The following is a 56112-nucleotide window of genomic DNA, read 5'->3' as shown; positions in this document are numbered from 1 at the left end:
GATGATGTCCTGGACCGCCGCGCGCAGCTCGTCATAGGAGAGCGCACGGGACAGATCGACGCCAAGCGTCGCGGCGGCGGTTTCGAGGGCAGCGCGGATCGACACGGCAGACTGTTCCGCACCCTGGAACGCGAGCAACGCACGGGCCGCATTCGCGGCATCTGACCGAAGGCCATCCCCTTCGCCGGATATCGGCGCGATCCCGTCCAGTTGGCGCTCGACCTCGGTCAAGTCGACAATGCGCGTCTTGAGCGCGTTGAGTTCGGCATCCGGAAGAATCTCGGCGGAAGTCAGCGTTCTTTGCCGTTCGAGCTGGCCAAGCGCGGTCGCGCTCGTGCTGCGATCGTTGGCGAGCGACTGGAGACGGCCGGCTTGTTCGACGAGCGAACTGACCTTCGCTGCGACATGAGCCGACAAGGTCGTCGACGAGATCTCCGCGAAATCCCGATCGCAGACCGGGCAATTCTCGCCATGGATGTGGGAGGTCAGCGACGCGAGCAGGGTCGCCAATTCCTCATTCGCGGCAGTCTCGACCTGCAATTGCTGGTCGAGACGCTCAACTCGCGTTCGGCCTTCGGCGATCTGGCGATCAAGGACGGCAACACGCGCGGCGGCCGCCTCGTGCCCCGCCTGGCTCTTGCGCAGGCGGTCGAGATCGGGACGGATGCGATCAAGCAGTGCAGCGATCCGCTCGCCGAAACGGCTCTCAGACGTGACCGACAAGTCCGCGAATAGCTGTCCTGCCCGGAGCAGGAGCGCCTCGACCGCGTCGCCTGATCGCGTCATCCACTGTTCGAATGCCGTGCGCGCTGTATAATCTTCCTGCAAAAGACGCTCGCGGTGCGCGGCATTGTCGGCGGAAACAGTGTTCGCCCATGTCTGCTGCGATACCTCGACCTCACGCCGAAGCCGGACCAGTTCGCGCAGCCCGGCTTCGTCGGGGTCATCGCCAAGCGCTTTCCGGAGGGCGGGAAGGTCCTCGATCTGCTGTGCCGTGCCCCCGATCGCCACCTGCGACGCGCTCAGAGCTTCGCCCAGCGACGCGACGTTCGCGTCAAGCGCTGTCTCCTGCTTCTCGGCTTCCCTGATGGCCTGTTCCTGCTTCGGGATATCCTCCCGCAACGACCAGTAAGCCGGGACCGGCTCGCGCAATCGCGAAACATGGCCTGCCGAATTCAGGCCCGCGATGATCGCTTCCATGCGGTCAAGGCCGAGCAGCTCTTTCACGAACTTGGTGAGCGGGGACACTTCCTTGCGATCGGCCCGCTGATAGATCTCGAGGAGGCGACCTAGCGTCGACTGGGCGAGATAGCTGCGGTCCGAAAAAAGCCTGGTCTCCTCTTCGTTCAGGAGCGGCGCGCCGGCGATCCCGTCCGTGGTCACGCGCAGCTGGGCGGACCGCGTGCTGCCTTCGCTTTCGAGTTCCAGTCGGACCTCGCCGAAGGGCCGGCCCTTATGTGGCAGATAGGCCAGATAATCCGGCTCCGCGCGCGAAAGAGACGGCACGGCTCCGGTCAGCGCAAGCTCGATCGCGGATAGGATGCTCGTCTTGCCCGCGCCATTCGGACCGTGGATCAGGACGATTGGCGCATCGAGCGAGACGTTGACCTCGCCATCGATGCTGCGGAAGTCCTTTACGTAGAGGCTCTTGAGCCGGCTCATTCCGATGGATCCTGTTCGTCGGTTGCAGGGCTCGCCGCGGCGCCCATCAGAGCGTCGTGGAAGTGGCGCCGTACCGCCGCTTCGCTCAGGGCAGATGCCTGAATGAGTTCGGCGACGAACGGATCGTCCGTCGTCGCGACCTGTGCGATCCCGCTCACGTCCCGATCCTGGCCGAGCGAAGCCGGAAGTTCGATCGGGAGGAGAATGGCGAGCCGGTCGCGAAGCTCCGGCTCGTCTCCCGCTTCTTCTACTGCCAGAACGCGACTGACCTGCGACAGCGCCTCGAGCGCCTTCCCGATCGGACGCGGACCGACGATGACACTGGTAAGGGGGCGATGGGACCGCACGACGTCGAGCGCGCGCGCTATCCCCTCGATCTGCTGGACGACGCCGCGCTCGCCGCTGGTTGCCATATCGCCGATCACGACGAGATCGGCTGACCGGTCACCGCCGACGAAGGCGCCCGCGACCGAGAACGCAAGGCCGGCGACCTGGAGCGGCTCGGCCAGGCGCCGATAGCCTGCGGTGAGCAGGAGATGAGCGACGCGTTCGGCGGGAAGGGCCGAGGTCACAGCGCGATCCGGCTGCGAAAGCGCGCGAGCAGATCCTCGACCTCGGTGCCGGCGCTGATCAGGTCGGTCATACTCACCTCGCGGATTGTCGAAAGGCCCGTTCGTCCTGGCGGTCGTCGCGGTGATCGCGCCATAGGCGCCGGCATGTCTAGGCTGTGTACGATCACGGCATCGTCATTGTCCGCGATCAGGCCGTTGGTTCCAAGCCGGATATAGGCGCGGGAATTGGCGACGAAGTAGATCTTGGCGGGCCCGCTCCGGCCAGTGAGCACAAGGGCGCCGGAATCTGCTGCCGCCGAGTCCGGGGCGGTGGCGGTCCAGAGGCCGCGCTGAAGGCCGACGCCGATAAGCGCGGACGCCAGCGCGAATTCGCAGACGCCGCTCGCGCCGAGCTGCGGATCGGCCGGCATCCGGTCGACCGGGTCGGGCGTGACTGGAGGATAGATGCCCTCTGCCGCGGCGGGTGTCGCACCCTCGCGCAGCATGCCCATCGCGCGGCCAACCGCCGTCAGCAGCCGCCCGACCCGTTCGGCCGTGGGCACCAGCGCATCGGCGAGGGCGTTGCGGGCATGGACGATGCCATCTTCGAGCTTTTGCCTGTCCGCCGCCACCAGGCCCGGCAGGCCTTTGTCGACAAGCGCCTGCATCTTCCTTCCAAGCACGAACAGCAGCAGGCTCAGCAATAACGGCTTCGCATAGGCCTGGACGAGGGCCTCGTTTTCCATCTGCGGACGTGTCGCGGGGGTGTGGTCCTGATGATAGACATTCTGGAGCAGGCTCTCCTGATCCCCACCAAGCGCATTCTCCGAGAAGATGTAAGCGGGTGGATGGACAGGCCACCGCCAGGGCATTTGCGCCTGCGCCTCGGCAAACAGACCCTGAATGTTGGAATCCTGCGCGGACAAGCCGAGCATCAAGGTGGGCTTGGTAACGATCAGGTTGATCAGCGCATTGCCCATGACCCGGTTATTGGCGAGCCAGCCATTGATTTGATTTTGCCGGGCGACCAGCAGCGGCCTGAATTTCGCCTCGAGATCGCAGGCGGCCTGGGCGCAGCCATGAAACTTGTAGAGATTGGTCCGTCGCCGGTTGGCCCTTGTATCGTCCGGCGCGACGGCCACCCGCATCACGGGCTGGTTTCCTGCGAGCCGCGCTATCGCACGCTCGACGAGCGGATCCCAATTCGCCGATGGCATCTCGGACGCAACGCCCTCGATCGCGAGGGCGGCGAGGCAGAGATGCTCGGCATCCGGCTCCACCGTCGGATCGGAATATCGGGTTGCAGCGTCGAGGATGTTCCAGAGGAGATAATCGGCTTCCTCGCCATCCACCGAAATGTTGAGCATCCGGGCGTAATTGTTGACCAGCCGGCCCGCAATCGGCTCGAAGGACGCCCATTGGTCCGCAGGCACCGTGACATCAACGTCAGCCCATTCCTGCTCGCTCGGGCCGGCCAGCTTCACCACCGCGATGAGCGCCCGCCGAAAGCGGCATCCATCATCGCCCTGATCGACGCGCGACTGCAGGGTGATGAGGATCACCTTCGCGAGCTCGCGAAGGTCAGGCATCCTGTCGCGCGAGATGCCCGAGCCTAACCAGAAGACATATTGGTCGTTGGCGACCCCCTCGGCGAACTCCCGTTTGGGGCCGTCGAGCATGTCGAGCGTGGCGCGGATCCTGATCGTGGCGGCAGCAGGAGGTGGCATCGAGCATGGTCTAGCGAAGGCTGTCGGGCCGGCCAATCCTCCATTTCTCACAGAACAGGATGTTGAATAGGGCGCGGTTCGATCATCCATTTCGGATGAAATTCTTCGCGCAAGGCTGTGAAGCCCGGTTGGCGATCGCTAGCTGTATGAATGAACGGCAGGAGTCGGGAAGCAGAAAGGAGCCCGCAAGCGTCTGTGAATGGGTCCGCTCAGACCTCAGTGCGTTCAGCCAGTTCCAAAGCGTCCTCCACGTCAACGCCCAGATAGCGCACCGTGCTGTCGATCTTGGCATGACCGAGTAGGATCTGAACGGCGCGGAGATTACCAGTCGCCTTGTAGATGATCGATGCTTTCGTGCGCCGAAGCGAGTGCGTCCCGTAATCCTGAGCCGGAAGGCCGATGCCGACCACCCACTCGTGTACGAGGCGGGCATATTGCCGCGTGCTCATGTGCGCCATGTAGTCGTTTCGGCTTGGAAAGACGAAGTCATTCAGCGTTCCGCGGCGTCGCTCCAACCATGCCCGCATCGTCTTTCGTGCCGTATCCATCAGCTCGAACTGAACCGGACGTTTGGTCTTCTGCTGAACCACAACGGCGCGGTCACGGACGCGCCCGCCGGAAACTACATCGCCGATCCGCACCTTGACCACATCACAGCCGCGCAGCTTGCTGTCGATGGCGAAGTCGAATAGGGCTCGATCGCGCAGTCGTCTATGCTGGTCGAGCCAGAAGCGAATGGCCCAGACCTGTTGCTGTTTCAGCGCCCGCTTCGCACCGATAAGCCGCCCCTCGTTCCAGGGCCGAAGCTCGTGAAAGGCGGGGTCTATCGACGAGTGCCCCATCGATCATCTCCATCGCACTGGATCGGCCAGTAGAGAGTACGTAGGCCCGGTAAATTGCCTGTTCGGAAATGTGGTTAATCGGCCGTCGGTGATGCTGAACGAGCGGCGGGTTTCTAGCGGCGCCTTGCAGTCGCTGAGCGACCGGAGTGGGTCCTCGCGGCCCAGAGCGGCCGGTCGGCTGACGCCCCAGTAGCTGACGTTGACTCGATCTTCATCTACCTAGGCAATCATAGCTGCATGGTCGGTCCAGTTCCTGAGGACATCGTCTGCCCCCGGTGGCCCTACGTCATGCTTACGACGGCAGCCGGCCTTATGGTCGTCACCGTAGCCATGGTGCTGACCTTGGGCAGACATTTTGACTGGACCTTCTTCGCCTGCATGTTGCCCTTGGAGGCAGGTCTAGTTGTCTGGATGGTGTCGCTGCTGCCGAAGGTAGCACATCCTCCTGCTCTTCGGATTGATGCAACTGGCCTGACACTACGAAAAGGTTTGAAAGAGCGTACGTGGCAGTGGTGCCAGATCGACGCTTTCTACTCGCAGGCCCTTCAGCGAGGTGCGATGGTAGGGTTTCGCTGGAAAGCCGACTTTGGCAATCCCCAGGGCACCTGGCTTAACTACCCCTTCCCGGGCGACACGGCGGCAATATTGGACCGCCTCACAACGGCTCTTGCCGCCGCCCGTCAAGCTGGCGCTCACTCGCCAGATTTCTCCGCTGTGCCACAGCCGCCGCATGCGATGGCGCGTTGGAAGCGGCGCACGAACATCCCCCTAGCAATCCTAGGCATTGTGTTCGCCGCATTTGTCGTGGACCTGAACACAGCCGGCACCGCCTTGTTAACCCCCGTGTCTCCGCTCCTACTTAGCGGGCTGGAGATGCTGGGCGCCGGCTTAGGCATGCTGATAACCGTGGGGATGATTGGATTTCAGCGCGCCAACAAAGACAGGCCGACTCCGACCTCCGTGCTGGTATCGACTACGCTAGTAGGTGGCGCAGCTTTCGTCTTCCCAGGCGCGGCTCTTGGCGGTTATGCAGCTTGGCGGCTCGGCGATATCACGACCTTTGCCGGGAAGCAGGCACCCCTCGTTTCCAAGAACTACCGCATCGTCAATTTTGGCCGCTTCAAGCAAGGCTTCTATGCGGAAGTCGAGCCCTTTCCTACAGCCGGCCGTACCCGACTTCCTGTGTCGGGCGGTGACTTTGCTCGCCTGATCGCAGCGGATCATCCGTATGAAGCATCAGTCTACTGCTACCCGGTCATGGTACAGGTAGCGGGTCGAGCGGTAAGAATGGTCAAGCCAAGCTTTGTTGGTCAGCAAGAGCGGCTGATAGCTTCATGTCCGTTGAAAACCGACGATCACTGGGCTTCGTAGTTGCTTATAGCTATCCGCGCGCCGCCGCATAGACTAGCCGCGAACCGTCACATCTAGCTCCATCCGCCTGCCCGAAGCTGCCGGACCGCTATCCACCACCTATTGACGTTCAGCAGCTTGAATGTGTTCGCTGAAAGCGACCTTTTGGTGAACATTAACGAGCGGCGGGTTTCGGGAAGCGGGCAGGGCGGCGCGAGTGTCGTCTATTGGGTCTTCACGGGCGCAAACCACCAGGCAGCCGCCGCGCAAAGGCAATCATGCCATGATCAAGAACATCGCGGGCCGGTCTGCTTGCCGTCGTATGGACTTTGCTGATCCAACTCCGGTGTATTATTCATACCGTAGCGCAACCACTGGTGCCCGTTGGGCTGCGACGAAGGCCTGGATCGCGATGCTCGCCACCGCCACCAGGAGGGCGGCAAGGCCGGCTGCCGGATACAGCCACAGCGGCATGTCTATATGATAGGCATAGCCGTTGAGCCAGTGCTGCATCAGCAGCCAAGCCGCCGGCCAGGCGATCAGATTGGCTAACACCGCGGGGCGTGCAAGCTGGCGAAGCAAGAGCCACAGGACCTGTGCATTGCTCGCGCCCATCGCCTTGCGGATGCCGATTTCCTTGGTGCGACGCTCGGTGGTGGCGATGGCGATACCGACCATGCCTGCCGCGGCCAGCAACACGGCCAGGACCGCAAAGCCGGCGAACAAGCGGGTGCCGCGCTCCAGATCGCGATAAAGCTCCGCGATTTGATCCCGTAGGAAGCGGCGCTCGATCGGGCCTTGGCCGCCGGTGTTCGCCCAGGTCCGGTCGATCGCCGCCAGCGTGGACGGGACAAGCGCGCCCGACAATCTGATCGAGACCAGCCCGCCGCGGAACTGGAAGGGCGCATCGATGTAGACGGTCGGCTTGGCTGCCAGCTCTACCGAGGTGAACTGAAAGTCGGGCACCACCGCGGCGACCAGCCCCATCTGCATGCCCGTCGTGAAGGCGGCGAACGCCGTTACCGGGATGCGCTGGCCGACCGCCGCCTGCGGCGTGCCGAGGCCCAGCGCCTTCACCGCGGCCTCGTTGATGACGACGCGGTGGACATGTTCTTCGCCCTGCGGCGGCAGCCCTACCAACGATCCGGCGACCGGCGCAATTCCATACAGGTGAAAGATCGCCGGCAGCATGGAGGCGACCGTGACCGGCACGAACCGACCGTGCAGATCCACCGGCGAGAAGGAGTCGCCGGAGATGAATTCCGCGCCGCTGCACGAGACGCCTTCCACCCCCGGCAGTCGTGCGACTTCCGCGACAAAGCCCGCGGGGCAGGAGGCGGCAACGGTCAGCATGTGCGCGATGTCGGCGCCCGATCCCTCCGCCATGGCGAAGCGGCGTTGCTGATAGACGATCCCGGTGGCAATCAGCAGCCCGATCAGCACGGCGAATTGCAACGTCGCCAGGGTCGATCGCACCCATGTGCCGCCATCCGCCGCACGCGCATCGGGGCGCAGAATCGCCGCCGGCGCAAGCCGCGCGACGACCAGGGCCGGATAGGCGCCGGCGACCAGCCCGATCACCGCCGCGCCTGCGAGAATGATGCCAACGAGCAGCGGCGCCCGCGCATAATCGATCGAGCTCTGCGTATCGAGAAAGGCGTTGAGGGGCGCGAGCAACCATTCGCTGGCGGCCATCGCCAGCAGGGCGGCGATGAGTGTCGCCACCACCGCTTCGCCCAGGAACTGCCGTGCGATATCCCATAGCCCGGCACCGGCGGCCTTGCGGACGCCGATCTCCTTTCGCCGCCGCCCCGCGCGGGCGAGCGCGAGATTGACGTAGTTGGTCACCGCGATGAAGAGCACGAGCGCGGCGATCAGCGCGCCCGTCATCAGCCGGTCGCGGGCGCCGGGGTGGAGGTTGGCATCGGTTGCCAGCCGGTCGATGCGGACGAGCTTCATCTGATAGGCGCTGCGCAATTCCACCGGCAGCAATGTCGAGACCAGCGGCCGCATCTGCCGTTCGACCTCGGCCGCGGTCACGTCCGGGCGCAGCCGGTAATAGGTGCGGGATTCGATCCTGAAGCCGCCGTCCTGCGGGCGTGCCAGGCCATTCAGGATCGATGCGGCCGCGCGTGACGACGCCAGGATATCGTGGCTGAGGTCCGTCGCGCCCGGTGGCAGATCGGCGAGGATGGCCCCTACGGTCATGGCCCTGCCGCCAATATCGAGTGTCGCGCCGATCGCCTCGTCCTGGCCGAACCAGCGGCGTGCCGCGGCAGCGGTCATCGCCACGCCATCGGGTCGCGCGAGTGTCCCGCCGAGATCCCCGCGGAGCACTGGGCGCGGGATGATGTCCGGGAACGAAGGATCCGCCCAGTAGATCGTCTCCTTGCGCTTCACCGCGCCACGCCGGATGGTAACTTCGGTGTCTGCCAGCCGTGTCCACCCGTCGATGGCGGTGATGCTGCCCGCGACAAGCGGCGCGGCAAGCCCGCTGGTCCGTTCATTAGGCACGGGAGCCCCACCCGGCCCGGCCATCATCGAGGTCGCAAGATAGGTCCGCTCGTACTGGGGCACGAAATGGTTTTGCTGCAGTACCCCGCGTACAACCACCAGCATCAGGATCGAGGCGGTCAGGCCGATCACCAGTCCGAACAGGGCGATCAGCGACAGCATGCGCGACGCCAGCGCGGCCCGCCACCCGGCGATCAGGAGATGGCGGAGCCTCACAGCACGGTCTCGCTGACGACGCGGCCATCGAGCATGCGGATCGTCCGTTGCGCTTCAGCGGCGTGCAGCGGCGAGTGGGTGACCATGACGATCGTGGTGCCCGCTGCCACCGCGTCTTTGAGCAGCCCCATCACCTGTTCGCCATTGGCGGTATCGAGGTTGCCGGTCGGCTCGTCGGCGAGGATCAGCTTGGGTTGGGCGACGAGCGCGCGGGCGATCGCGACGCGCTGCTGCTGGCCGCCGGACAATTGCTGCGGCCGATGGCGGGCGCGATGCGCGATGCCCACGTGCTCCAGCGCGTCGGCAATCCGCTGCCGCGCTCCCGTCACCCCCGTCCGGTAGAGCAGGCCGATCGCGACATTTTCTTCCACGGTCAGCTCGTCGACGAGGTTGAAGCTCTGGAACACGAAGCCGACGTGCTCGCGCCGCAGCCGAGTGCGCTCGCGTTCGGGGAGCGCCGCGACCTCCTCGCCCAACAGGCGATAGGACCCTCCGGTCGGCGGATCGAGAAAGCCGAGGATGTTGAGCAGGGTCGATTTGCCGCAGCCCGACGGGCCCATGATGGCGACGAACTCGCCGACGCCGATGTCGAGTGAGATGCGCTCAAGCGCGCGCGTCTCCACATCGGTGGTGCGAAAACTTTTGCTGATATCGGTAAGCGTCAGCATGCGGCTGCCTCATTCTTCGACGTTGATGCGATCGATCCGCGACCAGGCGGAGGTGTCGGAGACAATGGCGCGTTGACCCGCCGCAAGACCGGCGCGGATCTCGACCTGCCGGGGGTTGCGACGGCCGAAGCGGACCGGTGAGCGCCGCGCGCTCCGGCCGTCGGGCGAGAGAAGGAACAGATCGCTGCTTCCCTGGGCCACGGCGGTGCTGGGCAGCACGAGCGCCGGGCGATCCGCTCCCAGGGTCAGATCGCCTTCGATGGCAGCGCCGGGCGTGGCACCCGCCGGTTGAAGACCGATGAAGTCGATCTCGACGGTGAAGGCGCCGTTCTTCACCTCGGGACGTACGCGGATGACCCGACCACCCAGGCTGTGCCCGTCGAACGTGAGATCGACATTCTGCCCGACCCGCACGCGCGGCAGATAAAATTCGTCGATATCGGCGAGGATGCGGAAACCAGCGTCGCTGTTGATCTCCGCCAGGCGGTCGCCCCGGTTGCGGTTTTGGCCAAGCTTCAGATCGAGCTGGGTGAGCGTTCCTGTCACCGGCGCCCGCACAACGAGATCTTCAAGCTGGGCATGCGTTGCATCCAAGCTGCGGCTCAGGCTTTCCTGCTCGCCGCGCAACCGCGGAAGCTGCTCTCGTCGCAGGGCCTCCTGCCGCTGGTTGGTTGCCTGCTGCACCGCATGGAGGCGGCGGTAACGAGCAAGATCGATATGAACCGCGTCGGCATCACCGCGCGGATAGAAGCCCCGCGCCGCGAGAGGATCGATGCGCGCCGCTTTCTCCTCGATTGTGGCGACGGTGGCGGCCAGATCGGTAAGGGTCTTGTCGTTGCTGGCGCGGTTGTTCTCGAGCTGCGTCTCGAAGCTCTGCACCTGGGTGACCGATTCGACCAAGCGCCCCGCGTTGTCGAGCACGTCTCGAACGAGCTGGGCGTTGCGGAACACGATCAACGGCTGGCCCGCAGTCACCCGGTCTCCCGGTTGCGCCAGAATGCGGGCGACCTGCCCACCGGATACCGCATCCACATAGACGACCTCCTTCGGCTGCAAAGTGCCGTGGATCGCGACCACGTCACGGAACAGCGCTCGTCGCGCGGTGGCGACCGTCACGCTGCCTGCCGCGACACTCAGGCTGCGGTCGCCGGCCTCATGCAGAATTGCCGTGGCGGCTACGACCAAGCCCAGCAGCGCCGTCAGGCCGATCCACGTGCTGCGACGCGGGCGCTGCCACCATCGCGTGGCGATCGGATGGTCCATCTGATGCACCGGATCATGTTAGATCAAATTGATGGCTCGCAAAAACACCGCTATATCAATGGTATAAATGAATGATTAGCCGGTCAGGGAGCGGGCGGCTGTCCGGAATCGTACAGTTGCGGCCGAGGACGTGCTGGCCGTAGAATCGCCGCAGATGAACGATGGACGCATCCTGATCGTCGATGATGACCCCGACGTCCGCGAGGCGGCCGCGCTCGCGCTGATGTCGCATGTCGGGTGCTGTGACGAGGCCGCCTCGCCGAGCGAGGCGGCGGCGATGATCGGCGCCGTGCGCTATGATGCGATCTTGCTCGATATGAATTTCCTGGCCGGTGAGCGTGACGGCCGTGCCGGGCTTGACGCGCTTGCCAACTGGCGCGCGGCCGATCCTGCGGTCGGCATCGTCTTTATCACGGCCCATGGTGGGGTGTCGCTGGCGGTGCGGGCGATCAAGCGCGGCGGCGACGACTTCTTGCTCAAGCCGTGGCGGAATACGCAGCTGATCACGGCGGTGTGCGATGCGGTCGCGCACACCCGAAAGCGGCGGTCCGAGCCGACCCTGGCGATGGCGGAGCGATCGCTCATCAGCAATGCACTCGAGCGCCATGACGGGAACATCAGTCGCACGGCAGCGGCGCTCGGTCTCACGCGCCAAGCACTTTACCGTCGGCTGGCCAAGGATGGATAGCCGCCTCGGCTATCATCGCCTCTCTGCGATTGGTTGGCGGATCCTGCTTTGTCTTGGCGCTGCCTGCGCCGCGGTCGGCTCGGCATCGTCGCACCACCCAATCACCGCGCTGATCCTCGCCCTCGCTGCAGCACTGGCGGCCGCCGATCTCTATGCTGCGGTGGCGCGGCCGCACGGCAGATTACTGGTGCCGTCAACAGATCTCGTAGCGGTACGCGAGGCGGACCGGCTGCGCGTGTTGATCGATGCGGTGGCGACAGCGCTGTTCGTGCTCGACGATCGCGGGCGGATCGTGCTGGCCAACCGGGCGGCGCGCAGCATGGTCGGCGTCACCATCGCGCGGCTCAATGATATTGTCGGCTTGGGGCCAATTGCCCTTGCTGCAATCCATGATTTGCCGGCCGGAGCGCGGCGCGTGCTGCAGTCAGAGGACGGCCGCCACCTTCTCGCCTGGTCCGGCAGCTTCACCGTTCCCGGCGAGGCGCCGCAGCGGCTGTTATCGTTGCAGTGGATCGCGGGCGAACTCGATGCCGTCGAAGTCGGCGCCTGGCATGCGATGACGCGGGTGCTCACCCACGAGATGATGAATTCGATGACCCCGATTGTGTCGCTCGCGGAAAGCCTCGCCGCTATGCCCGGCCACGATGCCGGGACGGCGCGGGCACTGGCAACGATCGCGCGTCGCGGCACGCACCTCCTGCGCTTTATCGAGCGTTACCGTGCACTCGGGGATTTGCCACAGCCCGAACCGGTCGAGTTTGACCTGGCCATGCTGCTGAGGGACCTCATCCGGGCGGTCGACCCTGAACTCGCCGAGGCCGAGGTCGATCTGTCGCTGCGCGCCTTGGATAGCCCCGTGCCGGTTACCGCCGACCCGGATCTGATCGAGCGGGCGCTGATCAACCTGCTTCGTAATGCCATCGAAGCTTCACAGGGCCAGCCGGTACGGAAGATCGAGGTTGATCTGCTTGTCGCCAGCACCGGACTGACGGTCAGGATCCGCGATTACGGCCACGGCGTTCCGCCCGCTCAGCTGGATAACATCTTCATTCCGTTCTTCTCAACCAAGGCTGGCGGCTCGGGGATAGGTCTGCCATTGGCGCGGCAAGTCGCTGCGCTCCACAACGGCACGTTGGTCGTCAAAGGTCTGGCCGAAGGATCGTGTTTCGAGTTGCATCTGCCGTTATCTCCGAAGATCTGATCGCGTGGCCATCGTATGGCAGTCGTCATCCGAGCAAGCGATCCTCCAGGGCGAAACGACAAACTACAATCCGCAAACGGTCATGCCGGTTTCCGTGGTCCCCCCGCCGTGAGCAGGGCTCTGTGCTTCGTCACTCGTCACTCCCGATTGCTGCCGAGCGGAGATCTCCTCCACCAAGCCGTTCCCAGCCGACGGCAGAGGACCATACCGGCGGACCTGCTCCAGATGAACGAGTGACCGGTTTAGGGGAGCGTGGAGGACGGCACGAACGGCCGGAACTGGGTCGAACCTCTCATGCTCCCAGGTTAAGGTGTCAGCGCGTAGAGCTGGAGGGCGCCGGCACGAGTGATCGCCTGAAAACTTACTTGCCACTCTCCTCGAAGCCAAGGATTGTTCTCGAAGTTGAGGGCGATAAGCTTGTCGAGAATAGCACTCATTGCTTGCGCAAACTTACCAGCGAAGGGGTCCACAGGGTGCGCGTGGACGTCATCCAACACGTCTTTGAGCTGCACTGCGGCGTCGTGAACGCCACTTTGAATGTAGCCATTGGCGTGATCGCCTTCATAGACGACCCCGGCATTGTGAATCTTATCAATTAGGCTTTTCACACTTTCAGCGAGTGCAGCGATCGTAGCGGGGTTAACGGTTGCGACTGCGCCACCGATTGCGGTTATGACGGGCGGAATGTCGTTTTTGAGCTTCTGAAATGCGTCCCAAGCGACACCGGCGTTGGTGCTCCACCTTCCGTGCGCGTTCGGCAGTTTGAACGTTTCAAGTACTTTAGCCTCAAACGACGCCAGAGCAGCAAATATTCGTTGCCCCTCAGGATCATCGCCCGTCTTCCTGGGTGGAGCAACGCTCTTAAGTTCGGCGTCGTCCTGAACCGCTTTGACAAAGAAGCCGTTGGCGGCATTCATGCCCGGCGGCGGATTGCCCTCCGCGGCAGCCGCTAAACGGTCGAAAAATTTCCCAATATCGCGGCGGTACTGCTCGATATCATCGCTTGTTCCCCATAGTGTTGGCGCAGGCGCCGCCGGGGGAGGATTGGTGGCCATGCTCACTCTCCAACTTGAGGGGCGAGACGCTCGGCAACACGGACTTTGCGCCAGTTGGCGCAATCCCGGTGGCAGTCTCACCCGCTTCCACATGAACGTCAAGCTGCATCAGTGAGGCGTAGGATAAAGATGATCAAATGGCCGCTCTGGAGATCCATACGGGCAGAGCTGAGTGTCTGGCTCTGGGGTGCGCCGTGCAAAGGCGGCGCTTTCTGGTGGGTGCAAGTCCCACCCGGCGAACTGCTCCAGCCGGAAGCAACCGGGGCAGGCATGGAGGTGACGAAGTGTCTGAAGCCCCCGGATGACGGTCACATAGGTGACCGTGCGAGTGTGCAGGCCGCAACATGAGTGAACGCTGAGCAATCCTCGAAAAGGACGATGTGCAGGCCGACCCGACACCCATTTCGGGGAAGGCTGATACAGGCGGGCGAGTTTGAGCGACGTTGGAGCCCGTCTGCTGCACCGGGGTAATGGCGGCAGCATGTACACAAGGAAAGCGCACGCAACACGGGAAGCCCCATTACGTGCTCAGCGATGAGCAACCGGACGCCCGCGAGGGATGGGACGGGCGTGGTGGGGTGGCGGAGAGGCCCGTAGTACCGGGGAAGCCGGGTAATGCCGGTGGAGGGAAGGGGCCTCAGTTCAAGGCGAACGCAAAACGTGGGAAGGGACAGGGGATTGGGAAACCTATCAACCCCAAAGAGCGTCCAGAAACTGCAGATGGCGTTACACGCGAAAGCGAAGGCGGAACCCGGCTACCGGTTCTACGCACTGTACGACAAGATCAGCCGCGATGACATTCTGGCTCATGCCTATGCCAAGTGCCGCTCCAACAAGGGCGCACCGGGTGTGGATGGTCAGGACTTCGCGGATGTCGAGGCGTACGGTACCGAGCGGTGGCTGGCAGAACTGGCGCTTGCCATCAGAGAGGAGACGTACCGACCGGAACCGATCAGACGGGTCCATATACCGAAAGCCAACGGCAAACTCAGGCCGCTGGGCATCTCTACCGTGCGGGATCGGGTCTGCATGACAGCAGCGATGCTGGTGCTGGAGCCGATCTTCGAAGCCGACCTTCCACCAGAGATCTATGCCTATCGTGCTGGGCGCAATGCCCAGCAGGCCGTGACCGATGTGGAAGACCAGCTGTTTCATGGCCGTCCCGATGTCGTGGACGCCGACCTCGCCGACTACTTCGGCAGCATTCCTCATCCCGAACTGATGAAGTCCGTGGCGCGCCGGATCGTCGATCCGTGCGTGCTGCACCTGATCAGGCTGTGGCTGGACTGTGCTGTCGAGGAGACCGACGACAAGGGCCGGAAGACACGAACGACGGTGGCCAGGGATCAGCGACGCGGCATTCCGCAGGGTTCACCCATCTCACCATTGCTGGCGAACCTATACATGCGCCGGTTCGTGCTGGGATGGCGGAAGCTCGGCCTTGGGCAACGCCTCGGCGCTCGGCTCGTCACATATGCCGACGACCTCGTCATCCTGTGCCAGAAGGGCAACGCGGAAGCCGCGCTCGATCATATGCGCAGGTTGATGGGCAAGCTGAAGCTGACGGTAAACGAGGAAAAGACCCGCATCTGCAAGGTGCCGGACGAGACGTTCGACTTTCTGGGGTACACCTTCGGGCGGATGTACTCGGCGAAGACGGGGCGAGCCTATATGGGCCATCGGCCGTCGAAGAAGAGCATCAAACGGGCGGTGGACACTATCCACACGCTCACCGAGCGAAGGACGACATGGCAGGATGCCACACTGCTGGTGGCCAAGATCAACCGGGCGCTGCGCGGATGGGCCAACTACTTTTCGGTTGGCACCACGAGCAAGGCGTACCGCGCGCTCGACAGCTACACAGTAGTGCGGCTGCGTCGGTGGCTTCGGCGCAAGCATGGGAAAGCCGGCAAGAGGGCGGGAGCTTATCTGCCCCAGCACCTCTACGAGCAGTATGGGCTCGTCCGGCTTACCCAGCTTGGTCGGGGCGCGCCGTGAGCGAAGGCGTGATGCGTTGTCCGAGAGCCGGATGCAGGGAGATCCGCATGTCCGGTTCGATGAGCAGGGGGTGGAAACGGATCGTCTGGTAAGCCCCACAGGCGAGCCGCACGACACCGCGCCACCTCCTGACTCTACTCGTTTCACCTTTCTCTAAGTCTCGGATGGGCGGTCACGTGAGAAACACGTGACCGCCGCTTCACCCTGCCCAGCTAGCTTCGTGTGTTTGCGCGGTCGAAAATGTCAGCAGGGTGAGATACTATGACATCCTCATCTTCATCGGGTATGCTAGTATACCCAAGTGCTTCGGCGTCCCTTGGGAATGCTTGTTCTCCGGGATGGCAAGTCTGCGCGTACAGGGATTGAGAACTCTCCAGTATTCCGGGTACACCATCAATAAAGTCGAGCACGTCGACTTGCCATTTGCCTGCATCACTGATCATCACTGCAGGCAACGCAGTCGAGCAAAAGACGTAGACCTCGTGTGGTCGACTATTCCAGGTTATGCGGCCTTTCTCATCGGTGGAGCTGCCCCCCACCAGGTTCAGCTTGTTTAGCTGGCCACGACGGTCGGCTTGAACGACGCTGCGGCTTACCTGCTTGGACCAGCTGCATCCATCGGAGCTGCAGCTTCCGAGCTGAGGAGTGCTGGGCTCGCTGGGCGTGCTGATCGTCTCCCGATCAGCATTAGATCGGCCTGCGTCTATCGGAGCGTCGTCGCCCCTGCTGGCGACGACGGCATCGTTTCCCACGTTCATGTCGCTGACCTTCGTCTGCTCAAGCACCGGCTGCGTGGTCGTAGCCGACGGCCGAATAACCCAATACAATATGCCCGCGGTTACAAGGCACAGGGCGATGAATAGAAGGCCATAAAGCGTGTGCTTGCTGTTGCCGTTCATGCTGCAGTCTCCTGATTATGCCTTGCGTGTGCAATCGACGTCAGGGCAACCGCCATGGCGGCGGTGTTATCGGACACCTCGACATGACGATCGTGGATCGAGATAAGGATGGCAACACCACCGATGTTGAGGACCAGCAAGGTCAGCGCTGACAGCGCAATCATCACAATAGTTGCGGTCAGTTGCGTGCCAAAGAGGTCTGAGTGATCAACGGCCGCGAACACCATTAAGGCAACAGCAATGACAACTAGCGCACATAACGCCAGTAATATGTTTCTAAAAAGATCGACGATGAAGCGCATGATTTCCCCCTCTAGGGCAGCGCTCGCCTCAGGCTTGTCGCGCCACCCATATGTCCACTCAGGGCGGCGGCCGAAGCCGGATGTTGGAAACCTGATCAGCGAACAGGCGCATACGCCTTTACCGGCAAGCCGGCTGGACATGCGCGCATGCCACCCGGCCCCGATAAAATCGCGACCGAGTTGGCTGATTGGGGTTTCCACGCCCCACGCTGCGGCTTTCACGCAGCGCAACGAAAACGGTAGTTGGCTTGGTACGATGTCGCAAGGTCACATCGGCTCACCTGGCGGTTGCCAGTCCTACTGGTGACATTTTAGTGATTTTGTCCCCAGTCGGCTTGATCGTCCCCCGGCGCATTCGAACGTGGGTAGCCAACCCACAATCGCTCAAGCGCTATGACCCAATAGCTGTCGATGCGGTGGCGTTGGTTGCCCGGTGCCAGCCCGCAGTGCTTCTTATTCAGCCACTGCAAGCCCGCGCTATCGTGCAGCAGAAAGCGCGAACGGGTATGACCACGCACCACGGTGTAGTGGTCGTGGTGACCATCAAGCCATATCAGAACCACGGCACCGCGATTTAATGCGGCCTCGACGATGCTCCTTACCTGGCCAAAGTTGCCCTCGTGGACTCGCTGCGTGGGGCGGGACGATGTGATTGCAACCGGCGATCCTCGCGTTGCTTCACGACAGATACGCCGAACAATCGGCAGCCAAATCGCGGGCGGGATTCCTGAAGCGACCAACTCCTCTGGCGGCATGCACTCCATTGCGGTGGCTAGCCCAGCGCGAAAAAGGCGGTCGGCTTTTCTCTGGGACATGCGATTTCTGCCGAGCAGCAGCGAAACGGCGTTGATCGCTGAATAGATCGAGCAAAGGCCGTCAAGCTGTCCCTGTTGAAATGGTACCTGCGTCCGGCCCTGTCCGTCTATGCAACCTCTTGGGTTGGGTTGCGCTAGCCACTGAGCCATTCTCACCATTCCTCTGACAGCATGATCGTCAGCATGCGCACCGTGACTAGCGGGTCCGTGGGATCGGGAGAGGCAAACCGCAGATCGACGTCGTAATAGTCGATTTTCCAGAACAGCTTCGCTCCATTCCATGTCATGGTGCCTAAGTCGTGCTCGCCGTAAGGATCGTTGTTGGCGGTGAAGTCGGAATATTCGCGAACCAGCTGGAGAACGGCAGGTAAAGCGCCACTCCCCAGGGCAACTACCCCGACGGTAGCCATCATTTGCCCGCGCGACGGATTACGACGAAACGCGTCGTTCAATGCAGCGACGCGCCGGGTATGCTCTGAGGAGCGTAAGGCGTGCGTGTTCGACCCCGCAATCATGCAGACTTCCTTTGGCTTAGAGGATGATGGTAAAGGTGGTGCTGTGCTACAGCAGGCGAATGAGGCGCCGCTGTGCCTCGCGACTGCCTTCGATGTAGCGCTCTGTAGTGACGAGCTGCCGATGACCGGCTAGCTCCTGAATATCGCGCAACGAACCGCCAGTTTTGGCGAGGACGCGCGCGGAGCTTGTTATGAAGGTGCGGCGCCCCGAATGTGATGAGCAACCATCGAGGTGCAGCGTCGCGTAGAGTCGGGCAAACCAGTTGACTACGCTGTGAGGATTCATGTGGCAGCCACGCTCGGATCGTACAATTGGCCCGTCACGAGGGCGTCCTGTGGCGAGACGTAGGGTGTCGAGTGCAGCGGCCAGTTCGGAGTGAAGAGGGATCCGCCTAGCCCGGCCGTATTTTGCTATAGTTGAGGCTATAAAGACCTGGTCGGAAACTGTCCCGTTGGGTCTAAGCACCATCGACCACTGAAGCCCAGCGATCTCGCAAGCTCTAAGGCCGGCCTTGAAGCTCAGTAGTACAATAACACGGTCACGATCTGGATGCCGGTGCGTTGCTACCTTGCGCAGTATTAGCTGCAGGTCACTACGAGCCAGCACCCGAGCAGGGTGAGGCATGAACATCTCCAGCGCTAACATGAATGTGCAACTACGGTTGCGACACTATTAAACCATTTTATTGGACGAATGTCAATACGAGGTCTGTAACATACCTTAATGGCCCAAGTTACGAGAAGATCACAGAAGCGTATCTCTTCCTTAAGAAATGGCATTCATGGAAAGCATGAAACCACACTGCAGATCAGACGCATTTACCTCAAACTTCAAATCAAACGGTCCGGTTGGGAAACGAAGCGTCCGCTCTTGAAGCGCGATCGCGTTCAACGAATCCTTGTTCAGGTAACGCTGCAAAAGGCTCTAGCTATGACCCGGTGGGAAGCTCGCGCGCTGCCGCGCTGAAGGCGTTCATCTGCAACGCCAAGTCCTAATCCGGGTGGATACCCGTGCATAGCTGATGAGCTGGCAAGGCTCTTTCATAACTTTATCGCAGAATGCGAGCAGTGAGAAAGTGGTTTTGGGAACAATTTCTAGGAAAAGCGGGAATGACAGTTTGCCGCGAATGACCGGTAGCCCGGCAACCACCGGCCGTCTTCCCGACGCACCCTCCGTGGTGAGAAGGACGGCAGGTACGCGCAGCCTTTTTCGACAGTCCCGATCGTTCAGTGATCAAGCCACCCCGCTGCATATTTCACGACCCCGGCGACGCCATCAAGAGCGTGGGGCGTCAGCGGAAGGATCATGCAGTTATCGTCCGGCGCGTCGAACGGCAGCGTGATCGGATAATCGCTCAATGGCTCGTAACCGAATTGCCGGTAGTATGTGGGGATGCCGACCAGCAGGATGCTCTTGAAGCCGAGGCCGGACGCCCGCTGATGGGCAGCTCGTACCAACTGCTTGCCCACTCCGGACGCCTGATGCTCGGGCACAACCGACAATGGAGCAAGCGCCAGCGTTGGCACGGATGCGTGCGCGCCGACAATATGCGCCTTTGTCAGCAGAATATGGCCGACCACCTCGCTGCCCGTCTCGGCCAGAAGCGACACCGCGGGACTAAAGGCGTCAGTCCGGCGCAGCCGGTCGATCATAAGATGCTCGCTGTGATCGCTATATACAACATTGGCGTAGGCGCGGCGCACCACGTCCGAGATCGTGGGCTCGTCATCGGGCCGTTCGGCCCGGATCGTGATCGCTGCTTTCACCTGATGTCCCTACGTTCGCTGTCCAATGTTTGCGGGTCCAATCGTATCCGACGATCCGCCACTTTCGCCGTTCGCGATCAGCGCGCTGATGCGCCCCACTTCTCGATCCGAGGGAACCTCCGGGTTATCTCGGGGGAAAGGCAGTAGCATCGTGCCCAAATTACAGTTCGGCGTGGCCGCCGTCGACCTGCAGCTCCGAGCCCGTTGAGAAACTGCTCTCATCGGAGGCCAGGAACAACGCGCCGGCGGCAACCTCGTCGGGTCGGCCCAGTCGCTTCATCGGGACGACGCCGGCAGCATATTCACGGAAGGCCGTGGCTTCCTCCGGTGTCTTGGCGACTGTCTCGATGATCGGCGTATCGACCGGCCCCGGGCTGAGCGTGTTGACCCTGATGTCGCGCGGCATCAGTTCGACCGCAAAGGTCTTTACCAATGAGCGCACCGCCGCTTTGGAAGCATTGTAGACGCTCATGCCCGGGAGAGCTTTATTGCGAAGCGAGGACGACACCATGATGATCGAACCACCGTCGTTCAGGATCGGCAGCGCTTTCTGTACCGTAAAGAAGGCAGCGCGTGTGTTGAGGCCGAACGTGCGGTCGAAATGGGCCGCGTCGGCATCGGCGAGAGGTTTGATCTCCTGCATGCCCGCATTCGAGACGACAATATCCAGGGTGCGACCATCGGCAGCGATCCGGGTGTAAACAGCATCGAGGTCTGCCAGGTTCGTGATGTCGGCTTTGATCGCCGCGGCGCTTGGGCCGATCTCCGCAACGGTATCCGCCAGGTCCGCCTCGCGGCGTCCGACAATGTAAACGAACGCGCCCTCGGCCGCGAACCGCTTCGCGATGGCACGACCGATCCCACTGCTTCCGCCGGTGACGATCGCGACCTTGTTCTGCAACTTACCCATGATCGACCCTTTCAATGGTCCAGTGCTAACTGCACCTTTTGGTTGTTGAACGTGCAGCTTTCAGGGCGGTAGGGCCCAATCTGCGCACGCAGCCTGCTTCCCGATCAACCCTACCAGTGCGGTGGATAAGCAGCGTCATAGCCCCGCATTGTCTCGACCCGCGCCAGCCACGCGCCCAATGCCGGCAGACGTACGCTGAGGTCTTCGAGGCCGAGGGCCATCGCGATGGCTTCCGGCCGCACCGCGACCCGTCGCAGCATCTGGATGTTCGGAAGTGCGACGATGTCCGCTGCGGTGATGTCGTCACCCGCCAGATAAGGCGTGATCGACAGGGTCTGCTCCATCCAGCCAAGCGCATCATACACGCGAGCAGCCGAGACGCGCATCGCCTCGGGATCGTCCTTCGCATAGCCGCGCAAAAGCGGGCGGACGATCTCAACATCGAACAGATCGCGTGTGTAGTTCTCAAACTCGCTCACACGCTGCCAGATGCGCCCGTGCTCCTGCGCCGTTTCACCGAACAGCGGTACGTCGGGATGGGCACGATCCAGGAAGGCGATGATGGCCACGGACTCGTAGAGCGCCGCCCCGCCGGTCTTCAGCACCGGCACCTTGCCGCGCGGATTAAGCTCTAGGAATGCCGGCGAGCGGTTCTCTTGGCTGCCCGAGTCCATGCGGTGAGAAGCATACGGCACGCCTTTATATTCGAGCGCCAACTGCACCCGCCACGCATAGGGGCTGCCGCTCATCCAGAAGAGTTCGTGATCCATCGTCGACCGTCCCGCGCTCACAATTCTATCCCAGCGCCGGTCAGCGCGCCGTCGATCCGCTTGTCTACCTCCTGCTTCGTCTCCGCCCAGGCCGGCACGGTGTCGAGCATCCGCTGCTGCCACGCGACAAGGTGCGGGAACTCCGAAAATGGGAGCTTGGTGCGTGCCGACTGCGAAAAGGGTGCCGCGATGTCGATGTCGGCCAGCGTCAGATGGTCGCCGACGACGAAGCGCCGATCCGCCAGATGCGCGTCGAGCACTGCGCCACCCGCCCGAAGCTTGGCGAACGCCAGCTCGACGATGCTTTTATCTTCGGGCTGGCCCATGAAGCGCTTGCCGATCCGTTCATCGAACGTGAGCGTCGCGAATATGCGCCACTGCTCGCCCGACCAGAACATCCATTGCAGCACCTCGTACCGCTCCCGCGTCGAGGCTCCGAGCAGCTTGCCGCCCGCCTTCTCCGCGAGATAGAGATTGATCGCCGACGCCTCGTAGAGAACGACGTCGCCGTCCACCATCACCGGCGATAGCCCATGGGGGTTCAGCGCCAGGAAGTCGGGGGTATGGCTCTCGCCCTTGAAAAGGTCGATGTTCACGCGCTCGATGGCGACACCCATGATCGCTGCTGCGGATGTGACGCGGCGCAGGCTGCCCGAACCGGGGTCGCCATAAATCTTGATCGACATTGGAAAGTGGTCCTTTGTATGGGGTTTGCCGGCCAGCCTTGTGTGATCGCACGACGGAGCTGGGCTGTTCGGACTATGGATCAGGCTGGGGTGCCGGCGCGCAGGCGGTCGAGCACCGGCAACAGCTCGGACGGATCGGGACGCCGGGTGTAATCGGGATTGACCTCGGCATAGGCGATCACGCCATCCGTCCCGATCACGTAGCGCGCGGGCATCGGCAGCACCCAGGCCGGATCGTCGTTGATCTTCGGCAGGTCGTTGCCGAACTGCCGGTAGACCTGGATCAGGTCATCCGGCAGCGCGAAGCGCAGCCCGAATTCAGCGGCGAGGGCAGTGCCAGCATCGCTGAGGATCGGGAAACCGAGCTTGTTGTCGCGCTGCGACTTGCGGCTGTTCGCGGGCGTTTGGGGCGAGATCGCAACAAGGCTCGCGCCGCGTGCCTCGATCTCCGGCCGGACTTCCTCCAGCGCCTGGAGATCATAGTTGCAATAGGGGCACCAGACGCCGCGATAGAAGGTCGCGATCAGCGGCCCCTGCGCGAACAGCGCGTGCGAACTTATGCTGTTGCCGTCCGCATCCTGAAGCGTGAAATCGGGGGCCGTATCGCCGGCCTTCAGGGCGTGATCGGCCTGCTTGCTGTCGATCAGCGACTGGGTCGCCTGGCTCATCGTATCGAGCTGCTCGCGGGTCGGAACGAGCGGAAAGCGTCCGTTCTCGAAATCTTCGCGCATCGCGTCGAGCTTCTCCTGAAGTTTCATCGCCATTCTCCGTATCGCGGCGGAGCCGCCGTGAGCCGGAATTAGGGCATCCAGGAAAGCTGGAGTATCCACCCGATGCGAACAGCATATATCCGGATATCGAATGAGTGATCGCTGGCAGGAAATGGCGGTCTTTGTCCGCGTGGCGGAGAGTGGCAGCCTTACGCGTGCCGCGCGCGAGCTGAAGCTCTCGCAACCCTCGGTGTCGCGGATCGTCGGTACCTTGGAAGCGCGACTGGGCACGACGCTGCTGCTGCGCACCACCCGCAGCATCTCGCTGACGGAAGCCGGCACCCTCTATCTGGAGCGTGCGAGATACCTGCTCACAGAGATGGAGGAGGCCGAACAGGCAGCCCGGGGGGTGGACTCGCTGCACGGCGTGATCCGCCTTGCGATGCCGGTGCTTTATGGCACGCGCGCGGTGATCCCGGCGATGGCGACGTTCCTGGCCCGGCATCCGGATCTTCGGGTCGAGATGATCATGAGCGACGCACGTCAGAACCTAATCACGGACGGCGTCGATGTTGCCATTCGCCTGGGCGTCGGACCGCTGGATGACTCCACCTTCGGCGCGCGCAGACTGGCGCTGGTCGAGCGACTGGTGGTCGCGGCACCGGCCTATCTCTCGGCACATGGCGCGCCTGCCAATCCGGCCGAACTCGCCCGGCACGATTGTATTGTTCAGCATGGCCTGTTTGGTCGCGAGAGCTGGCGCTTCACGCACAACCAGTCTGTCACCTCCGTCGATGTCCCCGCGAAGCTCTGGATCAATTCAGCGCCGGGGGTACTGGCGGCTGCGGTAGCGGGGCTGGGCATCGCGCTGGCGACCCGCGTCATGGCAGGAGAGGAACTGCGCACTGGCCAACTTACGCAGCTGCTCGAACCTTACCGGCTCGATCCGGCGGAGGTCTATGCTGTCTTTCCGGCAGGCCCAAGGCCATCGGCGAAAGTCCGGGCGATCGTCGATCACCTCGAAGTGTCGCTCGACGTTCCTGGCTGATCAGCCCGCAAAGGCGGCTTCCCTACTTCCGAAAACACCATCCTAACTAGGAAAGCCGAAGCCTGTCAGTCCGGGTCATCCGCCGGCAAGAGCTGTACGGCGCATCGCCAGAGACGGGCTTCAATCGACGAAGAAGCCCTGCACCACCTTCAGCCAGAGGTCGGGCTTGTCGACGTTGACGACGTGGTCGGCGTCTACCTTCAGGTAGGTGCCGTGCTTGAGCAGCGACATGGCCCTGTCCGCCTGCTCCCGGGTCATGGCGCCGTTGAGGAGCCCGTGGTCGTTGATCGACCAGTTCGCCTGCATGAGAAGGATCGGGCATCGAATTTTCGCCAGCGCGGCGGCATGGTCGAACCCCCGGTTCCAGCTCCCGTCGTAGAAGGCCGCGCCGAAGCGGGGATCATACTGGCTGAGCCCACGGACAAGCATGAACATCGTGAGGTTGCGGTCTGCCAGCATCGGCAGCTCGACCGGCTGACCGGGATGGTTGCGCTGGTACATGCTTACCGCGCGGGTCAGGAAGAAAGCGACCCCAGGACCGGCGCGGTTGCGGAAGAACTCGCGGCTGTGGTCGATCCAGTAGGAGAGGAAGTCGGCGGGATGGTCTTTCGTCGTCGCACTGTAGCTGGTAGCGAATGATTTGTAGGCGATAGTCTGCTTGATGGCCGGATATTCGGACGCGAAGAGCGGCGGGTCCTCCAAGAGCGCCTTCCGGACCAGGCCGGGCCTGTTGGCCGCCAGCCAGGTCGCCAGCAGCCCACCCGACGAATTGCCGGTCAGGAACACCGGCTTGCCGATCACACGCCCGATGAAGTCGCCGAGATCGGCGCCGATGCGGTCAGCCGTCATTGGATAGCCTGCGGGCGTGCGCGTCTCGCCGTGTCCCGGATAGTCGATGTCGTAGACATGGTATTTGACGGCTAGTGCCGGCAGCACCCTGCTGTAGGAGTACCAGTCAAGGAACTGGGCGTGCAGCAGCACCAGCGGGGGGCCGTTGTCCGGTCCCTCCCAATAGCTCAGCCGGACGCCGTTCACCACGGCCACCCGGCGCGCGTAGCCGGCGGTCGCGATCTTGGCATGGTACGGGTCCTCGCCACCGCGTCCCTGCGCGAGGGCGTTGCTCGCACCGAACAAGAGAGTCAGCGCGCAGCCGATGACGCCGAGGCGGAATGGCGAGTTACGAAGGCGTTCGCGGAGGCGGAAAGAGCTCAGGCGGATCATCAGCGTCTCTATGCGATGGGGTGGCTGCGTCGGAACGAGGGGCGTTCGAACATCAGGAGCATCCATTGTATCGAAAGCCGCCGGGGCTCATACTCGCGATCCGGAACGCAGCCGCAAGCAAGGGCGACAGTGAAGCAAGGCGTTGATCCCGAAAGAAAGAAACCGCGACAGGATCGGTCCCGGCAGACCGTCGACACCATTCTGGAGGCTACCGCTCAGATTCTGGACGACGACGGGGGCAAAGGCCTGACCACCAATCTGCTCGCGCAGCACGCCGGCTACTCGATCGGCACACTCTACCAGTATTTCGACAACCGGGAGGCGATCGTCGTCGCGCTGATCGAGCGCCAGCGCGAGACGATGCGACGGGAGATTGACGCGCTGCTGGAAGCGCGAGCAGGCGAGCCATGGGAAAAGACGGTCCAAGCAATCGTCCGCCTGATGCACGATGCTTTCGCCCGGCATCGCCATGTCGATCCTCGTCTGATCCGCTCGCTTGTCGCCTTCGCGCTGGAACGCGGCTTGCCCGAGCCTACGGAGCATGTCGCCGACGCCATTATCGCTGTATGGCGTGGAGCTGGCGAAGCGCACATTCGGCGGCTGTCCGACGCCGGCCGGTTCGTCCTGACCACGGCCATCGTGGAGGTGCTGCGCGCCACAACCCTGCGATCTCTTTCTTTGCTGGGTACGATCGAGCTGGAGGAAGCGATCGTCCGGCTCGTCATGGGTTTTCTGAACGAAGCGTAGCTTCGGACCGACGTAGACGCGCGGCTTTCACCTTAGCCGTTCTTGAAAGCCCCCTCCCAATCGAGAAGCCTTGTCGGCCGATTTTCGCTTGTCTTGCACCGATGGCGGTCGACTCCACGAACAAACGCGCTGCGGCAAGGCTCACCAACCTGTGTGAAGTACGAATAGGTAAGGATCATCGGCTACTTGGTATCTGGGGAGCACTGAATTGATGGCCGCCGAATCGGAATTTGAACGTATTACTGCCTTGCGCCAGCTGGGCTTGATCGAATCGCAGACGAGCGAAAGCTTCGATCGCATCACGCGAATGGCCGGACAGATCTTTTCGTTGGAAGCGTCCGCGATCTCGCTCACCGACAGTGATCGGCAGTGGTTCATGTCCCGCTTGGGGGTGACCGATACCGAGATGCCGCGTCACGATGCGCCGTGTAATGAAGTGACGGAAAGCGGCGATCTGTTGCTGGTCCCGGACTTGCTCGCCAACCCGCGCTATGCCGAGAGTACGCTGGCCGGCACCGGAGCCCGCTTCTATGCCGGGGCGCCGTTGGTCACGCGTGAGGGATATTGTCTGGGGGCACTATGCGTGGTGGGCGAGACCCCGCGTAGCGCATCCGACAAGGAGATGTCGGCACTGCGCGATCTGGCGGCGATGGTCATGGCGCAGATCGAGCTTCAGCATGCCTACGGTCGGGTCGACCCGCTAAGCGGGTTACCGAACCGCAATCAGTTTATCGAGGATCTCGACGATCTGGCACGTGATCAACCGGGCGAGAGCCGGCGTGCGGTTATCATCGACCTCGCGCAGAACGGTGAGCTCGACAGCGTCGGTCGCGTGATGGGGCCTGCGCATTACGACGAGATCGTCAGGGGTGCAGTGCGAATGCTCGTGCGGGCGCTGCCGTCATCATGCCAGGCCTATCATGTGGCCGCCACGCAGCTGGCCTTTTTAGCCGACGAGGACGTGAGCGAAGCCATGCTGGAGCGCATCGCCGCCGACGTTTCATCGATCAGCGGCGATGAGACGATCGGCTTCACGACGACACCGGCGCTTGGTGTCGCTCCGATCGTATTGGGCAAGACAAGCCCGCAAGACGCGTTGCGCACCGGTTACAGCGCAGCACAGGATTCGCGGGCGAACGAACGCATCCTCAGCACCTACTCGCCAGCTAGCGATGCCTTGTATCGTCGACGTTTCGGCTTGCTGGCTGACTTTGGCGGAGCATTGCGTCGTGAGGGCGAGCTTCGTCTGGTCTATCAGCCACGGGTTTCGTTGCCCTCCGGTCACTGCTGCGGCGCAGAAGCACTGCTACGTTGGGATCATCCCGAACTGGGGGAGATTTCGCCAGGCGAATTCATCCCGCTGGTCGAGGAAACGGCGCTAATTCGCGAAGCGACATCGTGGGTGCTCGACCGAGCAATGCGCCAGCAGGCGATCTGGCGTAAGCAGGGCCTTCAAATTACGCTTTCGATTAACGTGTCGGCTGCCAACCTACGTGAGGACGATCTAGCCAGCCGTGTCCAGTTGCTGCTGCTCAAGCACCGGTTGCCGCCTGCCTGCATCGAACTGGAGCTGACCGAGAGTGCGATCATGGATCGTTCAGGCAAAGCCCGCGACCAGCTGATGGCGCTTAAAACAGCTGGAGTGCGGCTGGCGATCGACGATTTTGGTACCGGCTATAGCAGCCTGTCCTATCTCCACCAGGTACCGGCCCATGTCGTGAAGATCGATCAATCGTTCATTCGTGATCTAGAACACGACACGCACGGATATGCACTCGTACGAGCGATGGTCACGCTGTCCCACGATTTGGGGTTTCAGGTTGTTGCGGAGGGCGTGGAAACCCTGGAGACATTGCAGCCGCTGCTGGCGATCGGCTGTGACGAAGCCCAAGGATATTTCTTCTCCCGGCCAATTTCGGCCGAAATGTTCGCATCATGGGTCCAGGCACGGGGCCATCCGGCCAGCTGCGTTGCCTGATTGATACGAGCGGTGTGGAGATCCGCCTTATGCGGTGGTCGAGCAACCTGACGCCAAGCCATTGCTTGCGCTCTATACGTATCGGCGAAATCAAGCTGTTTTCAGAACTCCTTAGCATCGGTAGTATATATTCGGCGTAACGTCATAAGGTCCGCAGCCATTTCATTCTTTTCTCCCCTTGCAGTCGGCTCCGACCAGAAACTATTACGCCACTCGATTTTTGAGCAGGCGCTCGACGTGCTGCCTGACGGTGTATTGATGACCGACTCGCATCGAAAGATGGTCTACTGTAACAGTGCCTTCCTGAAGCACTGGGGGATCCCCGCGACCATGGTTGCTAATGGTGACGATATAGCCTTGCTCGATTATGTTCGCGAGCAGGTGGTAGACCCGACTGCATTTATCGGTGAAGTCGAGCGGATCAATCCAACGCTGGAGACATCGCAGGATGAAGTCCACCTGAAAGACGGACGCGTGCTGTCGCGTCGGAGCGTTCCGTTCGATGAAAACGGCACGTTCGCTGCTAGACTGTGGATTTTCAGTGACGTCACCGAAGCCCGCTATGCCCATATTGATGCACTGTGCGGCATTCCCAATCGGCGAGCATATTCGATGCGCTTCCCGGAGTTCGTAGAGGCTGCCGATGATGGGCTGGTTCGATCGGTGGGCCTGATCGATATCGATAATTTCAAAGCCTACAACGACTCCTACGGCCACGCCGCTGGCGACATTGTACTGCGTCAAATCGGCAACCTGCTACGTCGCCGCAGCGCGAAATTGGATGATATGGTCTTCCGCATTGGTGGCGAAGAGTTCTTGATGGCCTACAAGAGCCGCGATGCGCCCGGTGCAGTTTCATTTTTTGAGGCGCTGCGCGCGGACGTAGAGAACATGAGAGTTCCTCATGAAAAGAACACGCCGCATAACGTAGTGACGGCGTCGATCGGACTATCCGTCTTTCGCGGACCCAAGATACCGGCTGAGTTGTTCGACGATGTCGACGCGGCACTCTATCGCTCAAAGCATCGCGGACGGAATATGGTGACGGAGGCAGCTTGAAGGTAGCCTTCCTAAGCTACACATAAATTTTCGAAGTCTGCTGAGCTAAGACTAATCCGTTGCAACGATCGCCCGAGCCGATATATCTATAATTTGACTGACTTTTTAAAAGTCGCCCGCGTTCTCAGTGGCTGGCCGATCGTTTGCGAGGTGCTTTAAGTTATCAATGACGCAAGGTCAGCCCGACAATATAACTTTTATTGAGTGTATTTGATCTGCGATCCGCCGCATGAAATGGTTGGCCTGCCGCGTATATTCCTCCCAAGTCGGAGCATTCGAAGATTGAGCAAGTGAAGTGAAAGCGCGAAACTCAGTTGCAATCTGATTCCATGCATCAGCGGCCGAACGCAATGTGCTTAGCTTGGAATTGTGCTGACTGGCCATGACCTTCATCTGTTCGTCGAGCGAAAATTGAAAAGATGTGATCGCCCCTGCCATTCGGAGCCTCAGCGGGCGGAGTGGCTCAAGGGATGTCGCGCTTCCTGTGGCGATCATCGCCTTCGCTTCTAAGATGATCGCATCCATGCGATCCATGACTTCATGCATGGCTGCGGGCATCGGAATCTATCCCTGTGTATGCCATCACAACGCTCAAAGGATCAGACTTCTCCTTCGTCGGTTTTCGGAAAGGCGGCGGGTTTCGATAATGACCAGCTATTCTCGAAACTCGATCTCTTTTGAGGCGGCCTGCGCCGTGCTGGGACGCACAGGCCGTTCCTGTAGCCGCGTGAAAACCACAGATGGTTCGGCGGGGCTTTGCAATCGTCGCTATTCGATGAATGGCTGTCGGGGATTGGAAAGAAACAGCCCGGCGGAGCTCTCAGATGTTTCTGCTCCTGCTCGGAGAAAATCGTTGAAATTGACGCAAAAAGAGCAATTCTGCGGAACTATGTATTCGGTGCTGGCTCGGTCGAGGATATAGGGTTGAACGAAGTACGGCGACCTGAGGGGGGCAGCGTGCGCGTTGTTCGAGCACATCGACAATCTTAGCTAGATTCACTTTGCCGAACTCCACTTTTGAATAACACGATTCCTCTTGGCGACAGTAACAGAGGGAAGTCGACTGCGTTTGAGGCGAATCGAGCTAACTATCCGTCTGCGATATCCACCATAATGGCGTTTCTCATCAAAACCGATTTCGCTTCGCGATGGTAGAAGACTTGGCGTTATTCTGTTGGCGATGAAGCAGCTATAGCGAAGGTTCCGAGGTGTGGGGGCGCACTGTTGCCGTAACAGCGGAGAAAACAAGTGAACGCCAGAACTATCATCGTACTGCTGCTGGCATCGACGGTGCTCGGGACCGGGCAAAGCTTGCCGGCGCGCTTGGCCGGTCGTTTCCACAATCCACTGCTGCCATCGGGCGCGGACCCATGGATCGTTCGTGATGGCGACGTGTATTATCATATGCATACAACCGGCCGCGGCCTGGAGATTTGGAAGACACGCGACGTCACCGACCTCGCGCACGCCGAGCACCGGGTGGTGTGGCGTCCGTCGCAACCGGCCGCCAACGGCGTTTCGATCTGGGCGCCCGAACTGCACCATATCAATGGCCGCTGGTACATCTATTACACCGCCGCCGAGACCGGGCATGACGACGACGCGCACCGCGGCATCTTCGTGCTGGAGAACGCCGCGACCGACCCGACGACGGGCGACTGGATCGATCGGGGCCGGCTAGCGACCGCGCGGCCCGGGATCGACGGCACGACCTTCGCTTACGGTGGCAAGCGCTATTTCGTATATTCGCCCTATGTCGGCGCGGACAGCGACATTGCGATCGTTGCAATGCGCGATCCGGTGACGTTGAGTGGCCCGGAAACGATCATCGCCCGGCCCGACCAGCCGTGGGAACGCCAAGGCGGGCGCCAGATCCTTGAGGGGCCCGAGTTCCTCGGCGGTCCCAAGGGCGACCTGTTTCTGACGTACTCCGGCAGCGCGTGTTGGTCGGACGGCTACGCGCTGGGCATGCTGCATGCCGCGTCAGGGAGCGACCCGCTCGATCCTGCGGTGTGGACCAAACGCCCGAAGCCTGTGCTGGCCAGTTCGGCCAAGGCGCAAGTATTCGCACCGGGGCACAATGGCTTCTTCACCACGCCAAAGGGCGAAACGTGGATTGTTTATCACGCCAATCCGGCGGCGGGGATGCGATGCGGGCCGCAGCGCTCGCCGCGGATTCAGCGTTTGACTTGGGGGCGGGACGGAGCGCCCCGCATTCCCGCTCCGGTAGGATTGGGCGTAGCACTCGATGAGCCCGAGTAAACGCGAGCCGCCCTAAACGGGCGCGTTATGGCAGCGGGGCAGGCGGCACCACGCCTTTTGGTGCCGTGGCGAGGCGCTTGATCAGGTCGGTCTCTGCCTTGCGATAGGGCGTGCCGTCGGCACGCAGCACTTCGTGGAACCACACCGTTGGCTCTTCATAAACGTACGGCTTCTTCCAGCTGTCCCATGGCAGCCGGGTCTGGGTCCTGCCGTCGACGAACCCCCAGTTGATCATGCCGATCCCGAGTTTCTTGCCAATCGGCAGGCTGCCGTCGAAGGTCGAGCCAGCGCCGCGGGCCATGAATTCAGTGCAGATCACCGGTCGCCCGAAGCTCAGCATCTGGCGCGCACGCTTCACGAAGGTTTCAGGCCAGCTGTAATCGTGGAAGGTCATAATGTCGGAGCGAGATAGCTGGGTGCGCTCGACCGGGTCGAGCGTCGTGGCCTGATCCCAATGATCGCCGATCCACACGCCGCTGGTCAGCGGCTGGGTCGGATCCTGCTGTTCCGCCCACGTGAACACTTGGTCGAGCAGGCCAGCGACGAGCTTGGTTTTGCCGGGCGTCTCGGGATAAAGACCGTCGCCAGGATTGTTGGGCTCGTTCCACACATCCCAAGCGAGGATGCGATCGTCCTTCGCGAAGCTGCCAACGATGTCCTTCACATAGGCTTCGAGCTTGGGATATTGGCTCGGATCGGCCAGCCGTGTTGCGCCGGGGCTCTGTACCCAGCCGGAATTGTGGACGCCCGGGATAGGTGGACGCTGCGGGCCGAGCTTGGGATCGGGGTCCCAGCAGCTGTCGAACAGTACGAACACCGGCTTAATGTGGTGCTTGGCGGCGATCGTAAGGAAAGCGTTGATGCGCTGCTTGAAGCCGGCAGCGTCCTGCTCCCACAGCATGTTGTGCAGGAACACCCGCATCGTCGTCATGTGGAGGCGCTCGGCCCAGCCGAGCTCCTTGTCGATCGTGAGGGGATCGAAGCTGTCGGCCTGCCACATCTCTAATTGGTTGATCGCGGTGGCAGGGGTGTAATTAGACCCCACCTGCCATGGCTGCGCGCTGCCCCAGCGATTGGCCTCGGCCTTAGTCCACTGCTCGCGCGCCTGGGCGGGCTGAGCGAGGACGGCAAGGCTCGTGGCAGCGAGCAACATCATGCGACGGATCATAGAAGTTCCTAACTCTGTCTTTAGCGCGTTTGACCGGTAGTCAGGCGATAAGTCATTATGTTGCGATAGGTCTGACCCGGCGATAACCGCGCCGAGCCGAACGCCGGCTGGTTGGGCGTGTCAGGGAAGATCTGCGGCTCCACCACGAACGCATCACCCTCGCGATACACTTTGCCGGCTTTGCCCGAACTCGTGCCGTCGAGAAAATTGCCCGAATAGAATTGCAGTCCCGGCTGGTTCGACCACAGTTCGAAGCCGCGGCCCGAGCTCGGATCGCTCGCCTTGGCCATCAGATGCTGCTCGGGCGTCACGCTGCGACCGACGATCCAATTATGGTCATAACCGCGCGCGAACACGATCTGCTGGTCGCGCGCGTCACGGACGCGCTCGCCGATTGCACGGGCCGAGCGGAAATCGAAAGCGGTGCCGGCAACGAGCTTGCGCTCCCCAGTCGGGATCGCACCGGCATCGGTCGGCAAATAACTTTCGGCCGGAATCGTGATGCGCGTGCTCATCGCGCCATTGCTTGAGCCTTCGCCCGGCAGGTTCCAATAGCTGTGGTTGGTGATGTTGACGATCGTCGCCCGGTCGGTGGTAGCGCGATACTCGATCGTGAGCTGATCCTGTTCGTCGAGCGAATAGATTGCATCGACGCTCAGCGTGCCGGGATACCCCATCTCGCCATCGCGGCTGGTATAGTGCAACCGGAGCGAGGCCGTCGGGCCGTTTTTGACCTCGGCGACTTGCCACAACACCTTGTCGAAGCCGACGGTGCCACCGTGCAGCGCATTGGCGCCGTCATTAACTGGTGTCTGATAGTGCTTGCCTTCAAGGTCGAAGCGACCGCGCGCGAGGCGATTGGCGAAGCGCCCAACGGTGGCGCCGAAATACTGCGGCTTGGAGAGATAGTGCGCGAGATCGGCATAGCCGAGCACGACATCGGCGCGGGTACCGGCGCGATCAGGTAGCAGCAAAGATTGCAGCGAGGCGCCATAGGCGATGATCGTCGCCGAGACGCCATGGCGATTGGTGAGGGTCACTGCAGGAACGTCACGCCCGTCGGGCAGTGTGCCGAAGGTCGATCGCTTCGCATCGGCGGCATGCGCGGTCTGCGCCAGCAGCGCTGTGGCGCTCGCGGCCAAGGCCAGAACCAGGGTTTTCATCGATCCACTCCCAAAGCGTGCGCGGGCCGGGACTGCGACCCGCGCGATCAAGGTATTAGAAGCGGAAACGTGCACCGATCGAATAGGTCGTGTCGTCGAACCGATAGTCGTGCACACTATCCGAATCAGCATAGAAGCTGCGATATGGCGTCCGGGTGATGTTCGTACCGTCGACCGTTAGCGTGAAGTTGGGCGACACGTCATAGTTGAGGCTGAAATCCAGCCGGCCCGCCGCTCGCACGCCGTTGAGGAACTCACCCGCATCGACCGGGCGGATACTCGTCGTCGTGGTGTTATCACCGTCGAAGTAGGTCGAACGGTAATTATAGGCCATGCGGAACGATGCACCGTATTTTTCATAGATAAAGCCGACGTTGTAGTTGTACTTGGACACGCCAAGCAGCGGCCGGCCGTAAAGCGGATCGGTCTTGGTCGTCACCTCGGAGTCGGCGAGCGTGAAATTGGCGAAGGCGCCGATGCCGGAGAACGGCCCAGGCAGGAAATCGAAGAAATATTGGCTGGCCGCCTCGACACCCTTCAGGGTCGCCGAACCGAGGTTGCGCGGCCGCGAAATCTGATAGGTGAAGCCGCCGATGGTTTCGGTGCTCGCCGCGGTGATCACGCGGTTGGTGATGTCCTTTAGATAGATGCCGACCGAAACGTAATTCGACTTTCCGAAATAATATTCGGCTGTGGCGTCATATTCGTTCGCCTTCTGCGGCTTCAGATCGGGATTGCCCTGGGATCCGGCTGCCTCAACATTCGGGTTAGTCGATACCGCATAATTCAGGCCAGGATTGAGCGACGCGAAATCCGGGCGCGAGAGCGTCTTCGCATAGCTGGCGCGCAGCTGCAGGCCACCGCCGAACTCCAATCGCGCACTGAAATTGGGCAGAAAATCGGTGTCGCTGGTGCTCCGTGCGACCGGGACGAGCGTGGTCGTGCCGTCAGGGTTCACCACCGCGCCGGTACCGGAAATGTCCCGATCGGTGCGGGTGATGCGAATCCCGAACAGGCCGTCGAGCTTCACGGGGCCGCCGAACTCCACCGCGTACTTGCCCTGCGCATAGCCTGAATAGGTCTCTTCCTTGGCGCGGAAGCTGCGCTTGGGGTCATACGGCTGGTCGCCTTGCGCGACACCGAACAGCTGGAGCAGTTGGTTTTCAACCGTAGGATCGAGCAGCATATCGATGCCGGGTTGCAGCCAAGGGGTGCCGCCATTGATCCGTGGCACGCCCGGGACCGCCTGAAGGAAATTGGCGGGAAGCCCTTGGCCGTCGACCGGCGTGACCAGCGGCCCACCCGGGGCGGTGGGGTTGACGACGACTTCCTGATACTGGCCGATGCGCCGCGCAAAGCGGGCGCCGATCTGGATTTCCTTCAAAATGCCGCCGACTTCGTAGCGCGTGTCGAGCTTGGTCGAAAACAGCCTTCCGGTGGACTTGAGGCGATCCTCACTCAGGCCATCGGTGAAGAAAAAGCCGGTGGAATCGCTGAACGGATTGCCCGGAGTATTGAAGCTTACGCCCTCATTATCGTTTAAATCTGCATTGAGCACTGGCACTCGCTTGCCGATGTCGATGATGAACGTCTTCGAGATATAGGTCGATTGCTCGCCCGAAACATCGAGATTTGCGTGGAAGCGGCCGTGGTCGTATTTCACACCGCCACCGTAGATATAGTCGTCCGTGCGTTGCTGATGTGCCTGGTCGCTGCTGAAGGCGGTGGTGTTTAGCGCAGTATAGGAGGTTGCTTTACACAGGTTCTGCACGGTGGACTTGGGATCAGTCGTCGAACCGTGGTAACCCGAGCTGTTGACAAGATAATTACCGCAATCGCTCCCGACCTGCAGATTGGTGATTTGTGAGGCAGCGTAGGCGCTGTTAGCAAAATATGAGGTTGACGATCTGTTACGGTAGCCGGCCCAAAGCATGTCGGCATAGACCTGCAGGTCGGGTGAGGCCTGCCACTGCACGGAACCGTTCAGCTGCGGACGCGAATAGGTGCCGAACTGCTCCACGCCGCCCACGGTGTTAGGGATCAGTGCGCCAGCCGCGCCGGCTGGTCCCGCATTGCCCGAACGCAACGCTCCGGCATAAGCGATCGGGCGATCAAAATCCGACTTGGCGTAGGAGCCACTGACCAGAAACCCTATCTCGCCAATTCCAGTATTAAAATGATCCGCCACCAGCAGGCTGGCCGACGGATATGACTTGTTGAGATTTGTCGACAGCGTATTCTTGATGCCGCCCGCCAAGGTGAACCCCTTGAAATCGAACGGGCGGTGTAGGTCCAAGTTGATCGAACCGGCGACGCCGCCCTCGATCATATTAGCGCTGTTGTTCTTGTAGACCTGTGCACCGGCGAGCGCCTCGGCGGGTATATCCTGGAACGAGAAGCCGCGTCCTTCGCCGGTGAACACTTCGCGGCCATTGAGCGTCGTCTCGATGTCGGCAAGACCGCGGATCAGCGGGTTTACAATCTCGTTATTGTCGCCGACCGACACCTGCACGCCGGGAATGCGCTGTAGCGCCGAAGCGACGGTGGGATCGGGGAATTTGCCGATATCCTGCGCGACGATCGCGTCGACGATCTGATCGGAATTGCGCTTGATGGCGGCGGCAGCCTGGAGCGAGCTGCGGATACCCGTGACGACAATATCTTGCGCTGCGTCATCGGTCGTCGACGGGTCTAGCGATTGGGAAGCGTCGGTGCCGACGGGCGTGGCGTCAGGGGTATTTGCAACGCCTTTGCGGTCCTGGACGGATCGACGGCGCAAAACGACGCTCGAGCCTGTGATGACCGGTTCGAGGTCGGTTCCTAGCAGCAATGTGCGCAGTCCCGTCGCTGCGTCCATCGTACCTTGAACCCGGTTGACTGATACGCCGTCGACCAGCGCACTGGAAACGGCGATTTCAATTCCGGCCTGACGTGCGAACAGGGGAATACCTGAGCTTGCGGGCTGCGCTGGAATATCAAAGCGCCGCACTTGCGCAGTGGCGGCCGCGGCGGGCGCTGTGCTGCAGAGGATCGCGACGGTGGCAAGCAGATACGTAGGAACACGGCTCATTCAGAGATCCCCCCTGGGTTTTGACGGCGCCTAAAATGACGCTCTCGGATGATACGAGAGCGATCGGCGGCGCTTCCGTCAGCTCCGGATCAATTTTTTCGTACCAGGCGGATTTGGTCTCCGCTCTCGACTACGTCCGCATCGAGCGAAGCGCTGACCATCGCGGCGAAGTTCGCGGGCTTGTCAATCTTGAACAGGCCGACAAGGCGTTCGTTCGCCAAGTCCGGGCTGTCGATTACGAGCTGCTGGCGATTGTAGCGGTTGAACTGCGCTACGGCCTCGGCAAGCGTCTCATTCTCCAGCGAAATATCGCCGCTACGCCACGCAAGCGTGCGCTCGATCGCCGCCGGCGCAGACCCGACCGTCGGTGAGGCGGCATCCTTGCTGAAATTGGCGAATTGTCCGGCCTCGAGAATAATCATTGCGCCGGTGGAATCGCTCGGCCAGGCCGCGACTGTGCCTTCCGTGACGGCGACTTGTACGCCGTCAGCGCCGCGACTGACCGAAAAGGCCGTACCCACCGCCCGAACCTGGGCGACCCCAGCATCGACAACGAAGGGCCGCGTCCGATCCTTGGCAACCTCGAACCAGGCTTGCCCACGCGCGAGTTCGATCCGGCGATTGTCGCTGGCGAGGATAATGCGCAATTCGCTGCTGGTATTGATCGTCGCGACCGATCCGTCGGCCAGCGGCAGCCGTCGGATTTCGCCGCGGCTAGTCGCGATGTATTGGCCGCCGAGCCGGGACCAGCCGAACATCCCGGCGAGCGTCGCGGCGATGGCACCGCCGGTGCCCGCCATCATCCAGCGGCGGGTGATCGCGGGGAAACGGTATGACCGTGCCGGTGCGAAGCGATGGTCGGACTGCAGGCTCTCATCTATTATGCTTAACCCTGCCAAGCTGCGCAACAACACGCCGGGGTGGTGCGGATCGCGTTTCAGCCAAGCCTCGAAATCGGCTTGCTCATCCCGAGCGATTGGATGGCGCAACGCCCAGGCGGCGGCCTCTTGCTCAATGCGATCGTTCACGGCGTACCTCTGCGTTCGGCACGTCGCTCGGCGCCGGGTCGGTCATGTACTTGAGGATCGCGCGCAAGCTGCGGCTGGCGTCGTTTTCAACCACTGCTTCGCTCACGCCGAGACTCGCCGCGATTTCCTTCTGGCTAAGGCCGTCAACGCGTCGCATGATGAAGATGCGCCGCGCGCGCTCGGACAGCGTTGCCAGTGCCGCTTGCGCGCGGCGCAGTTCTTGGCGCCCGGCGGCAATGCGATCAGGGCCCGGGGTGTCGTCCTGGACTTGTATGCCGTCGAAATCGTCGAGCGCTTCCATCCGGACGACCGAGGCCCGCTTGCGCTGGTGCTGCGCCAGCCGCCGTGCGATCGTGAAGAGATAAGCGCGAGGCTCGTCGATCTGGCGGAAATCGCTGAGCTGCGCGAGACGGCAATAGCATTCCTGCACGATGTCCTCCACCTCGCTCTCGGACATGAACCGCCGCTGCAGCCACAGGCGCAAGTCGCGTTCATGCGGCAGGATTTCCCGCCCGACCCACGCCGACAATGCCCCCCACTCTGCGCTCACGCTGCGTCCTTTATTCGGTACGAGCGGTGTTCGATCGTTTTCCGTCACGCAAAACGTCATTTCTTTTTGAGTTATGCCAATGCGTCCGTGCGCCTTGCGGCGCGCGTTTTCCTCTGGCAGTCGCAGACTCCTGGGGCTGGTCCGATGCAACAGATCGGCCATGACGGAGAGCGATGTGCGCGGTTTAACCATGCGTCTGGCTACGTTGATTCTCGCCGCCTTCCTGGCACCATCGGCACACGCTGCCGGCTGCATACTGCCTGCCGCGGGCACTACCGAGCGCGTGGCGATCGGCGGAACCGGACGCGTAATGCTGGTCCATGTGCCGCGCGGTTTTGCTGGCGACGCACCTTTGGTCTTCGTGCTGCACGGCAGTGGCGGCACCGGCACTGACATCCTCGCCGACAGTGGCTTGGCTGCCACCGCCGATCGCCATGGTTTTCTGCTCGTCGCACCCGATGGCGGCATCGCGGCGGGACGCGGCTTCGTGTGGAACATTCCCGGTGTTCCGACCATAATCGGCAAGGTACCGAGCCGTGATGATCCCGACGATGTAGCCTATTTCGCCGCGGCGATCGACTGGTTCTCGGGGCAGGGATGTGTCGACCGCAGGCGCGTTTATGCTACCGGTCTTTCGGGCGGTGGGCGGATGGCGTCTTGGCTCGGCTGCGTCGCGGCGGACCGGTTCGCCGCGATCGGCCCCGTGGTCGGGCTCCGCGCCGGAAACCCCTCGGCCAGCGACCCACAGCGCCCCGATCCGGCCAGTTGCGCGCCGGCGCAGCCGATGCCGGTGATCGCCTTTGCCGGCGGCAAGGACACCACAAATCCGATCGCGGGCGGCGGTGCCGGTTATTGGCAATACCCGATGCGCACCGCGGAGGCACGCTGGGCCGAGCTTGACGGATGTCAGTCGGCGCTGCCGCGGCGCACGCTGATGAGTGGGATTATAGAGGAGGGCTATTCCGATTGCCGTGCGGGTGCCGAGGTGGTCGCGCGGATTGATCCAGGCGGAGAGCACCGCTGGGTGGTCGACAACGAAGCGCTATGGGCGTTTTTCGCGCGACATCGCAAAGACTGAGCCTGAGCTTGGAGACCATCGAATTGGCTCTGCTCGCGCGCCGCGCAGAGCCCGCTTATAACATTGGCGTGACAACCCGCCCGAGGGCGACAGGGGCTATTAGGAGGGTCGGGCCTGATCTGCGGCCGAGCCTCTCCCCTGCTCAAAATCGCTCGTTTTCGAGAGGGGTGGCCTTTGTCGATCGTGAAAACCTATGCCAGTTCGTTCACCGTCAGCGCGATCTTGCCGCGGATATGACCCTTGGCCGCCCTCTCGTGGGCCTTGCGGGCATCGGCGAGCGGAAAGCTGCTGTCGATCGCGACACGGATCGTTCCATCGTCGAGTAAGGGCCTGATTTCGCCCAGTTGCGCCCCGCTGGCGCAAACCTGCGTCGTCGAGAAGGTGATGCCGCGCTCCTTGGCTTCGTCACCGCCTGAGGCGCCCAGGCCGAAAATCGGGAACAGTGCGCCACCTCGTTTGATCGTGCGCAGAAAGCGCGCGGTGGTCGGGCCGCCGATCGCATCGACAACAAGATCGAGATCATGCGCTACCTGCTCAGGAGCAGTCTTGGTGTAGTCGATGAACGCATCCGCACCGAGATCGCGCAGGAACGCCTCATGGCCGCCCGACGCCACGGCCGTCACATAAGCACCCTTCCATTTTGCGAGTTGCACGGCGAAGTGCCCCACACCGCCAGCTGCTCCGTTCACAAGGACGTGCCGGCCCGCCAACGGGACAGGCACATGCTGCGTCGGTTGGAGCGGGTTCGGGACATGATGCCCCTGATCGATCAGGAATTGCCACGCCGTGAGTAGCGACATCGGGGAGGCGGCGGCATGGATGTGATCGATGCCGATTGGCTTGTGGGCAACGTCGGTAACCGGAACGCTGACATATTCGGCATAGGCGTCCCCAAGCCCTTCGGGGAAGCGGACCATCGAATAGACTTCGTCGCCAATGGCGAACGCTTGAACGTCCGGTGCCATCTCCACGACGGTCCCCGAAATGTCCGTCCCCAGGATGATCGGAAACGCCAGTTGCGGTCGCCACTCCGATGGTAACATCTTCATCCCGTCGCGCAAATACCAGTCGGGCGGATTCAGGCCGACCGCATGCACACGCACCAGAACCTCACCTGCTTTTACCTCAGGGCGTGGCGCGTCCTCATATCGCAAGACTTCGGGACCGCCGAACTCGTGCTGCCGGATGGCTTTCATTGTTTTCATGAACATCGGTTGATCCTTGTTCCGCATGAGAGATAGCGTCGTGCCGCATCGAGCGATCCATCTAGGCGCATCAAACGACATTGATAATCGCGGCCATGTTCGCTTCAATTATTCCATGAAGGAACAGATTGGCTTAGAGCGACTGACCGGCCTGATCGCATTCGCCCGAGCCGGATCGATGGGCAGCTACACCGCGGCCGCACGCTCGCTCGCTATCTCGCCCTCGGCGGTGAGCAAGAGCGTTCAACGGCTCGAACAACGTCTGGGTGTATCGCTGTTCACGCGGACCACGCGCTCCCTGACGCTGACACCGGAAGGGCGCGATCTGCACGAGCGAGCGCTGCGGCTGCTGCGCGATGCTGAGGAGATCGAGCAGGTTGCGCTCATGGCGCGATCGGAACCTTCCGGCCTGCTGCGGATCAGTGTGCCGCTGCCGGTCGGCGTCCATCTGATCGCGCCTGCACTGCCTGCGTTCCGTCAGCGCTATCCCGGAGTTACGGTAGACCTTCAGGTCAATGACCGGATTGTCGATCTTGTCGAACATGGGATCGATGTCGCCGTGCGGATCGGGGAACTAGCGGACTCTCGGCTTTTGTCGCGTCGGCTAGCTCCCTATCAACTCTGCTGTTTCGCCTCGCCTGACTATCTCGCGGCCCGTGGGGCGCCAGCCCATCCCAACGACCTCAAGGACCACGATACCGCCAACTTGCGCTATCAAAGTTCGGGGCAGACCTATCGCTGGCCGTTCCGGATCGGAGACCGCGAGGTTGAGCTTGTGCCGTCTTCAAACATTCTGGTCGATGCGAGTGAGGCATTGGTGGCGTTGCTCGTGGCCGACGGCGGCGTCGGCATGCTCGCGACATTCATCGCCGCACCCTATGTGCAACGAGGGGAACTGGTGCCGGTCCTCGCCCCGTTCACCGTCAGGCGGAGCAACATCACGGCGCTCTGGCCCGAGAGCCGGCGGGCGAACCCGGCTGTCCGCGCGTTCCTCGCCATGTTGCAGAGGCTCACGAGCGAAGCGCTATAAACAATCGACTGCTAGCACAAACGGGAGAATGGCGTTCCCGCTTCACCATCATGAAATGAGAATGGCCGCCCACGTGCTGGAGGCGAGGGACGAATTAGCCGACTGGCGTCAGCTCGATTCTGATGCACGACACGCCACGGCCTTGATTCGATCCCGATGTTCTATCCCCCATTCGCACAATGGCCGCAGCGTTTCGGCCAATGTCATGCCGAACGGTGTCATCGTGTAGTCCACTTTGGGCGGCACCTCCTGATAGTCATGACGGGTCAGCACCTCAGCCGCAGCAAGTTCGCGCAACTGCTGGATCAACACCTTTTCACTGATGCCTGTAACCAGCCGTTTGAGATCGCCGAACCGCTTGGAGCCTGAGTGCAAGTGATACAGGATCAGCGCCTTCCACTTGCCTCCTATCACCGTCAGCGCGACCTCAAGGCCGCAATCAGTTTCCGCGCCGTCGTCAGATTTTTTCATACTTACCTTTAGGTTGGTACTATCGACTTTACCAGCGAGTGAGCATCTGCTCCTCTCCACATTCGCGGAGACTAAGATGACCGACACGCCTGCGTTGCTGATCTATACCACCTATCGGCTTGTTCCCGACGACCTGGAATCGTTCCGGGCGCTCGCGTTGCGTATGTCGAACACCGCCAAGGCGCGCGATGGTTGTGTCTTCCTCGATGTCGCTCAAGATGCTGGCGATCCGGCAACCTTCCGTTTGATTGAGGGCTGGCGAGACCAAGCCGCTTTAGATGCACATGGCGCAAGTGCCGAATTTCAGACCGTGATGAAGGATGCCGCTGACCTCGGGATCGTCGGCCGGGCAATCGATGTTTACACGATTGCGGAGAAGAAAACGATCGACTTGCCTTGATGTCTGGGGGTCGTTCACATCTAAGCTGTGGACGAGCCCTCCACGTATGCCTGATTGCATTTTCCCAAAACGAGCAGCCATCGGGAACGGCGCACCCTTCTCGATTGGGCATTCTTTTTAAGAATGGAGCTGTCGGAGGCGGTGTGCGTAAACGTCCGTTTGTTGAACACCTAGATTGGCTTCGGGCCGGGGCCGCCCTGTAGATATCAGAGCTAATTGGCACGGCTCTGTCGGCGATAAATGTCACGCTTCTTGGCAGAGCGGCCTTCTCACAAGGATGGCATTCTGGGAAAGCCGCCCGCCATCGGTGCTGCTGTATAGACGGAGCGCCGCCAGCGTGGCTGCATGGCGGGACCTTCTAGCGCGTTATGGCAATCATCCTGTTGGCGACGCGGGCCATGTCGTCATGGCTTGGCGGACGACCGCCAGCAGTCGTTCGCGCGAGAAGCCGGCCTTCGCTTGTACGGCCATACCGTGCGCGACGGCGAGAACGTACGCGGCAAGCGCGGCGCAATCAGCCTCGGCCGGCAGATCGTCCTCCAGCTTAGCGCGCTCGAACCGCGCCTGAAGCGCCGTTTCCCCGGCGGCCCGCCACTCGATCAAAGCTCGTTGAACGGGTTCTGCTTCGTCCGATCCGGCCATCGCGCCATTGACGCCGAGACAGCCCGCTCGGTCGGCGAAACGCGTGCTGAGTTCGGCCGCACCTTCCAATACGCGCATCGCCACCTGGCGCGAGTTCGGCTGTTCCAGCGCCTCCCAGACATAATTACCGTAGCTCGCGCCGTACAGCTCGAGGGCGCGGTGGAAGAGCGATTCCTTGTTACCAAACGCGGCGTACAGCGCCGGCCGCTCCACGCCGGTCGCCGCCACCAGATCGGAATAGGAGGTGCCCTCAAAGCCCTTGCGCCAGAATACACCGAGCGCTGCTTCCAGTGCGGCCTCGGCATCGATTTTTCTAGGCCGCGGCATCATCAGGTCCGATCAGTTTCATAACGCCCGTTACTAATCGCCTTGACGTCCTACGTCGAGAGTCATAACGGCCGTTACGTAACGCACGTTATGAAACAATGAAGTGCCTGTAGGAGCCAACATGGTTGAGACATCGAACCGCCAGTTTACCCTCGCTGCCCGACCGGAAGGCGTTGCGCGGCTAAGCGACTTCACGCTGACGAAGGTTGCCGTTCCGTCGCCTGGTGACGGGGAGGTCCTGTTCCGAAATACGCTGTTCTCGATCGATCCCTACCAGCGGAATCTGATGGGCAACGGCTCGTCCGAGTGGCCGACCATCAACATCGGCGATCCGATGGGCGGACCGACGGTTGCGGTGGTCGAGGAGAGCCGACACCCGGACTTTGCGGCAGGCGATCACGTTCAGACCTGGTCCGGCTGGCAAGATTATGCGGTTTCGGACGGGTCCGATATCCGCAAGCTTGATCCCGCTGTGGCACCGCTCTCGACCGCGCTCGGGCCGCTGGGCCTGACCGGCTTTACCGCATGGTACGGAGCGACCAAGGTGCATGACTTCAAGGCGGGCGGCACTCTGGTGGTTACCGGCGCGGCCGGATCCGTCGGCTCGACCGTCGTCCAGCTGGCGAAGCTGCGCGGGCTTCGGGTCGTCGGCGTGGCCGGCGGCCCCGACAAGATCGCGTACCTAAAGCACGAGCTCGGTGCCGACGCGACAATCGACTACAAGGCAGCCGACCTCGTCGAACAGGTCAAGAGCGCCTTGCCGGAGGGTATCGATTCGTTCTTCGAGAATGTTGGGGGGCCGGTCTTCCCGGTGCTGATGGAACACTTCAACAATGGCGCGAAGATGACGATCTGCGGGACGATCTCCGACTACAGCGACACGGAGCTGCCAAAGGGCATCAATTACCTGCCCCGTCTCATCACGCTGATCCACTACCGCTTCATCGACATCAAGGCGTTCGCGACACCGTACGTCATGGACACCTTTCCCGAGTTCTTGGCTGAGGTGACGCCGTTGGTGACGGGCGGAAAGATCAAATATGGGGAGGAGTTCGTCGACGGCTTCGACAAGCTTCCCGCAACGCTCCTGAAGCTGTTCGACGGAAGCCACAGCGGCAAGAAGCTGATCGTCCGGAACGACTGACCCGGCGCCCACGTGCTCGCCGCGCAGGGCCCTTTCCCTCTCTAAGTACAAGGCAATTGATATGAACGAACTCGCTGGAAAACGCGCGTTGGTAACAGGCGGCTCACGAGGCATTGGCGCGGCGATCGCGCTGGCTCTCGCCGAAAGGGGAGCTGACGTCGCCATCAGCTATGAGCGCGCTGCGGATCGCGCGCAGGGCATCGTCGAGCAAATCGAGGTCATGGGGCGGCAGGCGATCGCTATCCAGGCCGACGCCGCCGATCCGGAAGCGAACCGGCGTCTCGTTGACGAAGCGGTCCGCGCGCTCGGCGGCCTCGACATTCTGGTCAACAATGCCGGCGCCTTTCGGCACGGGACGATCGCTGAACTCAGCCTCGACGACATCAACACGCTTCTCCACGTCAATATTCGCGGGACTGTGTTGACCACCCAGGCCGCGATCCCACACCTGAAAAGCGGCGGGCGCGTCATCACGATCGGCTCGAACATCGCCGAGCGGGTGCCGTTCACGGGTGGCTTTACCCTCTACGCCTTGACGAAGTCGGCGCATCTCGCCTTCACCCGCGGGCTCGCCCGCGAGCTGGGTGCCGCCAATGTGACCGTAAACCTCGTCCAGCCCGGTCCGATCGAAACAGAGCTGAATCCGGCACAAGGTAGTAACGCGGACCTGAACCGGAGCCTCATGGCGCTGCCGCGCTACGGCACTACCGAAGAGCTGGCGGGCGTGGTCGCCTTTCTGGCCGGGCCGGCGGCAAGCTTCGTGACCGGGTCCGTCGTCACCGCCGACGGTGGGTTCAATGCTTGATCACTGAGGTCGCGCGGATCGCCCGGGGCACCTGCGTAACACCGGACGGAAGTGACCATTGACGGTGATCTGAAGCCCATTCGGGCGCCGACGCCGCCTCGTCGGTGCAACCGGATGCCGAGCGCCAGCCGGACTGCCCCGTGAGGCAGTCCGGCGGTTCGGTCTTGCGACGTTAGAGGGCGCCGTCGGCGAGCAGTTCGCGGGTGCGCTTCAGGGTCGACAGGAGCGCGGCCTTGTAGCCCTTGTCGCTGTCGAACTGCGCCTGCTCCGCCTGCTCCTCGGGACCATTCGGCTCCATGCCGCGAAGGCCGAGGTAGCAGTAGAACTTAAGCTGAAGCTCGCCCTCTCCGTCCTCGAACAGTTCGTTGACGATGGCGCCTTCACGCGGGCCGGTCGCCTGGAAGAACGTCACCTTGGCTTGCTGCTCGAGGGTGATGATCTCCCGCAGGTCCTGGCCGGCGATTGTCGCCTCGCGCACGAAGTGACTCGCGCTCTCCTCGGTGACGTCGCAGCGAGTGCAGAGGCCGGGCGGCAGGAACAGGCGGGCATCGCGCGCCTTGCGCTCGAGCCCCTTCCACACCTGCTCGCGGGTCAGCTGGGTTTCGCCTTCCGGGTTCACCGGAACGGTGGCGGTCGAATAGATCATGACGATAGTCCTTTGTTCGAGTGGATCGCGGAAGATCAGCCGGCGATCTGCGCGACGAAGTCGCGGTAGGTGCGCAAGGGGCGGCCCAGCAGCGCGGTGAGCCGGCCGACGTCGCCCGCTTCGGGAACCATGCCGTCGCTGTTGAAGCGATCAGCCATCAGCCGCATGTCGTAAGCCATCCAGCTTGAGCTGAACTGGCGCATGTTCTGCTCGAAGCCGGCCGTGTCGTTGCCGGGAAAGGCAATCGTGCGGCCGAGTACGTCGGACCAGATAGCGGCGGCATCGGTGCCCGTCAGCGTGTCTGGACCGACGAGGTTGATGCGGGTCAGCGGCAGCGTCTCGGCAGACTGTTCGCGGCGGATCAGCTCGATCGCGGCAATCTCGCCGATGTCGCGCGCGTCGATCATGGCGAGGCCCTTGTCGCCGATCGGCATCGGATAAATGCCGTAGCCGGTGATCACGTCTTTGATCGTGACTTCGTTGTCCATGAAATAGGCCGGGCGCAGGATGGTGGCGTTGAACCCCATCTGCTCAATCATCCGCTCGACACCGAACTTGCCGGCGAAGTGCGGCACGTTGACGTACACATCGCTGTGGATGACCGAGAGGTACACCACCCGTTCGATCCCCGCCTCGCGGGCGACGTTGAGCGCGATCAGCGCCTGGGTGAACTCGTCCGCGACGACGCCGTTGAGCAGGAACAGCGTGGAAACGCCCGACATCGCGGCGCGCAGCGAATCCACGTCGAGCAGGTCGCCCTGGACCACCTCGACACCGGTCGGCAGGCTGGCCTTGGCGGGATCGCGGACAAGGGCGCGCACATCGGCACCGCGGTTGACGAGTTGTTGAACGACGTTGCTGCCGACGTTGCCGGTAGCGCCGGTTACGAGAATGGTCATGGGGTTACTCCTTGGTTGAGCCGGTTGGCACTTCCGAATTTAGTGATCCACATGCGCAGCAATAGCCGCTATATCTGGACAGACCGTCTCACGGATGAAACACATGGATCTGCTGGCACTTGCCGATTTCAACCTGGTCGCCCGCCATGGCGGATTCGGAAAGGCAGCCCGCGCCGCCGCACGTCCCAAGGCGACCTTGTCCCGCCGGGTGGCGGAGCTGGAGGCGAGCCTCGACCTGCGCCTGTTCGAGCGCGGCGCGCGCGACCTGAAGCTGACGGAGGAAGGACGCGCGCTGTTCGAGCGCACCGCCTTGTTGCTGACCGAGCTCGACGAGACGGCCGCCGCGATCGCCTCGGGTGGACACAATCCACGGGGGCGGTTGCGGATCAGCGCGCCGTTGCTCTTCTCGCAGACCGCAATGGGCAAGCTCGCGGCAGGCTTTGCGCTGAAGTTCCCGGAGGTGCGCGTGGAGGTGACGACGGAAGATCGCGCCGTCGACATGATCGAGGAAGCTTACGATCTGGTCATCCGGGTCAATCCCGAACCGGATGCAAATCTGGTCGGACGCGTCTTTCTGCACGACCGGCTGGTGGTCGTCGCCAGTCCCGAGCTGGCGGTGCCTTCCGACGGCATCTCCGTTCCAGCCGTCGTGCGTGGCTCTCACAGCCAGCCCGCCACGTGGGTGATGGCGACGGCGTCGGGCAGGTCGACGATTGCCGTCAACCCGGTCCTGAGCATGTCATCGCTCGTCATGGTTCGCGACGCCGTGCGCATGGGTATCGGCGCGGGCCGACTGCCGCTGTCGCTCGTCAGCCACGATCTGGCCGCCGGCACGCTGGTGTCATGGGGCGACGTCGAAGGGCCGGGAACGGCGCTGTGGGCGCTCTACCCGACCCGCCGGCTGCTGAGCGCGCGGGTGTCGGCGTTCCTGGACCATTTGCGGGAAGCCTTCCCGCAAGGAACACCCGATGAACTCGCCGCCTATGTCGGTGGATGAAAGTCGGTGCCTCACGCCTCCCCCCAAAGGCGAAGGACCCGATCAACCGCCGGTCGCGCAAGCATCCGGTCGTAGTGACGCGCGACGTTCGACGGCAGCTCTATGCCCTGCCTGGGTGTCCAGCGTTCGACATAGAACAACGCCGCGTCGGCAATCGTGAAACGATCGCCCGCCGCGAACTCGTTGGTGGCAAGCGCCGGATCGAGGAGCGCGAGGCCGCGCTCGACAATCTCCCGCCCTTGCAGCTTCACGTCGCTTGCGCCTGCCTCGCCTATGACTTGAACCGCTTCCCGCGGCCCCAACTGCGCCGGCACGAAGATCCGCGCAAAACCCTGCGCGTGGATCGTGCCCTCAACATAGCCCATCACCTCGGCTACCCGTGCTTCCCCGTCGGGATCGTCGGGCAGGGAGCCCCACATTCGGCGCCTGCCGCGCGACCCATGTCGCGATCGCGCTGAACTCGGTCAGCACCGCGCCATCGTCGCGCACCAGCGTCGGCACCTTGCCTTTGGGATTGATGGCGAGAAACGGCGGCTGTCGCGTTTCGCCGGCACCCACGTCGAGCCGTTGCGTCTCATAGGTCAGCCCCGCTTCCTCGAGCAGGATGTGGATCCCGATCGCGCAGGTACCCGCGCCCCAATAGAGTTTCATGCCGCAGTCGCCTTGGCAAAGGCGGCGTCGAGAAACATGCCGGCGCCGTCCAGGGCCTCCGGCGCAGCCTTCAGCATGCTGACGTTTGCCGGAAAGACGTGCACCATACCCTTCCAGATATGGACCTCACAAAGGATGCCGGCTGCATCGGCGATCTTGCCGAACCGGCGCGAATCGTCGAGCAGAACTTCATCGTCGCCGACATCGATGCGGATCGGGGGCAGACCTGACAGGTCGCGGGACATGGCGTTCGCGCGAAAGTCCTGGGGATCGGCTCCGCTCAGATACTGGCTGGCCCCCTGCTCCAGGAGTGTGCGGGACAGGATCGGATCGACATCAGCCCGGCTGTCCATCGTTTCGCCGGCGAGTGACAGATCGATCCACGGCGAGAACAGTGCCGCCGCGACCGGGCGAACCGCCGCGGTGCCCGAGGCGATCAGCGCGAGGCCCAGCCCTCCACCCGCAGAGTCGCCGGCGAGCGCGACCGAGCCGAACCCTGCGGATCGCAGTCCGTCCAGCGCGCGACGCGCATCGTCGAACGCGGCGGGGAACGGGTGCTCGGGCGCGAGGCCGTACTCGGCCACGAATGTCGCGGCTTTTGCGCGTGCAGCGATCTGGCTGGCGAAACCGCGATACGCCGTTGCCGAACCGATCACATAGCAGCCGCCGTGCAGGTACAGAATTGCCCGGCCCGGTATGGCGTCCACAGGGCGACACCACCAGCCTGATACGCCACCCGCCTCGCCGGGCGTCCAGGTGACGCCATCCGGCGCCGGTGTTCGCGCCATCAGCTCGTCATATCCAGGCCTGCCTTCCGGCGCGATCGGCGGGGCTGCCGACAGCTTCATGAAGCCCCGCATTGCCAGCATTGCTGCGCGATCGAGGACGTACTCGTCATGTGTGGTGATGCCCATCTGCTTGTCGTCTCCATTGGGCTGGTGCGGCCCTTGATTTCATCAATGCGAGTCTGCCGCCACGATGTTGGTTCGACACCTGATCGCTAGCTTGCACGACCAGCGCCACGGTTCAGTCAATGCCGAACTGCGCCTTGATCCCGCGGAAGAAGTCGTCATCGCTTGAGGCAGCGCGCTTGGCGAGGATCTGCTCCGCGTCCTCGCCGGCAGCATAGCGTAGATGGTCGCTGTCGTCGGTTGCGGCGGTATGGACCAGTTCCGCGACCTGCTCGGGCGAGGAGCCGCCCTCCATGAACGGCCCGAACGCCGCCATCACCGACTGCACCATCGGCTGGTACTCGGGGATCGACTCGTCGTTGCTGAAATCGAACGACCGTCCGGCGAAATCGGTCTTCATCGCGCCGGGTTCGATCACCTTGACCCGGATGCCGAGCATGCCAAGTTCATAATGCAGCGCTTCGGAGATCCCTTCGATCGCGAACTTCGTCCCGTGATACAGCGCGCCCAGCGGGAATGCCAGGCGACCACCAATCGAGGCGATGTTGACTAGAGTGCCGGCGCGGTTTGCGCGGAAGTGCGGGATGATCGCCTTGGCGGTGGCAAGCGGGCCGAGCACGTTAACGTCGAACTGCCGGCGGATACTCTCGCCGGAGGTCGCTTCCAGCGGGCCATAGGCGCCATAGCCGGCGTTGTTGACCAGCACGTCAATGCGCCCGAATGCGTCGATCCCGGCGTCGATCGCGGTTTCGATCGAGGCAGTGTCCTGCACGTCGAGACGCGTCACGAGAACACGGTCGAGTCGGTTGAGCTCGGTTTCCCTTTCCGGGCTGCGCATGGTCGCGACGACGTTCCAGCCCTTCGCTTGAAACAGCTTGGCGGTGGCACGGCCGAGCCCGCTCGACGTGCCCGTGATGAGGATGGTCTTTGTCATGGTGTCACTCCTGTTCTTGGTCGGTTTGGGGATTGGCCGTCGTCACCATGCGATCAGGGGAGATTTGCCGAGCCACTGATCGGTCCCGACCTGGTCCACCACGAAACGGGCGGCATCCTCGCGAGAGATCGTGCCGCCATGGAAGCGGGACAGGTCCTCCAGTGCCCTAACGTCGCCACGACCGGGCTTGTCGTTGAGAACGGCCGGCCGCACGAGCACCCAGTCGAGCCCACTCGCCCGGACGATGTCCTCCTGGCGGTTCTTGTCTGCGTAGACATGGCGCAGGAGCAGTGGACGGATCACACGGTCGAACAGGAACCCGCCATGGCCGGCGCTCTCGCCGGCACCGATCCCGGTGATGGCGACGAGGCGCGAAACCTGCTCGGCCTTCATCGCTTCCACCAGCGCCCACGTGGCCGACGAGAGCAACGTCACTTCGCGAAACGGGCTTGCGGGCGTACCAAGCGCGCTCAACACCGCGTCCTGACCTTTCAGCGCGCTGCGCAGCACGTTCGCGTCTCGCGCATCGCCCGTGACAAGGTGTGCGCCCCCGAGGTCGCCGGCCTTCTCGGGCGAGCGGACCAGCGCGGTGACCTTGTGTCCCCGCGCTAGTGCTTCTCTGACGATGAGCCGGCCGGTGCCGCCCGTCGCTCCAAGCACGAGGACGTTCGAGGGCGTATTGTTCGGTGAACTCGTCATGGCGGCCTCCATTCACGACGCCTTGCGCGTCGTCATGAACGGCAAAATAGCGATCCATGCCGGGCCGGTAAGGGGGTGAATTTGGACACACCGTTCCGCAGGCGAGACGCAGGCGCGTGGCCTTGGGACTCGTCAACGCACGCGCATGCCGGTGAGGAGGAGCGGTGAGCGAGAACGACGCGGCCGTTCCGTTTGCGATGAATTTTCGGGAAGTGAGCAGTGCTGTTGCTTGCTTGTCGGGGGCACGCCGAACCTACGCCTGTAAGCATAGGTGAAGGCACTCTGGGACATGTAGCCGGCGCTGTTCGCCACGCTGGCTACGGTTGCGTCACCACGCACCAGTGCCGCGCGCGCTAGCGTTAGACGCCATGATCGCAGGTAAGCGAGCGGAGGTTGTCCGACACGGCGGGCGAACTCGGCAGAAAAGGCGGCTCGCGACATACCGGCCAAGCCGGCGAGCTGCGCCACTGTCCACGGGTGCGCGACTTTGTCGTGAATGGTTTGGAGAACACGGCCAAGCCTCGGGTCGATCAAGGCTCCGAGCCAGCCGATCTTGGCCGAACCGGCAGTGTCGGCATAGGTCCGTATGGCTTCCACCAGCAGCACGTCGCCGAGCCGGGCGCCGACGATTGCGCGACCCATCGTGTCGCGCTTGGATTCCCGGTTCATCAGGTCGAGGATGATCGCGACCGCATCGGACGCAGGCGAAGATCGGGCAACAACCATGCACTCCGGCAGCACGTCGAGGAGGAAGTCCGCGTGGCCGGCCGTGAACGTGATCGTTCCCCCGATCGCTATCGTATCGTCCCCGTCCAGACGTACCACATCACGGCCCCCCGCGTAGAGGGCCTGACCGTCGACAGGCGTTTCATCAAGGTGACTTGCGATAGCGTAAGCGGTGCGCCCGAGAACGCATATGTCCCCCTCCGACAGATGCTCCGGCGCGCTACCAGGCCGCAGCACCCACCCACTGCCACTTACCATTGCCACGAACTTGAGCCGGTCGATGGCAGGGAAGGCCAAGGCCCACCGGCCGGACGCTTCTAGGCGGGTCTGGCGCGCCATTCTTGCGCCGAGAACACTCAAAACGTCGGAAAGCGGATCGCGGGGCATTTTGGACGAACGCGACAAATCCATGGACGTAGCAGCATAGGTCATCTGCCATGGCGGCGCTACCTCCCAAATAAAGGAGATGGTCTATGAGCATTGAGGGCAAAGTCGTCGCGATCACAGGCGCGAGCAGCGGGATCGGGCGAGCAACCGCCATGCTTCTTGCGAAGCATGGTGCGGTCGTGGTGCTTGGCGCACGCAACGGGGACGCGCTGAAGATCATTGTCGAGGAAATCGCGAGCAGCGGGGGAAAGGCAGTCTTCGAGACTATCGATGTTCGCCGCCGGGGCGATCTGGAAAGGCTTGTCGCCCGCTCAATCGAAGCGGCGGGGCGGCTCGATGTGATCGTCAACTGTGCAGGGATCGGCCCGATCTCCCGCCTCGACGCACTCGACGTCGAAGACTGGGACGCCATGATCGACGTAAACTTGCGCGGCACACTTTACGGGATTGCCGCCGCTCTGCCGGTGTTTGCACAGCAGGCAAGCGGGCATGTGGTCAACGTCATCTCCACCGCCGGCATCAAGTTGGTTCCGACTATGGGAGTGTATGCCGCCACCAAGAACGCGGTGCGGACCGCCACGGAGATATTGAGGCAGGAAGCGGGGCCAAGTCTTCGCGTGACCGAGGTGTCTCCAGGGATGACTGCGACCAACTTCGGCGACAGCATTACCGATCCCGCCACCAAGCGGGCAATCGGCGAACAGATCAGCGCGATTGCCATTCCGCCTGACGCGATCGCCCGTGGCATCCTCTATGCCATCGAACAGCCGCCGGAAGTCGATGTGGGTAGCATCGTCGTCCGCCCGACGGCGCAAGGATGATACGACGCCTTCCCGATTCCCGTTTCTCGATCCAGACCGTCCGAAAACTCGCTCGTGATCGAGGTCCGTACGGTTACGCCGCTGAGAAATGGCGAAGAGGCGGTCTTTTTCGGCTTTTGCAGTTGATGAGGCCGAAGCGGGCCACCACGAGGCTATATCCAGCGTCGTGACGGCGGATATAGCGGCGCGGATCAGGCCTGCACCGCCCGGATCAACCCCGGCACGCCGATGAGGGTGATGACCCGTCTGAGATTGTAGGCGAGTGCCGTCAGGCTGAACTCTGCGCGCACCTTCTCCAGCCCGCGCATCAGGAATGCGCCCTGGTTCATCGACTGCTTGATCGTGCCGAACGGGTGTTCGACCGTGGACCGGCGGATGACGAGGAGGTCTGGTCGCTCTGCGAGACGCTCGGCCATGCGCTCGATGATTTCTTCCTTCTCCCAGCGGTTGACGCGCCGCCAGCGCCCCTTGGTGCACAGCGCCTTCATCTGGCACCCGCCGCAGGCGGCGGGGTTAGAATACTGGATCGAGACATGCCCGCGTGTCGGCCTATGTCGGCGATGGTGCCAACCGATGGCCGGCCGTCCACCGCATGGATGCCGCACGGCTCTACGGCCTCGCCCTGGAGTACGGTGTCGCCGGCCGGTCGTACCACGCGGTGGCTGAGCAGGGCGTGCCCGTGCGGGCGATTGCAGAAGCGATCGGCGAAAGGTTGAGACTTCCCGTCACGGCCTTGTCCGAAGCCGAGGCTGCCGGTCATTTTGGCTGGCTCGATCGGATCGCGCGGATGGACGTGCCGGTATCGAGTGCCGCAACACGGGGGGGGCTGGGATGGGAGCCAGCACAGCCGCACGACATGTTGGACGATATCAGAAACGGAGCCTGATCGGCAACGTTCTTGGGTGCTTGCGCTGTACCCCCCACGTAGGGGAAGCTGGCTTGGCGCGGAGCCTATCTGCAACGACGCTCCGGCTTCCCATATTCCGATCCTTCGTGAGACAGGTGGCCGGCACACGATTACTTTTTTCAACAGGCCCAACCGTTTTCCGGACGGCAGCTCTTGTCTACTACCGCCGTTCAGGCGGCAGATCGCGGCTGCTAAAAACTTCCTCCTGAATGCAATTCAATATGCCTGGCCATAATGTATAGCGCGCTATATAGCGCGCTATGCCTCTTGGGAGTGTGGTTCATGAATGATGCATTGGCAGATGAAGGAGCGGTAATGCTCGGAAGTCGCCTGAAGAGGCTGGCCGAGCGTCTGCAGGGTGGGGCCGAACGCATCGCCACAGATTGCGGGTTGCCGACGCAGCCTAGCCAAATGCCGCTTCTAACCGCCTTGTACCGCCAGGGGCCGATGACGGTGGGAAATGCCGTGCAAGCCCTAGGCATCAGCCAGCCCGCGGTGACGCGCATCCTGTCGCGTCTGGTCGACATGGACCTGGTCGCGACTACCCGAGACGATCGCGATCAACGCAGCAAGACGATATCGCTCAGCGCGCGTGGCCGGGAGGTGATGGAGCAGGCGGCGACGATGCTCTGGCCGCGCTTGCAGGCTGCTGTAGACGAGGTTTGCGACGCGCCGGCACTACTCCGCCTTGTCGAGGCGACTGAGCGCGCGCTGGCCGAACGGCCGCTCGAGCAGCGGCCGTTCGGCGGGCTGGCGATCAGGCACTTTACCGATGCGTTGGGGGATGATTTCTACCGCATCAATGCCGAGTGGATCGAAAATATGTACCGGCTTGAGCAGACTGATATCGACATCCTCAAGGCTCCAAAGGAACGGATCCTCGAGCCGGGCGGCGACATCCTGTTCGTGGAGGATCCGAAGCTCGGTATCATCGGCACATGCGCGTTGCTGAAGACTGGCGAACGCCAGTTCGAGGTGACCAAGATGGGCGTGCTGGACAAGGCACGGGGCAAAAAGGCCGGTGAGTTCCTGCTGCGGGCAATCATCGCGAGGGCACAGGCGCTGGGATGCGACAGGCTCTATCTGCTCAGCAACACGAAGAGCGCGGCGGCCGTCCATCTCTACGAGAAGCTCGGCTTCGTTCACGACGCCGGGATCATGACAGAATTCGGCAACCGCTATGAACGATGCAACGTAGCCATGCTCTACGCTCGGTCAACCGGACCATGCCGAACCAAGTAGATGACGGGCCCCGCCTGCCCGCATCACACCATCACCGCTTATATCCGTCTAACAAACGGCCGGGGCTGTTGGAAAAGCCAGCAGCTTCCCCCGTCTGCCTTCCCACAAACGAGCGGGTGGCGGGGAACGAGGCAGCTTTCCCGATTGCGATGATCGAGTGGGAACGCTTGTGGTGTCCCGAAACCCGTTGCCGGTGGAGGATGTGGGAAGCCTAGTGAACCGCCCCGGGTTTGCCGACGGCTCTGAGGCTCGAGTACGCGCCCATATGCTGCTCAATAAGGTCTCTGGCTCGATGGTTGCCATAAAGATCGGCAACTCCGATGCGGCCTTGCGAAACTCTCCAGCTCGAACGACTGACGATAGCTCCACAACTGATGAGGAGATACTTATGTTCAAAACCGTATCCGCTGCCGTGCTAATGTGTGTGGCCGTGGCGGGCATCGCGCCTGCCGAGGCCCGCATGTGCCGCAACAGCCATGGCAAGCACTTCCGCTGCCACAAGGTCGTGGCACCGAGGATTAACCCGAAGGCTAAGCACCCGGTAAAGATCCAGCGTTGCCGCGGCAAAGTCGGCCAATTTAACAACTGCTGAATAGCAACGGGCGGTATCCAAGATGCCGCCCGTTATGCTGTCCTGATTGGTCGCTTATTGTGCCGATAAAGAACTGATGCTCAGCTTCGACGGATCACTGCGCGATACAAGTGAGTGTCAGCGAGTGAGTAATATAGCCAGATCTGGTCACCGACCGCCACCACAGAGGCTGCGAACGCAATGTCTGTGGCCGTG

At 62.3% G+C, this 56112-nt stretch carries 56 protein-coding genes (1 of these 56 only partly in view); 19 read left to right on the top strand and 37 right to left on the bottom strand.

Annotated elements, in window-relative coordinates; translation table 11 throughout:
- From OXR60_RS13950 to OXR60_RS13935, 4 genes are all read right to left on the bottom strand, one after another.
- Nucleotides 1–1662 carry the 5' portion of an AAA family ATPase gene (locus OXR60_RS13950; RefSeq protein WP_267396529.1) on the bottom strand. It extends 759 nt beyond the left edge of the window, so the window shows 1662 of its 2421 coding nt (coding positions 1–1662); its start codon is at nt 1660–1662; its stop codon lies off the left edge, out of view.
- Complete coding sequence (locus tag OXR60_RS13945; protein WP_267396528.1) at nt 1659–2234, bottom strand: hypothetical protein; 576 nt, start codon at nt 2232–2234, stop codon at nt 1659–1661. Before OXR60_RS13945 ends, OXR60_RS13950 begins: the two co-directional genes overlap by 4 nt.
- Nucleotides 2231–3940: an SIR2 family protein gene (locus OXR60_RS13940; protein ID WP_267396527.1), complete on the bottom strand. Its 1710-nt coding sequence runs from the start codon at nt 3938–3940 to the stop codon at nt 2231–2233. The genes OXR60_RS13945 and OXR60_RS13940 overlap by 4 nt, the downstream gene beginning before the upstream one ends.
- 209 nt (nt 3941–4149) lie before the next feature.
- Nucleotides 4150–4782 carry a tyrosine-type recombinase/integrase gene (locus OXR60_RS13935; protein ID WP_267396526.1) on the bottom strand — a complete coding sequence of 211 codons (633 nt, stop codon included), beginning with the start codon at nt 4780–4782 and terminating at the stop codon, nt 4150–4152.
- Between the two features lie 312 nt (nt 4783–5094).
- Here OXR60_RS13935 and OXR60_RS13930 point away from each other — a divergent pair, with 312 nt between their 5' ends.
- Nucleotides 5095–6153, top strand: a complete 1059-nt coding sequence (locus OXR60_RS13930; protein WP_267396524.1) for a hypothetical protein — start codon at nt 5095–5097, stop codon at nt 6151–6153.
- 330 nt (nt 6154–6483) lie between these two features.
- Here OXR60_RS13930 and OXR60_RS13925 read toward each other — a convergent pair whose 3' ends face one another.
- Genes OXR60_RS13925 through OXR60_RS13915 form a run of 3 tightly spaced genes read right to left on the bottom strand, consistent with a single transcriptional unit; the run spans nt 6484 to nt 10793 of the window.
- Nucleotides 6484–8862, bottom strand: a complete 2379-nt coding sequence (locus OXR60_RS13925) for an ABC transporter permease (RefSeq protein WP_267396523.1) — start codon at nt 8860–8862, stop codon at nt 6484–6486.
- Nucleotides 8859–9530 (bottom strand): ABC transporter ATP-binding protein, encoded by a 672-nt coding sequence (locus OXR60_RS13920; protein ID WP_267396522.1) that lies wholly within the window; start codon nt 9528–9530, stop codon nt 8859–8861. Before OXR60_RS13920 ends, OXR60_RS13925 begins: the two co-directional genes overlap by 4 nt.
- 9 nt (nt 9531–9539) lie before the next feature.
- Complete coding sequence (locus tag OXR60_RS13915; protein WP_267396521.1) at nt 9540–10793, bottom strand: efflux RND transporter periplasmic adaptor subunit; 1254 nt, start codon at nt 10791–10793, stop codon at nt 9540–9542.
- A 130-nt stretch (nt 10794–10923) separates the two neighbouring features.
- On the opposite strand from OXR60_RS13915, the gene OXR60_RS13910 reads away from it, so the two are divergent.
- Together OXR60_RS13910 and OXR60_RS13905 are read left to right on the top strand one after the other, a co-directional pair.
- Nucleotides 10924–11481, top strand: coding sequence for a response regulator (locus OXR60_RS13910; protein WP_267396520.1), 558 nt, complete (start codon nt 10924–10926; stop codon nt 11479–11481).
- Nucleotides 11474–12682 carry a HAMP domain-containing sensor histidine kinase gene (locus tag OXR60_RS13905; RefSeq protein WP_267396519.1) on the top strand — a complete coding sequence of 403 codons (1209 nt, stop codon included), beginning with the start codon at nt 11474–11476 and terminating at the stop codon, nt 12680–12682. The genes OXR60_RS13910 and OXR60_RS13905 overlap by 8 nt, the downstream gene beginning before the upstream one ends.
- Nucleotides 12683–12987: 305 nt before the next feature.
- Here the strand turns inward: OXR60_RS13905 and OXR60_RS13900 are convergent, their stop codons facing one another.
- Entirely contained in the window at nt 12988–13737 is a 750-nt protein-coding gene (locus OXR60_RS13900) for a hypothetical protein (RefSeq protein WP_267396518.1), read from the bottom strand.
- A gap of 720 nt (nt 13738–14457) precedes the next feature.
- Here OXR60_RS13900 and ltrA point away from each other — a divergent pair.
- The gene (gene ltrA / locus OXR60_RS13895; RefSeq protein ID WP_267396517.1) at nt 14458–15735 is read left to right on the top strand and encodes a group II intron reverse transcriptase/maturase; all 1278 of its coding nucleotides are present in this window, start codon (nt 14458–14460) and stop codon (nt 15733–15735) included.
- A gap of 212 nt (nt 15736–15947) precedes the next feature.
- Here the strand turns inward: ltrA and OXR60_RS13890 are convergent, their stop codons facing one another.
- The 10 genes from OXR60_RS13890 to OXR60_RS13845 form a co-directional block, all read right to left on the bottom strand.
- Nucleotides 15948–16634, bottom strand: coding sequence for a hypothetical protein (locus tag OXR60_RS13890; RefSeq protein WP_267396516.1), 687 nt, complete (start codon nt 16632–16634; stop codon nt 15948–15950).
- Entirely contained in the window at nt 16631–17137 is a 507-nt protein-coding gene (locus tag OXR60_RS13885; protein ID WP_267396515.1) for a hypothetical protein, read from the bottom strand. Before OXR60_RS13885 ends, OXR60_RS13890 begins: the two co-directional genes overlap by 4 nt.
- A gap of 110 nt (nt 17138–17247) precedes the next feature.
- The gene (locus OXR60_RS13880; protein WP_267396514.1) at nt 17248–17901 is read right to left on the bottom strand and encodes a hypothetical protein; all 654 of its coding nucleotides are present in this window, start codon (nt 17899–17901) and stop codon (nt 17248–17250) included.
- A gap of 2 nt (nt 17902–17903) precedes the next feature.
- Nucleotides 17904–18266: a DUF3768 domain-containing protein gene (locus OXR60_RS13875; RefSeq protein WP_267396513.1), complete on the bottom strand. Its 363-nt coding sequence runs from the start codon at nt 18264–18266 to the stop codon at nt 17904–17906.
- A gap of 46 nt (nt 18267–18312) precedes the next feature.
- Nucleotides 18313–18891, bottom strand: coding sequence for a site-specific integrase (locus OXR60_RS13870; RefSeq protein WP_267396512.1), 579 nt, complete (start codon nt 18889–18891; stop codon nt 18313–18315).
- A gap of 602 nt (nt 18892–19493) precedes the next feature.
- Entirely contained in the window at nt 19494–20033 is a 540-nt protein-coding gene (locus OXR60_RS13865) for an N-acetyltransferase (RefSeq protein WP_267396511.1), read from the bottom strand.
- Between the two features lie 160 nt (nt 20034–20193).
- Nucleotides 20194–20943: a glucose 1-dehydrogenase gene (locus tag OXR60_RS13860; RefSeq protein WP_267396510.1), complete on the bottom strand. Its 750-nt coding sequence runs from the start codon at nt 20941–20943 to the stop codon at nt 20194–20196.
- A 110-nt stretch (nt 20944–21053) separates the two neighbouring features.
- Nucleotides 21054–21713: a glutathione S-transferase family protein gene (locus OXR60_RS13855; RefSeq protein WP_267396509.1), complete on the bottom strand. Its 660-nt coding sequence runs from the start codon at nt 21711–21713 to the stop codon at nt 21054–21056.
- A gap of 17 nt (nt 21714–21730) precedes the next feature.
- Nucleotides 21731–22399, bottom strand: a complete 669-nt coding sequence (locus tag OXR60_RS13850; protein ID WP_267396508.1) for a glutathione S-transferase family protein — start codon at nt 22397–22399, stop codon at nt 21731–21733.
- Between the two features lie 80 nt (nt 22400–22479).
- Nucleotides 22480–23157: a peroxiredoxin-like family protein gene (locus tag OXR60_RS13845; RefSeq protein ID WP_267396507.1), complete on the bottom strand. Its 678-nt coding sequence runs from the start codon at nt 23155–23157 to the stop codon at nt 22480–22482.
- A gap of 103 nt (nt 23158–23260) precedes the next feature.
- On the opposite strand from OXR60_RS13845, the gene OXR60_RS13840 reads away from it, so the two are divergent.
- Complete coding sequence (locus OXR60_RS13840) at nt 23261–24157, top strand: LysR family transcriptional regulator (protein WP_267396506.1); 897 nt, start codon at nt 23261–23263, stop codon at nt 24155–24157.
- Nucleotides 24158–24277: 120 nt separating this feature from the next.
- Here the strand turns inward: OXR60_RS13840 and OXR60_RS13835 are convergent, their stop codons facing one another.
- Entirely contained in the window at nt 24278–25378 is a 1101-nt protein-coding gene (locus OXR60_RS13835) for an alpha/beta hydrolase (RefSeq protein ID WP_267396504.1), read from the bottom strand.
- Between the two features lie 129 nt (nt 25379–25507).
- Between OXR60_RS13835 and OXR60_RS13830 the strand changes: the two genes are divergently transcribed.
- From OXR60_RS13830 to OXR60_RS20025, 3 genes are all read left to right on the top strand, one after another.
- Nucleotides 25508–26125 (top strand): TetR/AcrR family transcriptional regulator, encoded by a 618-nt coding sequence (locus tag OXR60_RS13830; protein WP_267396503.1) that lies wholly within the window; start codon nt 25508–25510, stop codon nt 26123–26125.
- A gap of 211 nt (nt 26126–26336) precedes the next feature.
- Nucleotides 26337–28103: a sensor domain-containing phosphodiesterase gene (locus OXR60_RS13825; protein WP_267396502.1), complete on the top strand. Its 1767-nt coding sequence runs from the start codon at nt 26337–26339 to the stop codon at nt 28101–28103.
- Between the two features lie 60 nt (nt 28104–28163).
- Nucleotides 28164–29162 (top strand): diguanylate cyclase, encoded by a 999-nt coding sequence (locus OXR60_RS20025; RefSeq protein ID WP_346732029.1) that lies wholly within the window; start codon nt 28164–28166, stop codon nt 29160–29162.
- Between the two features lie 177 nt (nt 29163–29339).
- Here OXR60_RS20025 and OXR60_RS13815 read toward each other — a convergent pair whose 3' ends face one another.
- The gene (locus tag OXR60_RS13815; protein WP_267396501.1) at nt 29340–29720 is read right to left on the bottom strand and encodes a hypothetical protein; all 381 of its coding nucleotides are present in this window, start codon (nt 29718–29720) and stop codon (nt 29340–29342) included.
- A gap of 690 nt (nt 29721–30410) precedes the next feature.
- On the opposite strand from OXR60_RS13815, the gene OXR60_RS13810 reads away from it, so the two are divergent.
- Entirely contained in the window at nt 30411–31424 is a 1014-nt protein-coding gene (locus OXR60_RS13810) for a glycoside hydrolase family 43 protein (RefSeq protein ID WP_346015437.1), read from the top strand.
- Between the two features lie 25 nt (nt 31425–31449).
- Here the strand turns inward: OXR60_RS13810 and OXR60_RS13805 are convergent, their stop codons facing one another.
- The 5 genes from OXR60_RS13805 to OXR60_RS13785 form a co-directional block, all read right to left on the bottom strand.
- On the bottom strand, nt 31450–32592 hold the full coding sequence (locus OXR60_RS13805; RefSeq protein WP_267396500.1) for a 1,4-beta-xylanase: 1143 nt from the start codon (nt 32590–32592) through the stop codon (nt 31450–31452).
- Between the two features lie 20 nt (nt 32593–32612).
- Entirely contained in the window at nt 32613–33755 is a 1143-nt protein-coding gene (locus OXR60_RS13800) for an aldose epimerase family protein (RefSeq protein ID WP_267396499.1), read from the bottom strand.
- Nucleotides 33756–33810: 55 nt separating this feature from the next.
- A complete protein-coding gene (locus OXR60_RS13795) occupies nt 33811–36825 on the bottom strand; it encodes a TonB-dependent receptor (RefSeq protein WP_267396498.1) in 3015 nt (1004 codons plus the stop codon).
- A gap of 89 nt (nt 36826–36914) precedes the next feature.
- Entirely contained in the window at nt 36915–37853 is a 939-nt protein-coding gene (locus OXR60_RS13790; RefSeq protein ID WP_267396497.1) for a FecR domain-containing protein, read from the bottom strand.
- Nucleotides 37837–38403 carry an RNA polymerase sigma factor gene (locus OXR60_RS13785; RefSeq protein WP_267396496.1) on the bottom strand — a complete coding sequence of 189 codons (567 nt, stop codon included), beginning with the start codon at nt 38401–38403 and terminating at the stop codon, nt 37837–37839. The genes OXR60_RS13790 and OXR60_RS13785 overlap by 17 nt, the downstream gene beginning before the upstream one ends.
- 94 nt (nt 38404–38497) lie before the next feature.
- On the opposite strand from OXR60_RS13785, the gene OXR60_RS13780 reads away from it, so the two are divergent.
- Nucleotides 38498–39481, top strand: a complete 984-nt coding sequence (locus tag OXR60_RS13780; protein ID WP_267396495.1) for a PHB depolymerase family esterase — start codon at nt 38498–38500, stop codon at nt 39479–39481.
- Between the two features lie 191 nt (nt 39482–39672).
- Here the strand turns inward: OXR60_RS13780 and OXR60_RS13775 are convergent, their stop codons facing one another.
- Nucleotides 39673–40713, bottom strand: a complete 1041-nt coding sequence (locus OXR60_RS13775; RefSeq protein ID WP_267396494.1) for an NADP-dependent oxidoreductase — start codon at nt 40711–40713, stop codon at nt 39673–39675.
- Between OXR60_RS13775 and OXR60_RS13770 the strand changes: the two genes are divergently transcribed.
- On the top strand, nt 40712–41716 hold the full coding sequence (locus tag OXR60_RS13770) for a LysR family transcriptional regulator (protein WP_267396493.1): 1005 nt from the start codon (nt 40712–40714) through the stop codon (nt 41714–41716). The two genes, OXR60_RS13775 and OXR60_RS13770, sit on opposite strands and share 2 nt — an antisense overlap.
- A 108-nt stretch (nt 41717–41824) precedes the next feature.
- On the opposite strand, the gene OXR60_RS13765 is transcribed toward OXR60_RS13770, so the two are convergent.
- The gene (locus OXR60_RS13765) at nt 41825–42187 is read right to left on the bottom strand and encodes a helix-turn-helix domain-containing protein (protein WP_267396492.1); all 363 of its coding nucleotides are present in this window, start codon (nt 42185–42187) and stop codon (nt 41825–41827) included.
- A 76-nt stretch (nt 42188–42263) separates the two neighbouring features.
- Here OXR60_RS13765 and OXR60_RS13760 point away from each other — a divergent pair, with 76 nt between their 5' ends.
- Nucleotides 42264–42587 (top strand): putative quinol monooxygenase, encoded by a 324-nt coding sequence (locus tag OXR60_RS13760; RefSeq protein WP_267396491.1) that lies wholly within the window; start codon nt 42264–42266, stop codon nt 42585–42587.
- Nucleotides 42588–42962: 375 nt separating this feature from the next.
- Here the strand turns inward: OXR60_RS13760 and OXR60_RS13755 are convergent, their stop codons facing one another.
- The gene (locus tag OXR60_RS13755; protein WP_267396490.1) at nt 42963–43559 is read right to left on the bottom strand and encodes a TetR/AcrR family transcriptional regulator; all 597 of its coding nucleotides are present in this window, start codon (nt 43557–43559) and stop codon (nt 42963–42965) included.
- Nucleotides 43560–43677: 118 nt separating this feature from the next.
- On the opposite strand from OXR60_RS13755, the gene OXR60_RS13750 reads away from it, so the two are divergent.
- A complete protein-coding gene (locus tag OXR60_RS13750) occupies nt 43678–44700 on the top strand; it encodes an NADP-dependent oxidoreductase (protein WP_267396489.1) in 1023 nt (340 codons plus the stop codon).
- 61 nt (nt 44701–44761) lie between these two features.
- On the top strand, nt 44762–45505 hold the full coding sequence (locus OXR60_RS13745; RefSeq protein ID WP_267396488.1) for an SDR family oxidoreductase: 744 nt from the start codon (nt 44762–44764) through the stop codon (nt 45503–45505).
- A 172-nt stretch (nt 45506–45677) separates the two neighbouring features.
- Here OXR60_RS13745 and OXR60_RS13740 read toward each other — a convergent pair whose 3' ends face one another.
- Both OXR60_RS13740 and OXR60_RS13735 read right to left on the bottom strand, forming a co-directional pair.
- Nucleotides 45678–46151: an AtaL-like protein gene (locus OXR60_RS13740; protein WP_267396487.1), complete on the bottom strand. Its 474-nt coding sequence runs from the start codon at nt 46149–46151 to the stop codon at nt 45678–45680.
- Between the two features lie 35 nt (nt 46152–46186).
- A complete protein-coding gene (locus OXR60_RS13735; protein WP_267396486.1) occupies nt 46187–47050 on the bottom strand; it encodes an NmrA/HSCARG family protein in 864 nt (287 codons plus the stop codon).
- A gap of 103 nt (nt 47051–47153) precedes the next feature.
- Between OXR60_RS13735 and OXR60_RS13730 the strand changes: the two genes are divergently transcribed.
- Nucleotides 47154–48047, top strand: coding sequence for a LysR family transcriptional regulator (locus OXR60_RS13730; RefSeq protein ID WP_267396485.1), 894 nt, complete (start codon nt 47154–47156; stop codon nt 48045–48047).
- 11 nt (nt 48048–48058) lie between these two features.
- Here OXR60_RS13730 and OXR60_RS13725 read toward each other — a convergent pair whose 3' ends face one another.
- The 6 genes from OXR60_RS13725 to OXR60_RS13700 all read right to left on the bottom strand — a co-directional run bounded on the left by OXR60_RS13725 (nt 48059) and on the right by OXR60_RS13700 (nt 52379).
- Nucleotides 48059–48412: a glutathione binding-like protein gene (locus tag OXR60_RS13725; protein WP_267396484.1), complete on the bottom strand. Its 354-nt coding sequence runs from the start codon at nt 48410–48412 to the stop codon at nt 48059–48061.
- Nucleotides 48399–48698, bottom strand: coding sequence for a glutathione S-transferase N-terminal domain-containing protein (locus tag OXR60_RS13720; RefSeq protein ID WP_267396483.1), 300 nt, complete (start codon nt 48696–48698; stop codon nt 48399–48401). Before OXR60_RS13720 ends, OXR60_RS13725 begins: the two co-directional genes overlap by 14 nt.
- Entirely contained in the window at nt 48695–49612 is a 918-nt protein-coding gene (locus tag OXR60_RS13715) for an alpha/beta hydrolase (RefSeq protein WP_267396482.1), read from the bottom strand. The genes OXR60_RS13720 and OXR60_RS13715 overlap by 4 nt, the downstream gene beginning before the upstream one ends.
- 112 nt (nt 49613–49724) lie before the next feature.
- Nucleotides 49725–50543 (bottom strand): SDR family oxidoreductase, encoded by an 819-nt coding sequence (locus tag OXR60_RS13710; protein ID WP_267396480.1) that lies wholly within the window; start codon nt 50541–50543, stop codon nt 49725–49727.
- Nucleotides 50544–50585: 42 nt separating this feature from the next.
- Nucleotides 50586–51254, bottom strand: a complete 669-nt coding sequence (locus OXR60_RS13705; protein WP_267396479.1) for an SDR family oxidoreductase — start codon at nt 51252–51254, stop codon at nt 50586–50588.
- A 120-nt stretch (nt 51255–51374) separates the two neighbouring features.
- A complete protein-coding gene (locus OXR60_RS13700) occupies nt 51375–52379 on the bottom strand; it encodes an AraC family transcriptional regulator (RefSeq protein ID WP_267396478.1) in 1005 nt (334 codons plus the stop codon).
- Between the two features lie 62 nt (nt 52380–52441).
- On the opposite strand from OXR60_RS13700, the gene OXR60_RS13695 reads away from it, so the two are divergent.
- Nucleotides 52442–53176 carry an SDR family oxidoreductase gene (locus OXR60_RS13695; RefSeq protein ID WP_267396477.1) on the top strand — a complete coding sequence of 245 codons (735 nt, stop codon included), beginning with the start codon at nt 52442–52444 and terminating at the stop codon, nt 53174–53176.
- Between the two features lie 191 nt (nt 53177–53367).
- On the opposite strand, the gene OXR60_RS13690 is transcribed toward OXR60_RS13695, so the two are convergent.
- Nucleotides 53368–53781: a transposase gene (locus OXR60_RS13690; protein WP_267396476.1), complete on the bottom strand. Its 414-nt coding sequence runs from the start codon at nt 53779–53781 to the stop codon at nt 53368–53370.
- Between OXR60_RS13690 and OXR60_RS20020 the strand changes: the two genes are divergently transcribed.
- The 3 genes from OXR60_RS20020 (at nt 53718) to OXR60_RS13675 (ending at nt 55917) form a co-directional block, all read left to right on the top strand.
- Nucleotides 53718–54062, top strand: coding sequence for a hypothetical protein (locus OXR60_RS20020; protein ID WP_267396569.1), 345 nt, complete (start codon nt 53718–53720; stop codon nt 54060–54062). The genes OXR60_RS13690 and OXR60_RS20020 overlap by 64 nt on opposite strands.
- A 303-nt stretch (nt 54063–54365) precedes the next feature.
- Nucleotides 54366–55325: a bifunctional helix-turn-helix transcriptional regulator/GNAT family N-acetyltransferase gene (locus OXR60_RS13680; protein ID WP_267396475.1), complete on the top strand. Its 960-nt coding sequence runs from the start codon at nt 54366–54368 to the stop codon at nt 55323–55325.
- Nucleotides 55326–55590: 265 nt separating this feature from the next.
- Nucleotides 55591–55917, top strand: a complete 327-nt coding sequence (locus OXR60_RS13675) for a hypothetical protein (protein ID WP_267396474.1) — start codon at nt 55591–55593, stop codon at nt 55915–55917.
- The last annotated feature ends 195 nt before the right edge of the window (nt 55918–56112 follow it).

The sequence above is a fragment of the Sphingomonas sp. GC_Shp_5 genome (assembly GCF_026540855.1).
GTDB lineage: Bacteria > Pseudomonadota > Alphaproteobacteria > Sphingomonadales > Sphingomonadaceae > Sphingomonas.
Note: the sequence above shows the minus strand (reverse complement) of the source record. Positions and strands in the feature narration are given on the sequence as shown.

Excerpts from the sequence above, each read along its gene's own strand:
- OXR60_RS13915 (WP_267396521.1), bottom strand. The coding sequence starts at position 10,793 with ATGGACCATCCGATCGCCACGCGATGGTGGCAGCGCCCGCGTCGCAGC.
- OXR60_RS13735 (WP_267396486.1), bottom strand. The coding sequence starts at position 47,050 with ATGACCATTCTCGTAACCGGCGCTACCGGCAACGTCGGCAGCAACGTC.
- OXR60_RS13905 (WP_267396519.1), top strand. The coding sequence starts at position 11,474 with ATGGATAGCCGCCTCGGCTATCATCGCCTCTCTGCGATTGGTTGGCGG.
- OXR60_RS13930 (WP_267396524.1), top strand. The coding sequence starts at position 5,095 with ATGGTCGTCACCGTAGCCATGGTGCTGACCTTGGGCAGACATTTTGAC.
- OXR60_RS13730 (WP_267396485.1), top strand. The coding sequence starts at position 47,154 with ATGGATCTGCTGGCACTTGCCGATTTCAACCTGGTCGCCCGCCATGGC.
- ltrA (WP_267396517.1), top strand. The coding sequence starts at position 14,458 with ATGGCGTTACACGCGAAAGCGAAGGCGGAACCCGGCTACCGGTTCTAC.
- OXR60_RS13800 (WP_267396499.1), bottom strand. The coding sequence starts at position 33,755 with ATGAAAACCCTGGTTCTGGCCTTGGCCGCGAGCGCCACAGCGCTGCTG.
- OXR60_RS13880 (WP_267396514.1), bottom strand. The coding sequence starts at position 17,901 with ATGGCTCAGTGGCTAGCGCAACCCAACCCAAGAGGTTGCATAGACGGA.
- OXR60_RS13935 (WP_267396526.1), bottom strand. The coding sequence starts at position 4,782 with ATGGGGCACTCGTCGATAGACCCCGCCTTTCACGAGCTTCGGCCCTGG.
- OXR60_RS13680 (WP_267396475.1), top strand. The coding sequence starts at position 54,366 with ATGAATGATGCATTGGCAGATGAAGGAGCGGTAATGCTCGGAAGTCGC.
- OXR60_RS13675 (WP_267396474.1), top strand. The coding sequence starts at position 55,591 with ATGCTGCTCAATAAGGTCTCTGGCTCGATGGTTGCCATAAAGATCGGC.
- OXR60_RS13920 (WP_267396522.1), bottom strand. The coding sequence starts at position 9,530 with ATGCTGACGCTTACCGATATCAGCAAAAGTTTTCGCACCACCGATGTG.
- OXR60_RS13840 (WP_267396506.1), top strand. The coding sequence starts at position 23,261 with ATGAGTGATCGCTGGCAGGAAATGGCGGTCTTTGTCCGCGTGGCGGAG.
- OXR60_RS13870 (WP_267396512.1), bottom strand. The coding sequence starts at position 18,891 with ATGCCTCACCCTGCTCGGGTGCTGGCTCGTAGTGACCTGCAGCTAATA.
- OXR60_RS13835 (WP_267396504.1), bottom strand. The coding sequence starts at position 25,378 with ATGATCCGCCTGAGCTCTTTCCGCCTCCGCGAACGCCTTCGTAACTCG.
- OXR60_RS13900 (WP_267396518.1), bottom strand. The coding sequence starts at position 13,737 with ATGGCCACCAATCCTCCCCCGGCGGCGCCTGCGCCAACACTATGGGGA.
- OXR60_RS13770 (WP_267396493.1), top strand. The coding sequence starts at position 40,712 with ATGAGAGATAGCGTCGTGCCGCATCGAGCGATCCATCTAGGCGCATCA.
- OXR60_RS13805 (WP_267396500.1), bottom strand. The coding sequence starts at position 32,592 with ATGATCCGTCGCATGATGTTGCTCGCTGCCACGAGCCTTGCCGTCCTC.
- OXR60_RS13855 (WP_267396509.1), bottom strand. The coding sequence starts at position 21,713 with ATGGATCACGAACTCTTCTGGATGAGCGGCAGCCCCTATGCGTGGCGG.
- OXR60_RS13765 (WP_267396492.1), bottom strand. The coding sequence starts at position 42,187 with ATGAAAAAATCTGACGACGGCGCGGAAACTGATTGCGGCCTTGAGGTC.
- OXR60_RS13745 (WP_267396488.1), top strand. The coding sequence starts at position 44,762 with ATGAACGAACTCGCTGGAAAACGCGCGTTGGTAACAGGCGGCTCACGA.
- OXR60_RS13845 (WP_267396507.1), bottom strand. The coding sequence starts at position 23,157 with ATGAAACTTCAGGAGAAGCTCGACGCGATGCGCGAAGATTTCGAGAAC.
- OXR60_RS13750 (WP_267396489.1), top strand. The coding sequence starts at position 43,678 with ATGGTTGAGACATCGAACCGCCAGTTTACCCTCGCTGCCCGACCGGAA.
- OXR60_RS13795 (WP_267396498.1), bottom strand. The coding sequence starts at position 36,825 with ATGAGCCGTGTTCCTACGTATCTGCTTGCCACCGTCGCGATCCTCTGC.
- OXR60_RS13940 (WP_267396527.1), bottom strand. The coding sequence starts at position 3,940 with ATGCCACCTCCTGCTGCCGCCACGATCAGGATCCGCGCCACGCTCGAC.
- OXR60_RS13825 (WP_267396502.1), top strand. The coding sequence starts at position 26,337 with ATGGCCGCCGAATCGGAATTTGAACGTATTACTGCCTTGCGCCAGCTG.
- OXR60_RS13755 (WP_267396490.1), bottom strand. The coding sequence starts at position 43,559 with ATGATGCCGCGGCCTAGAAAAATCGATGCCGAGGCCGCACTGGAAGCA.
- OXR60_RS13705 (WP_267396479.1), bottom strand. The coding sequence starts at position 51,254 with ATGGAGGCCGCCATGACGAGTTCACCGAACAATACGCCCTCGAACGTC.
- OXR60_RS13850 (WP_267396508.1), bottom strand. The coding sequence starts at position 22,399 with ATGTCGATCAAGATTTATGGCGACCCCGGTTCGGGCAGCCTGCGCCGC.
- OXR60_RS13715 (WP_267396482.1), bottom strand. The coding sequence starts at position 49,612 with ATGGGCATCACCACACATGACGAGTACGTCCTCGATCGCGCAGCAATG.
- OXR60_RS13720 (WP_267396483.1), bottom strand. The coding sequence starts at position 48,698 with ATGAAACTCTATTGGGGCGCGGGTACCTGCGCGATCGGGATCCACATC.
- OXR60_RS13740 (WP_267396487.1), bottom strand. The coding sequence starts at position 46,151 with ATGATCTATTCGACCGCCACCGTTCCGGTGAACCCGGAAGGCGAAACC.
- OXR60_RS13710 (WP_267396480.1), bottom strand. The coding sequence starts at position 50,543 with ATGACAAAGACCATCCTCATCACGGGCACGTCGAGCGGGCTCGGCCGT.
- OXR60_RS13725 (WP_267396484.1), bottom strand. The coding sequence starts at position 48,412 with ATGGGCTATGTTGAGGGCACGATCCACGCGCAGGGTTTTGCGCGGATC.
- OXR60_RS13695 (WP_267396477.1), top strand. The coding sequence starts at position 52,442 with ATGAGCATTGAGGGCAAAGTCGTCGCGATCACAGGCGCGAGCAGCGGG.
- OXR60_RS13860 (WP_267396510.1), bottom strand. The coding sequence starts at position 20,943 with ATGGGTAAGTTGCAGAACAAGGTCGCGATCGTCACCGGCGGAAGCAGT.
- OXR60_RS13875 (WP_267396513.1), bottom strand. The coding sequence starts at position 18,266 with ATGATTGCGGGGTCGAACACGCACGCCTTACGCTCCTCAGAGCATACC.
- OXR60_RS13815 (WP_267396501.1), bottom strand. The coding sequence starts at position 29,720 with ATGCCCGCAGCCATGCATGAAGTCATGGATCGCATGGATGCGATCATC.
- OXR60_RS13775 (WP_267396494.1), bottom strand. The coding sequence starts at position 40,713 with ATGCGGAACAAGGATCAACCGATGTTCATGAAAACAATGAAAGCCATC.
- OXR60_RS13890 (WP_267396516.1), bottom strand. The coding sequence starts at position 16,634 with ATGAACGGCAACAGCAAGCACACGCTTTATGGCCTTCTATTCATCGCC.
- OXR60_RS13760 (WP_267396491.1), top strand. The coding sequence starts at position 42,264 with ATGACCGACACGCCTGCGTTGCTGATCTATACCACCTATCGGCTTGTT.
- OXR60_RS13700 (WP_267396478.1), bottom strand. The coding sequence starts at position 52,379 with ATGGATTTGTCGCGTTCGTCCAAAATGCCCCGCGATCCGCTTTCCGAC.